The 43,777-nt window shown below is 72.5% G+C and carries 37 protein-coding genes; 6 read left to right on the top strand and 31 right to left on the bottom strand.

Annotation, left to right across the window (positions count from 1 at the left end):
• From ACIRP7_RS38115 to ACIRP7_RS37995, 25 genes are all read right to left on the bottom strand, one after another.
• Window positions 1-750 (bottom strand): hypothetical protein (locus ACIRP7_RS38115; protein WP_403669250.1); only part of this gene is annotated, 750 nt, incomplete at its 3' end.
• Complete coding sequence (locus tag ACIRP7_RS38110; RefSeq protein WP_403669247.1) at window positions 747-1,541, bottom strand: hypothetical protein; 795 nt, start codon at window positions 1,539-1,541, stop codon at window positions 747-749. The genes ACIRP7_RS38110 and ACIRP7_RS38115, both read right to left, overlap by 4 nt.
• A gap of 250 nt (window positions 1,542-1,791) precedes the next feature.
• Window positions 1,792-2,559, bottom strand: coding sequence for a transposase (locus tag ACIRP7_RS38105; RefSeq protein WP_403669244.1), 768 nt, complete (start codon window positions 2,557-2,559; stop codon window positions 1,792-1,794).
• Between the two features lie 119 nt (window positions 2,560-2,678).
• Complete coding sequence (locus tag ACIRP7_RS38100) at window positions 2,679-3,422, bottom strand: Crp/Fnr family transcriptional regulator (RefSeq protein WP_403669241.1); 744 nt, start codon at window positions 3,420-3,422, stop codon at window positions 2,679-2,681.
• Between the two features lie 188 nt (window positions 3,423-3,610).
• Entirely contained in the window at window positions 3,611-4,597 is a 987-nt protein-coding gene (locus tag ACIRP7_RS38095; RefSeq protein WP_403669238.1) for a ScbA/BarX family gamma-butyrolactone biosynthesis protein, read from the bottom strand.
• A 382-nt stretch (window positions 4,598-4,979) separates the two neighbouring features.
• Window positions 4,980-5,456, bottom strand: coding sequence for a flavin reductase family protein (locus tag ACIRP7_RS38090; protein WP_403669235.1), 477 nt, complete (start codon window positions 5,454-5,456; stop codon window positions 4,980-4,982).
• A gap of 311 nt (window positions 5,457-5,767) precedes the next feature.
• Entirely contained in the window at window positions 5,768-6,877 is a 1,110-nt protein-coding gene (locus ACIRP7_RS38085; RefSeq protein ID WP_403669232.1) for an LLM class flavin-dependent oxidoreductase, read from the bottom strand.
• A gap of 62 nt (window positions 6,878-6,939) precedes the next feature.
• Complete coding sequence (locus tag ACIRP7_RS38080) at window positions 6,940-8,214, bottom strand: ATP-grasp domain-containing protein (RefSeq protein ID WP_403669229.1); 1,275 nt, start codon at window positions 8,212-8,214, stop codon at window positions 6,940-6,942.
• On the bottom strand, window positions 8,211-9,575 hold the full coding sequence (locus tag ACIRP7_RS38075; RefSeq protein ID WP_403669226.1) for a PLP-dependent aminotransferase family protein: 1,365 nt from the start codon (window positions 9,573-9,575) through the stop codon (window positions 8,211-8,213). Before ACIRP7_RS38075 ends, ACIRP7_RS38080 begins: the two co-directional genes overlap by 4 nt.
• A 63-nt stretch (window positions 9,576-9,638) precedes the next feature.
• Complete coding sequence (locus ACIRP7_RS38070; protein WP_403669223.1) at window positions 9,639-9,941, bottom strand: YciI family protein; 303 nt, start codon at window positions 9,939-9,941, stop codon at window positions 9,639-9,641.
• Window positions 9,942-9,997: 56 nt separating this feature from the next.
• Window positions 9,998-10,753, bottom strand: a complete 756-nt coding sequence (locus ACIRP7_RS38065; protein ID WP_403669220.1) for an SDR family NAD(P)-dependent oxidoreductase — start codon at window positions 10,751-10,753, stop codon at window positions 9,998-10,000.
• A gap of 6 nt (window positions 10,754-10,759) precedes the next feature.
• Window positions 10,760-12,001 carry an MFS transporter gene (locus ACIRP7_RS38060; RefSeq protein ID WP_403669217.1) on the bottom strand — a complete coding sequence of 414 codons (1,242 nt, stop codon included), beginning with the start codon at window positions 11,999-12,001 and terminating at the stop codon, window positions 10,760-10,762.
• Window positions 12,001-14,307 (bottom strand): transposase, encoded by a 2,307-nt coding sequence (locus tag ACIRP7_RS38055; protein WP_403669214.1) that lies wholly within the window; start codon window positions 14,305-14,307, stop codon window positions 12,001-12,003. The genes ACIRP7_RS38060 and ACIRP7_RS38055 overlap by 1 nt, the downstream gene beginning before the upstream one ends.
• Window positions 14,308-14,462: 155 nt before the next feature.
• The gene (locus tag ACIRP7_RS38050) at window positions 14,463-15,743 is read right to left on the bottom strand and encodes a hypothetical protein (protein WP_403669212.1); all 1,281 of its coding nucleotides are present in this window, start codon (window positions 15,741-15,743) and stop codon (window positions 14,463-14,465) included.
• Entirely contained in the window at window positions 15,740-16,606 is an 867-nt protein-coding gene (locus tag ACIRP7_RS38045; protein WP_403669210.1) for an FAH family protein, read from the bottom strand. Before ACIRP7_RS38045 ends, ACIRP7_RS38050 begins: the two co-directional genes overlap by 4 nt.
• Before the next feature lie 74 nt (window positions 16,607-16,680).
• The gene (locus tag ACIRP7_RS38040) at window positions 16,681-17,832 is read right to left on the bottom strand and encodes an enolase C-terminal domain-like protein (RefSeq protein ID WP_403669207.1); all 1,152 of its coding nucleotides are present in this window, start codon (window positions 17,830-17,832) and stop codon (window positions 16,681-16,683) included.
• On the bottom strand, window positions 17,822-18,703 hold the full coding sequence (locus ACIRP7_RS38035; protein WP_403669204.1) for an alpha/beta hydrolase: 882 nt from the start codon (window positions 18,701-18,703) through the stop codon (window positions 17,822-17,824). The genes ACIRP7_RS38040 and ACIRP7_RS38035 overlap by 11 nt, the downstream gene beginning before the upstream one ends.
• A 36-nt stretch (window positions 18,704-18,739) precedes the next feature.
• Window positions 18,740-20,431 (bottom strand): GH3 auxin-responsive promoter family protein, encoded by a 1,692-nt coding sequence (locus ACIRP7_RS38030; RefSeq protein WP_403669201.1) that lies wholly within the window; start codon window positions 20,429-20,431, stop codon window positions 18,740-18,742.
• A 441-nt stretch (window positions 20,432-20,872) separates the two neighbouring features.
• The gene (locus tag ACIRP7_RS38025; RefSeq protein WP_403669198.1) at window positions 20,873-21,076 is read right to left on the bottom strand and encodes a hypothetical protein; all 204 of its coding nucleotides are present in this window, start codon (window positions 21,074-21,076) and stop codon (window positions 20,873-20,875) included.
• Window positions 21,073-21,759, bottom strand: coding sequence for a hypothetical protein (locus ACIRP7_RS38020; protein ID WP_403669195.1), 687 nt, complete (start codon window positions 21,757-21,759; stop codon window positions 21,073-21,075). Before ACIRP7_RS38020 ends, ACIRP7_RS38025 begins: the two co-directional genes overlap by 4 nt.
• 242 nt (window positions 21,760-22,001) lie before the next feature.
• On the bottom strand, window positions 22,002-22,808 hold the full coding sequence (locus ACIRP7_RS38015) for a carbon-nitrogen family hydrolase (protein WP_403669192.1): 807 nt from the start codon (window positions 22,806-22,808) through the stop codon (window positions 22,002-22,004).
• 45 nt (window positions 22,809-22,853) lie between these two features.
• Window positions 22,854-23,615: an SDR family NAD(P)-dependent oxidoreductase gene (locus ACIRP7_RS38010; RefSeq protein WP_403669189.1), complete on the bottom strand. Its 762-nt coding sequence runs from the start codon at window positions 23,613-23,615 to the stop codon at window positions 22,854-22,856.
• A gap of 52 nt (window positions 23,616-23,667) precedes the next feature.
• Window positions 23,668-24,306, bottom strand: coding sequence for a TetR family transcriptional regulator (locus ACIRP7_RS38005; RefSeq protein WP_403669569.1), 639 nt, complete (start codon window positions 24,304-24,306; stop codon window positions 23,668-23,670).
• A gap of 472 nt (window positions 24,307-24,778) precedes the next feature.
• Window positions 24,779-25,735: an NAD-dependent epimerase/dehydratase family protein gene (locus ACIRP7_RS38000; RefSeq protein WP_403669186.1), complete on the bottom strand. Its 957-nt coding sequence runs from the start codon at window positions 25,733-25,735 to the stop codon at window positions 24,779-24,781.
• Entirely contained in the window at window positions 25,732-26,394 is a 663-nt protein-coding gene (locus tag ACIRP7_RS37995) for a ScbR family autoregulator-binding transcription factor (RefSeq protein ID WP_403669183.1), read from the bottom strand. Before ACIRP7_RS37995 ends, ACIRP7_RS38000 begins: the two co-directional genes overlap by 4 nt.
• A gap of 141 nt (window positions 26,395-26,535) precedes the next feature.
• On the opposite strand from ACIRP7_RS37995, the gene ACIRP7_RS37990 reads away from it, so the two are divergent.
• On the top strand, window positions 26,536-27,486 hold the full coding sequence (locus tag ACIRP7_RS37990) for a ScbA/BarX family gamma-butyrolactone biosynthesis protein (RefSeq protein ID WP_403669180.1): 951 nt from the start codon (window positions 26,536-26,538) through the stop codon (window positions 27,484-27,486).
• A gap of 328 nt (window positions 27,487-27,814) precedes the next feature.
• On the opposite strand, the gene ACIRP7_RS37985 is transcribed toward ACIRP7_RS37990, so the two are convergent.
• On the bottom strand, window positions 27,815-28,720 hold the full coding sequence (locus tag ACIRP7_RS37985) for a LysR family transcriptional regulator (RefSeq protein WP_403669177.1): 906 nt from the start codon (window positions 28,718-28,720) through the stop codon (window positions 27,815-27,817).
• 98 nt (window positions 28,721-28,818) lie between these two features.
• Here ACIRP7_RS37985 and ACIRP7_RS37980 point away from each other — a divergent pair, with 98 nt between their 5' ends.
• From ACIRP7_RS37980 to ACIRP7_RS37970, 3 genes are all read left to right on the top strand, one after another.
• Window positions 28,819-29,838 (top strand): DMT family transporter, encoded by a 1,020-nt coding sequence (locus tag ACIRP7_RS37980; RefSeq protein WP_403669174.1) that lies wholly within the window; start codon window positions 28,819-28,821, stop codon window positions 29,836-29,838.
• Window positions 29,835-30,593: a cyclase family protein gene (locus tag ACIRP7_RS37975; RefSeq protein ID WP_403669171.1), complete on the top strand. Its 759-nt coding sequence runs from the start codon at window positions 29,835-29,837 to the stop codon at window positions 30,591-30,593. The genes ACIRP7_RS37980 and ACIRP7_RS37975 overlap by 4 nt, the downstream gene beginning before the upstream one ends.
• Before the next feature lie 91 nt (window positions 30,594-30,684).
• The gene (locus ACIRP7_RS37970) at window positions 30,685-30,915 is read left to right on the top strand and encodes a hypothetical protein (RefSeq protein WP_403669566.1); all 231 of its coding nucleotides are present in this window, start codon (window positions 30,685-30,687) and stop codon (window positions 30,913-30,915) included.
• 5 nt (window positions 30,916-30,920) lie between these two features.
• On the opposite strand, the gene mgtA is transcribed toward ACIRP7_RS37970, so the two are convergent.
• On the bottom strand, window positions 30,921-33,539 hold the full coding sequence (gene mgtA / locus ACIRP7_RS37965) for a magnesium-translocating P-type ATPase (RefSeq protein WP_403669168.1): 2,619 nt from the start codon (window positions 33,537-33,539) through the stop codon (window positions 30,921-30,923).
• 37 nt (window positions 33,540-33,576) lie between these two features.
• Window positions 33,577-33,936, bottom strand: a complete 360-nt coding sequence (locus ACIRP7_RS37960) for an ArsR/SmtB family transcription factor (protein ID WP_403669165.1) — start codon at window positions 33,934-33,936, stop codon at window positions 33,577-33,579.
• A gap of 354 nt (window positions 33,937-34,290) precedes the next feature.
• On the opposite strand from ACIRP7_RS37960, the gene ACIRP7_RS37955 reads away from it, so the two are divergent.
• A complete protein-coding gene (locus ACIRP7_RS37955) occupies window positions 34,291-38,244 on the top strand; it encodes an AAA family ATPase (protein ID WP_403669162.1) in 3,954 nt (1,317 codons plus the stop codon).
• A 150-nt stretch (window positions 38,245-38,394) separates the two neighbouring features.
• On the opposite strand, the gene ACIRP7_RS37950 is transcribed toward ACIRP7_RS37955, so the two are convergent.
• The 3 genes from ACIRP7_RS37950 to ACIRP7_RS37940 form a co-directional block, all read right to left on the bottom strand.
• Window positions 38,395-39,630, bottom strand: coding sequence for an amidohydrolase family protein (locus ACIRP7_RS37950; RefSeq protein ID WP_403669159.1), 1,236 nt, complete (start codon window positions 39,628-39,630; stop codon window positions 38,395-38,397).
• Between the two features lie 145 nt (window positions 39,631-39,775).
• Entirely contained in the window at window positions 39,776-40,486 is a 711-nt protein-coding gene (locus tag ACIRP7_RS37945) for a TIGR03943 family putative permease subunit (RefSeq protein ID WP_403669156.1), read from the bottom strand.
• Window positions 40,483-41,508, bottom strand: coding sequence for a permease (locus tag ACIRP7_RS37940; RefSeq protein ID WP_403669153.1), 1,026 nt, complete (start codon window positions 41,506-41,508; stop codon window positions 40,483-40,485). The genes ACIRP7_RS37945 and ACIRP7_RS37940 overlap by 4 nt, the downstream gene beginning before the upstream one ends.
• Before the next feature lie 223 nt (window positions 41,509-41,731).
• Here ACIRP7_RS37940 and ACIRP7_RS37935 point away from each other — a divergent pair, with 223 nt between their 5' ends.
• Window positions 41,732-43,573: an NAD-binding protein gene (locus ACIRP7_RS37935; protein WP_403669564.1), complete on the top strand. Its 1,842-nt coding sequence runs from the start codon at window positions 41,732-41,734 to the stop codon at window positions 43,571-43,573.
• The last annotated feature ends 204 nt before the right edge of the window (window positions 43,574-43,777 follow it).

Here is a 43,777-nt window from a genome sequence, read left to right as displayed (position 1 = left end):
CGACATCTGGTTCGCCAACGCGGACAGGTCGCGCCCAGCTCGCATCACATCCGCACCCGCAAAAGTCGAGTACTGGCGATACCCCGCGATCGTCTCGGGGACCAGGCGAACCGCATGGTCCACGCGGTGCTCAGCTATTAGCCGGGCGATCATGTTGCGCCGGGCCTCCGCGAAATCGATCTGGTTGTTAACCGTCGCCTTATCGGGCAGTGTGACGGCCGCCGATGAGCCGGATGCTGGCTTGCCGGTCAGCGGGTCGGGTGGCTCGAAGCACAGTACCCAGCTGCTGATCTCGGCATAGGCGCCGGCATAGACCTGGATCCATCGGTCGGCAACCTCGACAGTGATGGTCCAACGACCAGTCGCCTGATCGATGGTCGAATCGGTGACTATCGCGTCGACGGCAATATGGAAGGCCGTGTTGTCGTCGGCGAATATCTCTTGCTCTGGGGTGATCTGCATCATGTGCACGGTGGCGGCGCTCGAGTGGATCACGTGTTGCTGTTCGGGGCGTTTCGGATCGTAGTTCGCGAGGACCAAGCCAGTGCCGATCGTGTTGCTCCTGCGCCGGAGCACGCCGTCGCTTACTCCCCAGGCACTGATCCACGCCTGGGTGCGGACAACGGCGAGGGTATTAAAGGGCGCAGGCCCTGCCACCGGAATGCGCACTATGGGCTGCCAGTCGGCGAGCGGGTACTGGTAGGGAAGTTTCGGATAGATGTCGAAGAATGTCGGCAACGGACTGTTCATGCTGGCCCCTTGAACGTGCCAGCAGTGAAATCGACGCCTGCCCGGACGGGTTGCGCGACGGTCAGGGTCACCAGGTCACCGTTCGGCACGACGGGATCCACGGTTACCTCGCCGGGTCCCTGCAATCCGCTCTGAGCCACGGTCACTTTGAGCTGCCGACCTTTAGGTGGCTCGGCGATTCGGTAGGTGGCACGGCAAGTATCTTCCGAAATGATGACGGAAACGATTTCGCCAGGAGTTATCGGGGTCAGGTGCTCGATCGTGCCGCCCAGCCCCCCGGTCACCTCCGTGGTTGTTCGATCGTTGGCCATTACAGAGAACACCCCGGACACCCCAGCAGGACTCGGCGACGCCGGCCGGAACATCGATGTCGGCCAACTGATCGTGCCGGTAATTTCGGTTACGACTATCCGCGTGGTCAGTACGACCTGGTAGGCGAAGCGGTTCAGGGTCGACGGTTCACCCATCAGTGCGAGATTGGTGACCAGGACGAGTTCCCCGGCTTCATTGACCTCCAGGCGCGCCTGGTCGGTAGCGAAGGCCCATGAGGTGTCGTCGTTGCCGATGCTGGCAAGCCCGACGTGGACTGTCGACTGTTCCATCGTCCCAGCAGGTTCGCGCAGTTGAAGGCGACAGACTTCCCGGTGGGTGGTGTCGTCTTTGATGCCCCACTCCGGCCGTGCGATCCCGGAGATCACTACGAGATTGCGGCCACCGACGCCGAGATCGGCCTTCAGCACGGCATGGCCCGCGACGTGAGCGGGCTGGAGAACATCAAGGTCAATGGGCATAGCTACCGCCTTCGGAGAAGTGGCGAAGCGACCGATTGAAGAGATGCCGTGCCGGGCGTTGCGTCACTCTGCGACGCTTTAAACGAGCACCCCACCAGTTCGACCGCGAAGGTCACTAGCTAGCACAGCCACCATTCGTCATCTTATTTCGTTTGACACCATTTCGCCACAGATGATGCCGCTAAGGGCTGTCCCGTAAATGATCTTCGGTGCGGCCAGGGTGCAGTCGGCGGCGGCGGGGACCGCTCTCCTATCCCGCGAGGTTGAGGTTGTGCAGGCGGGCAATGCCGCGCATGGCGTGATGGACTCCATCGCCTTTGAGTCGGCAGTCGCGCAGTATCTTCCAGCACTTCATGCGAGCGAAGACGTGCTCGACGCGGGCTCGTAGCTGTTTGTGGGACTTGTTGTGCGCTTCCTTCCAGGCGGGCAGTTCCTCGCCCTTGCGGCGGCGGTGCGGCATCACCAGGCCGGTGCCCGGGTAGCCGCCGTCGGCGATCGTCATGGTGGCCCCGACGGCATCCTTGGCGCCGGATTCTGCCCACGCCGTGCAGTCGTTGCGGTTGCCGGGCAGCGGGCGGCCGATCACCACGACGAGACGGGTGTCGGCATCGATGACGACCTGATGGTTGGTGGAGTACCGGTAGTTTTTCGACTGTTCGGCCACCGTGTGGTCCCGGGTGGGGACCAGCGTGCCGTCCACGATGAGCACGGTGTCCTTGCGGAACCGCTTTCGGGGCGGAAGTGCGAGCATCGGTCCGAGCTGGGCGATGACGCGGTCCGCGGCGGACTTCGAGATGCCGAACAGCGGCGCGAGTTGGCGCAGCGTCAGGTTGGTTCGCCAGTACGCCGTGACCAGCAGAACCCGGTCCTCCAGGGGCAGGCCCCACGGCCGCCCCCGCCGCACCTCGTCGGCGCCTTCGCGGCGCAGCGCAGTCACCAACTTCCCGAAGCGTCGCGGGCTCATCCCGGTGAACGGGGCTATCCAGGACGGTTCTGACGCCGTGATCACACCAGCCACACCAAGATCATCTCACCCGTGGTCTACAGGCTGGAAATGGTTGTCACTTGTGCCCAGTGTCCAAGAGTGCGTCACCTTCCGAGCGGATCCAGCACTGCTCGGCCAACATCTCAGCCGCGTCACCGCGGGCGAGGAAAGTCGCCCATGGCTCGGTGCCCTGCCTGCCGAGGCGGTCGATGCGCGCGGCCTCGCGGGATTGAAGGTCGTCCAGCGCCTCGATCACAGCTGCAGGCCGTTCCCCGTAGGCAGCACAGAGCGCATGAAGGCGAGCCTGCAGGGTGCCGGAGCCAGTGACCGACGCTCGTCGCTGACTTTTCGGCCGTGTTGAGAGCCAGGCCGGCCAGTGACGCCAGTTCCCTCTGGGTGAGCGTCACGCCGAGGGCGCAGCGTCTGCCGTCGCCGTCCGGCTCGGACTGGGCGTAGGCCTGGCTCAGTTCGGCCAGCACCCGGGCCAGCCGGGTCAGCGAGTCGTACGCCTGGAAATCGATCCGGCGCCGGTTGGCCCAGCGCAGCCGGGCGCTCAGCATGTGGAGAATGGCCCGCATGGCGTCCGGGTGAGCGCTGAGGAAGGTCTCCAGTGTGCGCACCTGGATGATCCGGGCGGTCACGTCACTGCACGCGACCACCGTGCCGGATCTGGGGCGCTCCTCGAAGGCCGCCATCTCGCCGACCAGTTCACCCGCTATACGGACCGCGAGCAGCATGTCGTAGCCGCTCTCCGCGCTGGCGACGACCTTCACGACCCCTTTCGTGATCAACAGGACGTGCCGGCTCTCGTCGCCCTGCTGGAGCAGTGCGCGATGCGCCGGATAGGTGATCGGGGTGCCCAGGTCCAGGAGTTCCTCGCGTGTCGCATTCCGCAACCGGCCGAGAAAGGTGGACGGCGGCCACACATGATTCACCAGCACCCCCGACGTCTCAAGTGTTTGACCATGCTGCCGTCGAGCCGCGTACCCGCGCATGCACAGGGCGGCATACGGCCGGAATTCTCGGTTGGTAGCCGGAATTGACCGAATGCGCGTCCTTCACCGGGGCAGGTCGGCAACGCTGCTCAACCGCAGACATTCGCCACCACCAGGCTGTCGAAGGCGAGGCGGTCGGACTGCCAGGCGGTGACGCGCAGGGCGGCGTCCTCGGTGGCGTCCTGAGTGGGGAGGCGGGTCGCGGAGATGTGGCAGGGGGTGGCCAGGGCCACGGGGTGGTGGAAGGCGCTGCGCAGTTCGACGGGGAGGACGCGGTAGGGGGCGCAGGCCGCCTGGATGGCCTGGCGGGCGGCCTCCAGGAGGACCATGCCGGGGACGTCGGCCGTGGGGTGGTCGAAGAGCACCGGGTGGCCGGGGTCGATCCGCAGGTCCCAGGACAGGCCCCGGCGCTCGGCGGCGGAGCCGGGGACGCCGAGCACCACGTCGTGTGCGTCCAGGCGGCCCACGATCGCGGGCGGGACGGGGTCCGGCAGGGGCGGGTACCCGCCGCCCTCCCCTGCGGCGGGGTCGCGCCGGTCCGACACGTTCAGGGTCAGCCGTCCCGCGCCGGCGAAGTCGCCGCCGCGCAGCAGATCGGCCTCCAGGGTGAGGGCGGTGAGGGTGCCGCGCCTGCGCCGTACCTCCGTGGCCCTGAAGTCCAGGCGCATCTCGGCGGGTCTGGCACCCAGGAGCAGGGCGCCCGGCACCATCTCGAACTCCAGTTCGGTGATGGTGACGTGGTGATCGGCCGGGACGCCGTAGTACGTCTGCCCGACCAGGAAGGACGCCTGACGCAGCGACTCCGCGGCGAGCAACGGGTCGTACCAGGTGCCGGCGACCGGTGCGTAGAAGTGGTGGCCGCGCGGCCACTGCGCGCCCAGCCGGAACGTGTCGGGGCCCAGCTGCCGCCAGTCCGTGATCAGTACCTCGGCCACCGCGCTGCGGGCCACGAGGTGGCGCGGGGCGGTCCGGACGAAGTCCAGGTCACGATCGAGGTCGGCCTCGACCCAGGCGTCCGGTGGAAGGGGGAGGGTGGGTGTGGGGTCGGTGGGGGACACGCGGGTTGCCTTTCTCATGGGCGTCGACGCTGGGGCGCGGGGCCTACCGGTGCGGGTGCCGGACGGACCGAAGGCGGCGGTGACTTCGGGCCGGTGGCGTCGGGCGGCTACGAGCAGCGACGGGCGGTGTGAGGTGCGGCGGGGCGGTGCGATCGCGAGAGGACGGGTGCCGGGCCGGTGCGATCGCGAGAAGACGGGTGCCGTGCAGGTGCCTGGCCTGACGGAACGGCCCGGGCCGCACTGGCCTGGACTGGTCGCGGCCGGGCCTGGGATGCGGGCCGAGTGGAGCTGGTCCGGCCAGGTGTGACGGGACTGCATGCAGGCCATGCCTGGTCGCGCCGCACCCGCGCCACACCCCGACCCGTGCCCACCGGCACTGGTGCAAGCCCGTGCCCGAGCCTCAGGCCGCCGCCAGCGCCGTGAAGCGGCCCGCGTGGAACACCAGCGGTCCCGCCTGGTCCGTGAGGGCGCCTTCCAGGGCCTCGGCGATGACCAGTTCGTGGTCGCCCGCCCGGTGGACCGTGCTGATACGGCAGTCCAGCCAGCCCAGTCCGTCGGTGGGGATCGGGTGGCCGGCCCGGGTCGTCGACCAGCCGTCGCCGGCGAACCGGTCGGCGCCCTTGGTGCTGAACAGCCTGCACAGCTCCGCGTGCCCGTCGCCGAGGATCGTCACGGCGAAGTGTCCGGCCTCGCGGATGGCCGGCCAGGTGGAGGAGGTGTCCGCGGCGCACAGGGCGACCAGCGGCGGGGTCAGGGAGACGGAGGTGAAGGAGTTGACCGCCATGCCCTTGGGACCGTCGGCGGTGTCGGCCGTGATCAGCACGACTCCCGTGGTGAACCGGCCGAGTATGTCGCGGAACGAGCGTTGCTCCAGCATGAGTTCTTTCCCATCGGACGGGACGCCCGGCCGGACCGGCGGACCGACCCGGCGAGGCGTGACGAGGCGTGACGAGGCGTGACGAGGCAAGGAGAGGAGGGGGGAGAGGGGGAGAGAGGGGCGGGGAGGGTGTAGGGCTTCCGGGAGGACCTTCGCGGGCCGAACGGGCGGCCGGGGCCCGGCAACTGCGGCCGGTGATCGCCGGGTCCGCTGGGGAGGCAGCGGGGGCCCCGGCAACGACGGGACGGCGCACCGGAGTTCGCAGCGCCTTACGGCCGGGCCCCGTGCGGTGGCTCGCCCAGCCCTTGCGCCTAGCCCTTGCGGCTGGCGATCGCGAAGTCCACCGCCTCCTGCGGGCGGGCGGCGGAGCCGTTGAGGCGCGGGGCGACATAGCGGGCCAGCAGCTCCATGCTGCGGTTGGTCTTCTCCCACGACGTCCAGTCGGCGACGTAGACCAGCAGGGTGCCGAAGCCGCCGGTGATCTCGTGCAGCCGCTCGATGCCGGCGACCACGTCGTCCACGGAGCCGACGAGCGCGCCGCCGGCCTCCACCCGGGCCTCCAGTGCCCGCTCACGCGGCACGTCCGGGCTGAGGACCTCGCGGCCGGCCGCCTTGCCGAAGTACTCGAACAGCCAGCGGTCGTAGCCCTCGCGGACGTCCGCGTACGCCTCCTCGCGGGTCTCGGCCACGTGCACCGGCAGGGCGATGCGCCACTTGTCGCGGTCCAGGGTCTGCCCGTGCTCGGCGGCCGACTCCTCCGCGTACTTCCACTGGTGGGCGAGGTTGATGTGCGCGGGCGCGCCCGGTGTCAGCAGGGCGAAGGGCAGGGCGAAGGACGTCATGCTCAGCCCGTACTGGCCGATCAGGCGCGGGCTCGACTGCGAGGTGCCGGAGGTCGCCACGGCCACCTCGATGCCCTGCGGGGAGAAGCGCGGCAGCTGCAGCTTGGCGTCGCGCAGATCGAACCAGTCGGTCTGCTGGGTGATCCGCTCGTCGCCGTTGACGAGTTCCAGCACGGTGGGAAGGGCTTCCTCCAGGCGGCGGCGCTGCACCGGCTGCTCCAGGCCGAACATCTTCGCGTCGAAGGGCACGCCGGGGCCGACGCCCAGGATGTACCGGCCGCGCGTCAGGTGGTCGAGGTGCACGGCCCGGCTCGCCACATGGAAGGGGTGGTGGCCGGAGAGCGGTACGACACCGTGGGCCAGCTTGATCTGGCGGGTGCGCTGGGAGGCGGCGGCGATCAGGGTCTCGGGCGCCCCGACCAGGCCCCAGCCCAGCGTGTGGTGCTCGCCGAACCACGCCTCGTCGAAGTTGAGGTCGTCGACGTACTCGACGAGGTCCAGGTTCCGGCGTATCGCCAGGTTCGGGTCCTGGCCGGTCTCGTGGACGGGGGACAGGAACAGACCGATACGGCTGTGCACGATGAGCCTCCTGAGAGAAACGAACCTGAGAAAGGGGAGAGAGAGGAGAAAGCGGGGCGACTTCAGGCGACGCGGTAGACCGCGTTCTTCAGGGCGCGGACCTTCTCGTAGCCGGCCGTGAGCGTCGTCTCGTCCGGGGCCGTGAGATAGACCCGGAGCGGAGTGGTCAGCAGGTCGACCGTGGGCCTGATCCGGGAGCCGGGGGCGAGCTTGACCGTCGCGGAGAAGACGCTCTCCAGCGAGCGGATCTCCGCCACGGCCGTCTCGTCGACGGACTCCACGACTCCGTCGAGCTGGGTCGGGGTGTTGTAGACGACGGCGGGCTGGAGCCTGGTGTACGTCCGGCCGCCGTACTGCGCGCGGAACTCCTCGGGGCGGGTGTACGCCTGCGCGGTGAGCGCCGCCTGGTTGTGGCCCAGGCACACGTCGTGGAAGGGGGCGCTGATGTTGCCGTTGAGGCGGGTGCCGATCTCGACCAGGACGGGGCCCTCGTCGGTGACGATGACCTCGGCGTGGGCCGGTCCCCAGGCGACGCCCAGGGCGGCGAGGACCTCGTCGACGTACGCGGTGAGCTCGGCGACGACGGGGTCGGTGTCCGGGTCGGCGAGCAGGTCGCGGTTGTAGATGTTCTTGCCGGACGGCAGCAGTGTCTTCTCGTACTCCCAGACCCCGCACACATAGCGCTCGCCGCCGCTGCTGACGGTGTCGACGATGTACTCGGTGCCCTTGAGATAGGACTGCACGAGGATCTCGGTGTTGGCGATGCCGAACATGTTCGGGGCGTCGAGGACGCCGTGGGCGGCGGCACGGACCGCTTCGGGGCCGGCGCAGACGACGACGCCGTCGGAGGCGGCCGAGCTGAGCGGCTTGACGACGACCGGGTAGCCGCCGTGGTCCTCGGCCCAGGCCACCGCGGCGTCCGGGTCCTCGGTTTTGAACTGCCGTACGCAGCGCACTCCCGCCCGCCGCAGTGTCTCGGTCATCTCGTACTTGTCCCGGCGGGCCGGGGACAGCGCCGAGCCGTTGGACGGCACGCCGACCGCCTCGCTCAGCCGATCGGCGAGCGGCACGGACGACTCCTGGCCGGCGATCACGCACACCGGGTCCAGACCGCGCAGCACCTCGACGAGTTCGGCCTCGTCGGTGGCGACCAGGGTGTCGTCGTAGGCGCTGAGATCCGGCGGGGCCATCGCCGGGATCAGCTCCGGGGTGCTCTGCACGTGGACGACGGCCGTGCCGTGGGCGGCGAACGCGGCGGGATAGAAGTTGCCGGCGGAGTAGCCGTCGACGACGACGGCGACGCGGCGCGGGCCGTCCGTGGCGGACGAGGTGCTCATGCGTGGGCCTCCGATGCGGACACGAACTCGGGCTGGAGCAGGGGAACGGATTCCGCCTCGATGAAGCGGGCCAGGCGGGCGATGCCCTCGCGGATCGCGGCGGGGGTGAGGTTGCTGAAGCCGAGGCGCAGGGCCCGTTCGCCGCCGCCCTCGAGGTGGAACATGCTCATCGGCGCCCAGCTGACCGCGTAGTCGCGCGCCGAGCGTTCCATGGCGACCAGGTCGGCCTCGAAGGGCACCTCGACGACCAGGAAGAACCCGCCGCGCGGGCGGTTCCAGCGCACCCCGTGCTCGGCGTACCGCTCGGGCGGGAAGTGCTCGGCGAGGGCGTCGAGAGTGGCGGCGAGCCGTTCCTGGTAGACGGCGGCCAGCTCGCGGGTGGCGGAGCGCAGGTCGTGGTCGGCGTCGACGAGGATGCCGCCGATCGCCGCCTGGGAGAGCGAGGAGGAGCCGACCGTGAACATCGCCTTGGCCTTGGAGAGTTCCTGGGCGAGGGTGCGCCGGACGCCGTCCTCGCCGACGACCTCGCGGTCACCGACCAGATAGCCGAGGCGGGCGCCGGGGAACGCGGACTTGGCGAAGGAGCCCAGGTAGACGACGTCGCCGCGGGTGTCGAGGGACTTCAGGGTCGGCAGTCGCTCCTCGTCGCTCGCGAAGAGCCCGTACGGGTTGTCCTCCAGGATGGTGAACCCCTCCTCGGCGGCCAGCGCGAGCAGTCGCCTGCGTGCCTCCAGCGGGACGACCGTGCCCGAGGGGTTGGAGAAGTCGGGGACCAGGTAGAGCGCGGTGGGGCGTTTTCCCTCGGCGCGTACGGCCCGTACGGCGGCGGCCACGGCCTCCGGTTCGAGGCCGTCGGGGCCCTCGGTGATGCCCTTGACCGGGATGTCGAGCATGCGGGCGGCGCCCCGGATGCCGACGTACGCCGGGGACACGGACAGCAGGACGTCGTCGGGTGAGCGGAACAGTCCGCGCAGTGCGACGAGCGCGGCCTCCTGGAAGCCGTGCGTGATCATGATCGCCTCGGGTGCGACATCGATGTCCTCGTCGCGGGCGAGCATGCGGGCCACCTCTTCCTGGATGAACCCGTTGACGGGTCCGTACTGGAAGTGCAGCCGGGTGATGCGCTGCTCGGGCACGCCCCGCTCCCGCAGGTGCCTGATGTACCGGTCGACGTAGTACGAGAGTTTCGCGAGGTCGTGGGTGCCGTCGTGGGGCGCTCCCGAGGAGAACGACAGGGCTTCGGGGAACCTCATCGCCGTCTCGCTGAGCAGGCGCATCGAGTCCATGGCCGGATCGACGATGCCGGCGTGCAGTGCTTCACGGGGCAGGGCGGGGTCTTGTCGAACTGGCGTCGTGGTCACGTCAGTTGGATCCTTCCGGGGTTCGCGGGCGAGAAGGGTGGGAGGGGAGGCGCGTACGTCGTGTCAGGCCGCCGACGGCTCGGGCGCGGCGATCCACGTCCCCTTGCCGGGGGCCCACTGGCGGATGCGGACGTGGCAGACGATGCCGCCCTGGACGTAGGGCTCCGCGGCGAGGATCTCCTGCAGGCGCTCGCGGTCCTCGGCCTCGTAGACCAGCAGGCCGCCGTTGGTGTCCTGGAGGGGGCCGGCGAGCAGCAGTACGCCGCTGTCGGTGAGGGTGCGCAGGTAGTCGGTGTGGGCGCGGTGCAGGGGCTCGCGACCCGCGCGGTCGACGTTGTACTCGAACTCGACGACGAACTTCGCCATGGGTGTCTCCTGGAGTCCTGGAGGGGGTCGGCGGGGGCGGCGGGCAGCGGCGGGACTCACATGTAGAGGCCGCCGTTGATGTCGATGACGGAACCGGTCGAGTAGCCGGCGCTCTCGGAGCAGAGGTGGAGCACGCTGCCGACGGCCTCGGCGACCGTGCCGTAACGCCCCATCGGGAGCCGGGACATGACGTCCTTCTTGGACTCCTCGGTGCGGCGCTCGAAGGCGCCGGCCACCCGGTCGGTCGCGATCGGGCCGTGCGCGACGACGTTGGCCACCACACCGGTGCCGGCCAGCTCGTACGCCATCTGCTTGGTCATGCCGATCACGGCGGCCTTGGCGGCGACGTACGCGGCGTTGTTGAAGTGGCTGTAGGTACGGCCGCCCGCCGAGGCGAAGTTGACGATGCGGCCGTAGCCGTCGGCGGCCATCCGCGGGGCGCACACCTTGACCGCGATCCAGCTGCTGACGACGTTCTCCAGGAACGTCTGGTCGAAGTGGTCCGTGGTCAGGTCGGCGTAGCCGATCACGCGGGTGTCACCGCCGACGCCGTTGACCAGGATCGACGGGGCGAACCGGTCGACGATGTCGGTCAACTGGGCTTCCGCCGCCGGGATGTCGGTGATGTCGCCGACGACGGCCTCGACCTTGGTGAGCTCGCCCAGTTCCTCGGCGAGCCGGTGCACGGCCGCCGCGTCACGGTCGAACAGGACGAGGGTGTGGCCCTGTTCGGCGAGTGCGCGCGAGACCTCCTTGAGGATGCCTCCGGCGGCACCGATCAGCAGGGCGGTGCGGGGGGTGGGTGCGGACATGCCGGTTCACCTTGTCTCTCGGGTCAGCTGTTCTGCGGTGTCGAGGTGGTCACTTAGGGGAGCCGGTGGCTTCGCGAAGCCCGCGAGCCGTGGCAGCAGGGTGAAGCCGAGCGTCACCAGGCAGCCGAGGCCGAGGACGGTCATCCACAGCGCCCCGTAGCCCTGGGTGTGGGCGAGGGCGAGGCCGGCGGGGCTGCCGACGACGAACGCCGCGTTCCAGGCGAAGAAGTAGGAGCCCTGGTAGGAGCCGCTGCGACCGGCGGGGGCCCGGTCGGCGATGAAGGTCGCGGACATGGGGGCCCACAGCACCTCGCCGAGCGTCCACACGACGGTGGCGAGCGTGAAGGAGACCATGCCGTCGGCCAGGACGTTGGCGCCGAAGCCGACGGCCATGAAGGCGGCGGCCAGGACCAGCGGAATGTGCGGGCGCATCCCGCGGACGAGGCGGGGCACGAGCGGCAGGAGCAGGACGGACAGTACCGCGTTGACCGCGAGGACGAACCCGATGCCGCCTGCGGTCAGTCCGCTGTCCCGCATGTCCAGCGGGAGCGCGGAGTTGACCTGGAGGTAGATGCAGGCCAGCAGGAAGGTCAGCAGCAGGAAGGCGACCAGGACCGGGGTGCGGAAGGGTTCGGCGATACCGCGCGCGGCCGATGCGAGGGCGGCCGCGGCTCCGGCGGGCCGGTCGGTGGTCCGGGGCAGGGGGTCGGCGGGCACGGCGAACACCAGGGCCGCGTACAGCAGGCTGGAGACCGCCCAGACGACGAAGAGGGCTTTGGGGCTGACTTCGAGGAGGAACCCGGAGAGCACGGGACTGAGCGACATGCCGATGTTGAAGCCCACCAGGAAGAGGCTGTACGCCTTCGAGAACTGCTCCTGGGGCACGATCGCGGAGATCAGTCCGGCCCCGGCCGGCCGGTCGACGGACGACAGGAACCCGGTGATCAGCGAGAGCGCGCACAGCGCGGCCACGTTGTCGGCGACGGCGAACAGCAGGGCCATCCCGGCGGTGAACGGCTGGGCGGCGACGATGGTGCGGCGCGGCCCGATCAGGTCGGCGACGGCCCCTCCCACCAGCCCGGACAGCACCACTCCGGCTCCGAAGAGGCCGATGACGAGCGGGGTCGTACCGGGGGCGACGAGGTCGTTCTGCTCCAGGTAGAGGACGAGGAAGGCGGGCGCGAGGGTTCCGAGCCGGCTGACGGTCTGGCCGCACCACAGCAGCCAGAACGCCTTGGGGAGGGCCATCAGGAGCATCCCGTTCGTGTCGGTGTCGTCAGGGTCCGTGCCCGGCGTGGCGGACGGCCGGGCTGGGGTCCGCGCGAGGCGCGGGCGGGGTGGGTGGGGGGCGTGCCGGCGCGGCCGAGGGCGCCGTAGGCGAAGGCGGCGGAGACCAGGGTCATGTGGTGGTGCCAGCCGGGGTAGGAGCGCCCTTCGAAGGCGCGCAGTCCGAAGTCGTCGGCCAGCCGTTCCAGGGTGTCGGCGGCGCCCGAGTGCAGCCGGGCCAGGGCCGGCACCTCGCGGGCGGGCCGCTCCACGAGGTCGGTGAGCCAGAACCGGTCACCACCGGCCTCGTCCGGCCGCCGCTCCACCATCAGCCGGAGCGGGACGGGAACCCCGGGCAGCCGGACCGGCACCCCGGACACCACGGAGGGCTGCTGCGCCGACCAGGCGTCCTGCCCGGCCAGCAGATCCCGCACGAGCAGCCTGCCCACCCCACCCCGCGAAGCGGGGCCGCCGGCACGGGCTGCCGTGAGCAGGCCACCAGTACCGGCTGACCTGGGCACTCCAGCACCGCCGGCTGCCGCGGGCGGACCATTACCGGCCGGCGTGGACGAGCCACCACCGCCGACCGACACGGACTGACCACCACCGGCCCGCACGGCCAGCCCGCCCCGACCTGCCCGCGCGGACAGACCACCGTCGGCCGGCATGGGCAGACCCCCACCGGCTGACGCGGGCACTCCCGCACCGCCGGCTACCGCGGGCGGACCATTACCGGCCGGCGTGGACGAGCCACCACCGCCGACCGACACGGACTGACCACCACCGGCCCGCACGGCCAGCCCGCCCCGACCTGCCCGCGCGGACAGACCACCATCGGCCGGCATGGGCAGACCCCCACCGGCTGACGCGGGCACTCCCGCACCGCCGGCTACCGCGGGCGGACCATTACCGGCCGGCGTGGACGAGCCACCACCGCCGACCGACACGGACTGACCACCACCGGCCCGCACGGCCAGCCCGCCCCGACCTGCCCGCGCGGACAGACCACCATCGGCCGGCATGGGCAGACCCCCACCGGCTGACGCGGGCACTCCCGCACCGCCGGCTACCGCGGGCGGACCATTACCGGCCGGCGTGGACGAGCCACCACCGCCGACCGGCACGGACTGACCACCACCGGCCCGCACGGCCAGCCCGCCCCGACCTGCCCGCGCGGGCAGACCACCATCGGCCGGCATGGGCAGACCCCCACCGGCTGACGCGGGCACTCCCGCACCGCCGGCTGCCGCGGGCAGACCGCCACCACCCCGCGCAGCGAGACCACCACCGGCCGACGCGGGCGAACGGTCGGCACCGACTGCTGCGGGCAGACCACGACCGCCCGCTGACGCTTGCGGACCGCCACGTCCAGCCCGCACGGTCAGGGGGCCGTCCGTCCGTGGGAGCGAACCACCGCCGTCCCGCGCCGCCGGGCCACCCCCGCCCGTCCGCACGAACCCCGCACCGGACACCCCGGCCCACTGCACGGTGGGCGCCCGGGACGCCCCCGGCACCGTGCGGTCCGGGAGGACGGTGAGGTCTCCGGGTACGGCCAGGACGAAGCGGCGTCGGCGGGACACGAGCCCGGCGACCAGTGCCGCGGTGTCCGCGAAGCCGACCAGGTCGGCGACGACCGGGATGCCGTCCGGGTCGGTCCCCGAGCCGGGCAGGACCCCGTCGACCAGGGCCAGCGCCTGGGCCTCGCCCGAGTCCTGGGTGCCGGCGGCGTCCTCGGGGACGCGGGCCCGGTCGCGCACCTGCGGGTCCGCGGACCACGCACCGGGCAGCAGCAGCCGCCAGTCGACGGGGACCGTCGCCCGGTCCCCGGCGAGGAACGCGCCGATGCCGACCTGGCAGTTGACGGTACGGCCCTCCTGCGGGACGAAGCGGCGGTGCACTCCGCAGGAACGGTCACCGCGCTTGGGCAGCACCGCCGTCCCGAGGAGCAGGGCGCGGGGCCCGGACCTGCGGGCCACCCAGTCGGCCAGCCGGGCGCGGACCGGTTCCCAGTCCCACGGGCTGGCGTTGACGAACTGGTGCAGGGCCTGGGCCGCCGTGGCCGAGTCCGACACGGAGGCCGCGAGCCGCCGTACCGTCTTGCGTCCCGGCGTCATCAGCAGGCCCCGTGTGTAGACATGGGCCCACCTGCGCTGGTCGGCGCGCGGCAGCCGCTCGAAGATCTCCGCGACGAAGGCGTCGAAGGGGTCGAAGGCGGGGTGGTCCGAGGAGCCGGTCCGGACCCGAGGCGCGCCGAGCCCGGGAGCCACCGTGGAAAACGCCCTCACCATGTCGCGTTCCCCTTTCTCTGGAGTCGGCGGACCCCGCCGGTTTCGTGGCCCGCACCAAAAAAATAGAGAACGAACTCTTTGTTTTCAAGCCCGGGGCCGCCCACCGAGGACGACTTTGCCGAGTCCACACCCTCACACCGCTGTCACCTGCGGTTTCACAAACGCGCGAACACGGGCCGCAACAGCACGGCTTCGCTCAGCTCCCGCTCCGCCCGCGCCGCCCAGCTCTCGCCGAGCCCCCGGGAGGAGAGAGCCACCGTCAGCGCGCCCTTGAACGTGGACAGATACAGGGAGCTTCCGGGCCGGCCCTCCCCGCGGGCCGTGACGGTACAGAGCCCCGTGATCCTCGCGGCATGCGGACCGAGCGCGGTGTCCACCGAACCGGCGTCGACGACACGCACCTCCGGTCCCCGGGCCCTCGTCTCCCGCTCCACCGCGTGGCGGATCCCGGCGTGGGCCCGCCGCTCCGGCCGCCAGGCCCGCCCGGCCGCGCACAGCACCGCCGCGTTCGCCCGCGCCCGGCCCAGCGCATCACCGGCCGCCCCGGCGTCGAGCCGGGCCCGCACCAGCCCCAGCACACACCCCGGTTCGGCGATCAGCGTCCGCTCGGCATACCGCCGGCGCAGGGACATCGCCGAGGCCACGGTGACCTCCGGCCGGCCGGTCTCGCGGGCGAGCGCCTCCGCCAGGACGGTCGTGAGGAACCCGCTCACCGTCACCCGCCCCGCCCCGCACCACTCCCGCAGCCGACGGCTCTCGTACGCCGTCAGCGCGAGCGTCACACCATCGGACCTACGACCGCCCCCGTGCCCCCCGGCTCCCCCGGCCACCTGCCCGTCCTCCCGCTCCTCCCCGCGATCGCCCCCGTAGGGCAGCGCCGCCGGCGCCCGCCCCGGCGACGCTGCCTTACCGCACATCCCGCACACACACCCGCCGCCGCCCTCGTAGGTGAGTTCGTCCGTGCCGGGCGGCAGCGCCTGAGCCGCGCGGTCGGCGGCGTCGGGGCCCGGCGTGTCGAACAGGGCGTCCAGCAGGGGCCGTACGAGACGGCCGACGGAGTATCCGTCACAGATCGCGGGGTGCAGGGTGAGGTGGAAACGCGTCGTCCCCGCCGGTCCCGGCCCGGACCGCAGCCGCCACAGCCGCTCCCCCGCCAGCTCCTCGTCCGTCCCGGCCGGTGCCGTGCCCAGGCGGTGCGCGCCGGTCGGCGGTCCCTGCCGGAAGCACAGCCCGCCGTCGGTGCCGGCGATCCGCAGCGAGAGCAGCGGCAGCCGGCCGAGCCACCGCCGCACGGCCCGCTCCACCCGCTCCGGCGAGAACGTGCCGTGCACCGTGAAGGAGGTGGTGAGCCGGCCGCCGCCCCGGGTGAGGGCGTGGGTGTAGGCGAACATGGCCTCCGTGTCGCTGAGTGCGCGCTCCCCCTCGCCCCCGCTCACGATCCCTCACCGACGGCGGCCGAGAGCGCCGGCGACGCACAGCGCACGGTGTTGGACAGGGTCACCCCGTGGCTCGCGAAGTCCAGGGTGACGCGGTCGCGGTCGGCGATGCGGAAGCCGTCGTGGAAGCTGCTGCGGTCGGCGCCGAGGTAGACGTAGTGCACCCGGCCCGGCACGCACAGGGCGTCGTACGAGAACAGCTCGGACATGATGGCGTCGACGCCGTAGTGCAGGGCCTTGGTCCCGGTGGTGAACTCGCCCCGCCAGCACGGTTCGCCGTCCCGCTCGATCGTCACGTGCCCGGTGACGTGGCGCGGGGGTTCGCCGCGGAACAGCCAGGGCGCCACGGCCGCGTCGCAGAGTTTGGCGTAGGACAGGTGGCCCCGGTGGCGGCGGAAGCGGCCGATGTCGGTGAGGTCGTTGCCGAAGGTGTAGCCGGCGTACCGGGGCTCGCCCGCCGCGTCGGTGACGTAGACGAGGACGACCTCCGCCTCCTCGGTCAGCGCGACGGACCCGACGGGTGCGCGCAGCTCCTGTCCGGGGAGTTTCAGCACGTCACCGAGGCCCTTGAGGAACCAGTTCGGCTGGGCCGGGGTGTCCTCGTCCACCTTGACGTTGTGGGTCTGCATGAAGCCCCCGACCATGGCACCGCCGGGGTGGCCGGGCAGCAGCGGCGGCCGGAAGGACACCTCCCCGGCGGGGACGGTCAGCGTCTTCCCCTCGGCGGGGTCCTCGCCGGCGAGCAGCAGCTCGGCCAGGTCCCGGTCGCCGAGCGGTACGAGGCGCAGCGGCTCGCCGTCCCGGGGCAGGCCGAGTCCGATGTGGCGGCGGCCCTGATAAGTGCATTCGAACAGTACGGTCATGGTGGTTCCTGCCTTTCCGGCGAGGTGGGAGGCGAGGTGGGAGGCGTTCACGGCATGGCTGAGGGGGGTGGGGGTCACAGATCTGCCACCGCCCAGCGCTCGGCGTGCGCGGCGAGGTCCATGCCCCAGCCGGTCCCGCCCGCGGGGCGAAGGGTGTTGGTGTCCCGGTCGACGGCCGGGGGCGGGGCGACGATCATCCGCGGGAAGAACCGGTCGGACTGCCCGGCCTCGACGGTGAGGGCATCCGGGTGGCGGAAGGCCAGGGCCCGGCCCGCGTTGATGAGAGGGCCCACCTCGGCGACCTGGACGCCGAACTGGAAGCGGATCCCGTTCTCCCGGGCGTACGCGACGAGCCCGGCGGCCGGCAGCGGTCCGCCGTTCTTCGAGACCCGGATGTTGAACGCGTCGCAAGCCCCGGACTCGACCGCCGTACGGGCGTCCCGGGCCGTGCACACCGACTCGTCCAGCATGATCCGCACCCCGCCGTCGCGGCGCAGCGTGCGCAGTGCCTCCCAGGAGCCCTTGGGCAGCGGCTCCTCGACGTAGTCGACACCCGCCTCGCGCAGGCGGCGGGCGTGGCCGACCGCGTCGGCGGGGGTCCAGCTCATGTTGGCGTCGACCATGACCGGGACGTCGTCGCCGAGCTTGTCGCGCAGGGTGCGCACGGTACGGGCGTCGCGCTCGACGTCGTCCGAGGCCTTGATCTTCACGAAGTGGAAGGGACCGCGGGTGGCGAGGAACTCCTCGGTGTCCAGGCTGAGATCGAGCACCTGGGAGACGGGAAGGCGCGAAGGCGACCCCGCCCCCGCCCCGGCGGCCGGGCCGGGCGGCAACAGGTCCCGCGCGCCCGCCCCCAATCGCCGGCCCAGCCAGTCGAGGACCGCGGTCTCCAGGAGGCAGAGCAGGTTGTTGCCCCCGTCGACGCCGAAGGCGCGGGCGAAGCCGTCCCGGTGCAGCAGGCCCAGCGATTCCTCGGGCCGGCGTCCGGTCAGCCGGGCGAACAGGGCGCCGATGTCGACCTGTTGGAGCGCGCCGCGCACACTCGCGGTGGTCTCGCCGGTGACGTACGACCGGGGTGCGCACTCGCCGAGGCCGGTCACGCCTCCCGCCGACAGGCTCAGGACCAGGCTGTCGGAGGCGCGGCGGCGGGCGGCGGGATGGTCGAACGGCGTCCGCATCGGTAGCTCGACGTGGTACAGCCGGGCCCGCCCGGCCTCAGACACCACGGTTGACCCCCTGGAGCAGGGTGTAGGTCGATGTCCAGTCGACCAGGTCGTCGCTGACGTCGGTGTAGAAGAGGTAGTGCTTGTCGGTGGGGAACCGCATGAGCGCGCCGCGCCCGGACACCAGGTCCTGGAAGACGGACTGGGCGGCGTCGAGGTCCACGATCGGGTCGGTGATCCCGGAGACGAAGGTGGCGGCGGGCACCGGCGCGGTGGTGGGCGCACCGGTCAGATAGCGCCGTTCCAGCTCCAGCAGCACGCCCCGCGACCGGCCCGTCAACTGCCGTACGGCCAGGTCGTCGTGGTCGATGAAGTGCTGGTACTTGACCTCGGCGGTGAAGTCACCGGCCCGCAGCCCCGCGTCCCAGAGCTGATCGCCGCGGTCCGCCGCGATCGCCTTCCGGGTGTCCTCGTCGAGGCCGGCGTGCATCTTGCCGAGCCAGGAAGAGCAGAACACGGCCGCGTCGTACGAGGTGGTGAACCCCTCGTGGCACATCAGGGCCGCCATGAAGGAGCCGCCGAGGCAGTGCCCGAACAGGGACAGCGGTACGGTGTCGCCGATCATCGCCCGGACGAACGCGACGGCCTCGGCGTAGTCGTCGAGGACGGTGTCGGTGTCCGGTATCTCGCCCCGCAGGCCGGGGCTGATGCCGCTGCCGCGCCGGTCGAGGACGAAGAACGCGATGTCGTTGTCGGCGAAGCGGGGGCCCACTTCCCACAGCCACCCGGCGTGGCTCTGGAGTCCGTGGAAGTAGAAGACGGCTCCCTTGATCCGCTCGGGCCGCCAGACGTGCAGGGCGAGCCGGGTGTCGCCGCACGGCACGTCGATGATCTCGCGGCGGATGTTCTGCGGGGGCCTGATGGTCTCGATCACGGTCGAACTCTCCTTGCTGGAAGGGCGGTTGGCGGATCAGTCGGTGACGAGGGCGTCGACGAAGTCGACGTCCTGCTGGAAGGGCTTGTACTTGTACTGGGTGGCGTTGCCCTGCTGCCGCCGGGACTCGACGTACGCGGCGATCGCGCCCTGCGCCACAGTGCGCACCCGCAGCCCTGCGAGGCGGCCGCTGTCCCGCTTCGAGGCGTACTCGATGTTGATGACGGACAGCTCGCGGTCGATCGCCCCGGACAGTTCCCGGTCCAACTCCTCGGCGGGTTCCGGTACTTCGACGACGACGGTGTAGGACGGCAGTTCGTCCCAGCGCGGGCCGCACATGTACAGCCCCGTCTCCAGGCCGCCGGCCGCGAGGCCCTGGCGGATGGCCTGGGTGACCTGGCCCTCGGTGATCTTCTCGCCGGTGAAGGAGTGGAAGACGCCGTCGCGGTGGGTGAAGTGGATCCAGGGCGTACCGTCCACGATCCGGTCGACGCGGTAGATGTCGCCGGTCCACAGCCGGTACAGGCCGTTGCCCTGGGACATGATCAGGTGGTAGTCGCGGCCCGCCTCCACCTCGTCGTACAGCAGCGTCGCGACCTTCTGGCCGGTGTCCAGGAGCGCGCCGAGCGGTACGTCGGCGGGGACGAACTCGAAGTACGCCTGGCTGACCGCGAGCGGCTGGCTGTCCAGCGTGTCGTCCACGGGGATGGTGGTGACGCCCTCGGTCCCGCAGCTCATGAACGGCAGCTTGGCGACGCCGGGCAGGACGGCGTCCAGCCGCGGCCGGTACAGCTCGGCGGAGGCCGACAGCCAGCAGCTGTACAGGGTCAGCGAGGGCCAGACGTCGACGAGGCTGAAGTCGTCCTTCGCCAGCGCGCGTTCGAGGTGGGCGGCGGCCCGCTCGTCGGGGTCGGTCCACGGCCCGCCGTTCAGGGTGCCCTCGCGCAGGTCGCGCACCAGCTCGGTGCCGTGCTCCGCGATCAGGTCGCGCAGTGAGACCAGGGTGCTGGGGTTGATGGCCGAGATGTAGTGCAGGTCCTTGCCGACGAGGTTGCGTACCCGGTGGTACATCCGCCCGGCGTGGCTGGTGGGCGTGTCGGGGCCGAACCAGGGGGACTCGTACCACGGCGGGTTCCAGTCCCGGCTGTTGAGCTGCGGATGCCGGTTGCTGATCGCCTGGTGCTCCACGCCGTGCACGAAGTCGTAGACGTCCTCGCGGACGGTCTGGGTGTCGAGGGTGGCCCAGGGGTGCGCGAGGATCTCGGGGTGGTGTTCCAGGCAGGTGCCCCACATGGCCTTCATCGCGGGGATCCGGTACGTCAGCAGCCAGTGCAGGGTGTACGGGACCCGCTTGGGGGTGCCGGTGGTGCCGCTGGTCTTCAGCCAGCGCAGGACGGGGCTGCACGACAGGACGCCGCCCTTGGTGCGGGTCTCCCGGTCGATCTCCTCGACGAAGTCGTTGTAGCGCATGACCGGCAGGACCGAGCGGAAGCTGCCCGGGTCGTCGGCGATCACGTCGTACCCCTTCTCCTTCCAGTGCAGCGAGGCGGCGCCGATGTCGATGAGGTCGTCGAGGACGCGGGCCTGCGCGGTGGCCGGGTCCTTCAGGTCGGCGAGCAGGCTCTCGCGGGCCTGCAGGCACTCGTCGACGAAGGGGTCACGCCGTGTCTGCCAGTGCTGCTGCCACTGGGAGGTCTGCGGAAGCTGGGGGTTCTGCGCTGTGTCCACTGCTGTCTCTCCTCAAGGAACCGTGCCGACGGCCCGCTTCCGGGCATGCGTCGGCACCGCGCGGCGGTGGCCGGGCGGGGTGGGATGAAGGGGGGTGCGAGGGTGGGGCTGGGAGTGCGTCCCGCCGAGCGGTGTCAGCGGGCGGCTGGGCTTGCGACTGCGGCTGACGCCACGGCCGGCTGGGGCTGCTGGGCGGCTGCGGCTTCGCCCGCAGACGCAACGGCTTCGGCTTCAGCACCGGCGGCTACCACCACGGCGGCAGGGCGGCTGCGGCAGCGGCAGCGGCAGCGGCTTCAGCTGCGGCCACTGCGGCTTCGGCTTCGACGGCTGACGCCACGGCGGGCTTCGGCCGGCTGGGGCTGCTGCTCGGCTGCGGCTTCGCCCGCAGACGCAACGGCTTCGGCTTCAGCACCGGCGGCTACCACCACGGCGTGCTGTCGGTCAGGCGCCGTTCGCCTCGGCGGTTTCGCCGGCCACGAGTGCGGCCAGTTCGTTCAGGTCGTACAGGGCCTGGCGCGGTGTCCCGTATCGGGTGAGCTTGCCGCGGCGGGCCCACTGGCGGATCGTGCCCTCGCGGACGTCGAGGGCGAGCGCCGCGAGGGAGGTGGGGACGCGTTTGCCGGGGGTGGGGTGTGTGCTGTTCATGCCGTCTCCTTGGCCTCGGACATCGACTGACGTCGGTTCAGCAGGAGCCACTGACGTGGCGTCAGGACGTGCCCGGCCCCGCACATCGGTCCGCGCAGCACCAGGTCGTCGCCGCCCCGTTCGGGCAGCGTCACCTCGGCCTCGCAGCCGGGCTCGACGCATCGGCCGAGCGGGACGAGGTCGGGCTTGGGCGGTGTGACCACGAGCCGCAGGGCGGTGGCCACGCGGGCGATCTCGTCGGCCGCCGGGCCCGCCGCGGGGTGGGCGGCCAGCAGACCGGCATACCGGCCGAGGAAGGCGGCCAACGCGGGAACCGTCCGCTCCGGCGGCGCTTCCTCGCCCCCGGTCTCGTCCAGCACCAGCCGCGCCCAGGAGGCCAGGCGTACGACGGCGTCGTGCCGTGCCTCCAGCGCCGCGTCGCTCACGGGCGGGGGGTCCGGGCGGTGGCCCGTGACCCGGGCGAGGCCTCCCTGCCGGGCGGGGAGCACCAGGTGCTGCTCGCTCTCGTGGTGGAGTGCCGGCAGGGCGGCCAGATCGGCGGCCAGGGCACTCCCGCACGGTCCGCAGAGCCGGGCGCCCGGTTCGGCGGGCCTTTGCCGCAGGACACCGGAGCGGGCGGCCCGGCGGCAGCGGCTGGACGCGCACTGCGCCGGGAGGGATCGTCGGGAAACCGGGTCGGCCATGGTCGCCTCACCTTCGGGAAGAGCGGAACCGGGCAACAAAAAAGCGCCGCTCGACGGCGGCGCCACGGCAGTTCAGAAGGCTCCTCGAAAAGGGCAGACTGCCTCGCGAAAGAGTGTTACACGTCTGGGCATTGGGGCGCAAGGGGCTGCCGTAAGAGATACGAGAAGGGAGAACGGGGACGGCGGGTGCCGTCCGCCCGGCAGCCGCGGGGCGGACGGCACCCGCCGTCTTCGGGTACACGTCAGCGGGGCGCCGGCACACCGAGGACCCGGTCGCGCAGGACGGGGAACTCGGCCCGCGTCTTCGCGACGAGCGCCGGATCGAGGTCGACGACGAGCGTCTCCTCCCCCGGCCCGGCCTCGGCCACGACCTCGCCCCACGGATCGACGACCACGCTGTGCCCGGCCTGTTCCACCCCGGCGTGCGTACCGGCCGTACCGCAGGCGAGGACGTACGCCTGCGACTCCACGGCGCGGGCGCGGGCCAGCAGCGACCAGTGGGCGCGGCGCGCGGCGGGCCACCCGGCGGGGACGAGGAACAGTTCGGCACCGGCGTCCACCAGCAGCCGGAACTGCTCGGGGAACCGCAGGTCGTAGCAGGTGGCGAGGCCCGCCGTCAGGCCCGCGCCCGCGTCGCCGTCGAGCACGGCGGTGACGGTCTCGGCGCCCCGGGCCAGCAGGGCGGCCTCGCCCCGGTCGAAGCCGAAGCGGTGGATCTTGCGGTACGTGCGGCGCAGCCGGCCGTCGGGGCCGAACAGCAGGGAGGTGTTGTAGAGCTCGTCCGCCGGACCGCGCTCGATGAGGGAACCGGCGTGCAGCCATACCCGTGCCTCGGCGGCGGCCTCGCTCATCGCCGCGGCGGTGGGCCCCTCCAGCGGCTCGGCGTGCGCGCGGAACGCGTCGAAGGAGAACGCCCCGACGGTCCACAGTTCCGGCAGCACCACCAGGTCGGAGGTGTGCTGCCGGCGGACGAGGTCGGACACACGGGCCCGCCGCTCGGCGGCCGGTTCGTCGGGTCGTACGGCGATCTGGAGGACTGAGGCGCGCACGGGGTCTCCGTTTCGTGGTCGGTGCGTTGGCGGGGGCGGGTGTCGTCAGCGCAGGTGGGAGGCGCCGTTGACGTCGAGTACGGCGCCGCTGCACCACTCGGCCCGGGCGCTGCTCAGCCAGGCCACCGCGGCCGCGACGTCCGAGGGGACGGCGATCCTGCCGAGCGGGCTCTGGCTGCGCACCTCCTCCTCGACGGCTCCGACGAGCATGGGTTCCGTGAGGTCGGTGCGGACGAACCCCGGGGCCACGGCGGTCACCGCGATGCCGAGCGGTCCAAGCGACTGGGCGAGCGACTGGGTCAGCGCGTGCAGGGCGGCCTTGGTCGCTCCGTAGGCGGGGGCGTCGGGTTCGCCGCGGTAGGCGCCGCGTGAGCCGACGTTGACGACGCAGGCGCCCTGCGGCCCCTGGAGCCGGTGCCGCAGATGGTCGACCAGGCACCAGATGAGATCGGCCGGGCCGAGCAGGTTGACGTCGATCAGGCGCCGCCAGTCGGCCTGCCAGTCCTCGTACGAGGTGGTGGCGACGGGCTGCTCGGCGTAGACGCCGGCGTTGTTGACGAGCACGTCGACCGTGCCGAGGCCGGCGACCGCGGCGTCGATGATCTCGCGGGCCGCGCCGGGGGCGCCGACATCGCCGGTGACCAGGATGTGTCCGGTGCCGGGCAGGGCGTCGAGCACGTCCTTCGCGGCCGCGGAGTCGGCACGGCAGTGCACGGCCACGCGGTGCCCGGTGGCGGCGAGTTCGGTGGCGATGGCGGCCCCGATGCCCCGGGAGCCGCCGGTGACGAGCGCACAGCGTCGAGTCATGGATCGAGCCTTTTCGTGGAGGGGGGTTCGGATCATGGGGATCGGCGCGGGGTCAGGACGGCTCCCGCAGGGGCGAGGCGCCGGCCGGACACTCGTGGGCCGCGAGCGGCGGGCCGGGAACGAGCACCAGGGCCCACAGGCACTCCAGTTGGGCGAGCACCTCCTTGCCGGTGCGTCCCTCCCGCAGCGCCGCCTCGGCGCCGGCCGTCAGATAGACGGCCAGCAGTTCCAGTTCCTCGGGCCTGGGCCCGCGGCCGGGGCCGGCCGGTTCCGGGGCGTGGGCCACCAGGTCGCGCAGGACGGCCCGCCAGACGGTGTGCCACCGGGACGGGACGGCCCGCTCCTGGGTCAGCCGGGCCGCCGCGCGGACGGTGACCTCCTCGTCCAGCAGCCGGGCCACGACGAGGGTGAACTCGACGACCGGCAGGAGGGCGCGCCTCGGCGTGAGCCGGGTCAGGGCCCCCCGGGTGATGGCCTCGGCCTCCTGGCAGACCGCGCTCGCCAGGTCCGCCTTGGCGCGGAAATGGAAGGTGAGCGCGCCCATCGTCATCCCACAGGCCCGGTGTACGGCGGACAGTGACGTTCCGGCGTATCCGTGCCGGTCGAACTCGATGGCCGCCGCCGCGATCAACGCCTGGCGGGTGCGCTCCGCTCTCACCTGCTTGACCATGGGCCTGACCTCGGTATTCATCACGGGAACTGACTCCACGGGCCGCCCGGACAGCGGTGTGCGCGCCAAGTGCCCGAGGAGGGGCCCGTCGTGGGCCTCCCATCCGCTCGCGCCGCTGTGGATGACGGGAGGCCGCCGGCCCCGGTCCTGCGAACGTACCGCCGGTTCACGGCCCGGACACCCCCCGTGCCGGCCTCCACGACGACTTGGCCAAGTTCGGCGGGACTTCCCCGGTTTACCCACAACTTCCCTGCCCGACAAGGAACTTCGACGAGGAGGTACGGACCGCCCGAGCCGACGGGGCCAGACCCACCCGACGCGGCGGGACGGACCCGCCCAAGGCACCGCAGGACCGCCCCGCATGGCCCACCGCAGGCCGGCCCCGCTCCACCCACTGTGCCCGCCACGAGACCGACGCCCATCCGGCCCAGCGCGCGACGCCCGCGCAAGCCACCGCAGCACACGCCGTTCAGCGGCGCCGCGAGGCCCCCATTCAGCGTGCTGCGAGATGGGCGCGGTACCAGGGAGCCGCCCCGGTCAGGCGTTCCAGTGGGCCGGGGCCCGGCGGGCAGGACGCGAGCTGCCAGATCTCCTCGCTGCGGTACCAGTGGTCGAGTGCCAGCAGGGCGAACTGCCGCTCGCTGATCCGGCCGGGCACCTCCCGGAGCCGCCGCAGGCACTGCTCCCAGGTCCAGTCATCGGTGGCCGACGGCAGTACGTCCAGTTCCGCGAGCCTCGCCATGAGGTCGCCGCCGCGCACCGGCACCGGGTGACCGGCGTGGAAGACCCCGCACGGCACGGCGTCCGGTGCCGTGGCCAGGGCCGTGACCAGCCGCGCCAGGTCCTCGACGGCCACGAGGGACAGCTGCCCGCGCCCGCCGTCCCAGCGGGCCGGGACCCGCCGGAGCAGTTCGCGCAGGCCGGGCACCACCCAGCGGTCCCCGGCGCCGAGGACCAGACCGGGGCGAAGGACGACGGCGCCCGCGTCGAGCGCGATCCGCTCGGCGGCCAGCCGGGTACGGCTGGCCGCGGACACGGGCGCGGGCGTGACCCCGTCGACGGGGATGCCCCGGTGCGGCCCGGGCCCGTAGACCGCCGCTGTGGACAGGTGCACGATGCGCGGCACCCCGGCCCGCCGGGCCTCCTCGACGACGGCCCGGGTGCCGCCGACGTTGGTCCGTTCGCACTCGTCCTGCGTGCCGTCGACCCGGGCGGCGAGGTGCACGAGGACGTCGGCACCGCTCGCGGCCCCGTCGAGCGACGCGGGGTCCGACAGGTCCGCCTGCCGCCACTCCACACCCACCTCCTCCCGGCGGTCGGCCGGAACGGTCCGTACGAGGGCGCGCACCTCCAGGTCACGGCCGTCCGCCCGGTCGCGCAGCAGCCGGTCGAGCACTGCCCCGCCGACGAATCCCGTCGCGCCGGTCAGCACCACCCGAAGCGGTCTCATGAAGCGGTCTCCTCCGCGTCGTCCGCGTCTTGCGGCGCCTCGGGGGCGCCGTTGTTCTCCGGGAACTCCAGTGTGGCGATGACCTCCGCCGGCGCGAGGGCCGGCAGCAGACATCGCAGCATGGTCTCTATACGTTCGGGCAGGTCGCCCCGGGCGCTGGAGAGCCGCGACATGATCTGCGTGCCGGTGTACGCGGCGACGATCACCTGGGCGAACGCCGCCTCGTCGACACCCGGCCGCAGTTGGCCGAGGTCGCGGGCCTCGGCGAGGTGGGCGCCGAACTGCTCGGCCCACCAGTCGTAGATCGAGTAGTTGAGCAGGTTCACCTCGCTCTGCTCGACGGCGAGCCGGACGCCGGCGCGGAACAGGACGTTGGAGCGCATCTCCACAGCGAGGTACTGGCACACGTCGATCAGCTGCTGCAGACCCTGCTTGCCGCTGGGCCACTTCAGCTCGGCGGCCTGCTCGACGATGACCGCCCGGGCCAGTTCCTCCTTCGACTTGAAATGGAAGTACATGGCTCCGGTTGTGGTTCCGGCCTCTCTCAGGATCGCGTTGAGCCCTGCTCCGTGGTAGCCGACCTGGTCGAACATCTCTGCGGCCGCGCGGATGAGCGCGGCCCTCGTGCGCTCCGCGCGTTCCTGCCGTTGTCGTGCCATCGGCAGACTCCTCAGTACCTGTAGACAAACAAAAAGAACGACCTCTATTTTATTCACGTCGAGGCCGCCTTGTCACCGCCGGCGGCGTCGATTCACCTGCGCGTGCCCAACTCGGACGTCACCGCATCAGGGGGGACCACCATGACCATCGACTTCGCTCACCACGGCCTCACGAATCGTTTTGAGACGGTTTCGGCCGATTACACCCACAAGACGAACCAGGACGAAATGCTGCTCCGCAGCTGGCGGCGGACCGGGCCCGACACCTTCACGGTGACGGCCGCCTGGCCTGCCGCCCACCGGTTCTACGTCAGCCGCCTGGGCCTGTACGACCCGCTCCTGCTCAGCGAGACGGTACGCCAGACGCTGCCGCTGCTGTCCCACGGCGCCTACCAGGTGCCGTTCGGTCACCAGTTGCTGTGGAAGGACTTCAGCTGGACGCTCGACCCCGAGGCCTCGCGGGCCGACGGCGGTCCGGCCGGGCTGGAGCTGCACATCAGCTGCCACGAGGTGACGTACCGGCGCGACCGGGCCTCCGCGATATCCGCGACCGTCGAGGTCGAGCGGGGCGGACACCACCTGGCCACCGCCCACTCGCGCTTCACCATCCAGGACCGCACGGTCTACAACCGGCTGCGCGGAACGTACGCCGACGCCGCCGCGGCCACCGCGCGCGCCGTACCGCTGCCGCCGCCGGCCGGTCTGACGCCCTTCGGGCGCGACCGTTTCGAGGACGTGGTGCTGGCCGCGACCGACCGGCCCGACCACTGGCAGCTGCGGGTCGACACCACCCACCCCGTCCTCTTCGACCACCTCGTGGACCACGCCCCCGGCATGCTCCTCCTGGAGGCCGCCCGCCAGGCCGCGCTGGCCACCGCGCACCCGCGCCCGATGGCCGTCACCGGCATGGACTCGGACTTCGTCAGATACGCCGAGATGGACGCCCCCTGCCTGCTGCAGGCCGAGCGCCTCGCGGAGCCCGGCCGGGTGCGGGTCAGCGCCCGTCAGCACGACCGGGAGATCTTCTCCAGCGTCGTGACCCTGGCCGCCGTAGCCGCCGCGACGACCACCACGGGCAACCTCACCGCCTGACCGTACGACCGCCGGACCCCGGCCGGGTGCGCATCAGCACCCGGCAGCACGACCTCCGGCCCGGACGACCTGCCCCACCCGGCCCGGCGGGGCACAGGCCGGCACCGTCGCGGTTCGGCCGAAGGGTCTTGCGTCGCTCCTCCAGCTCCCCACCCCGCGGCCCTGCGCTGCTGGTGGACCACGCCGACCACACGCGGTCCGCCGGGACGTGGCGACCGCCGCCCCGAAACGCAGCACCCGACCCACGCGCCCACCACACCCCGAGCCGACGCAACAGGTCCGGGCGCAGGTCAGCACCCCCGCAGCGCACGCCGACCCGAACCCCGGATCAGTCCGCCGCCGGGTCGGTGGTGGCCGCGTCCTTCAGGGCCGACAGGAGGCCGCGCAGGGCGGGCTGGTCCAGGGCGGTTTCCCGGGCGACCGCCGAGATGACCCGGACCGGTTCGGGGTTGCGGACGGGGCGTACGACGACACCGGGGTGCCGGCCGCGCAGCCCCAGCCTCGGCATCAGACCGACACCGAGCCCGGCCGCGACGAAGCCCTGCGCGGTGGCGTAGTCCGCGCTGCGGATGACGAAGTCGGGGCTGAAACCGGCCGCCGCGCAGGAGTCGATCACCGGCTCCAGACAGGGGCCGGGCGGTTCGCTGCCGACCCACTGCTCCCCGGCCAGCTCGTTCAGGTCGATGACCTCCCGGTCCGCGAGCGGATGCCCCAGGGGCAGGACGGCGGCGTACGGATCGTCGAGCAGGTGGACCAGGCGGAAGCCGTCCGCCACCCGGCCCCGCGCCTGCACGACCACCGCCAGGTCGGCCCGCCCCCGCACGACCTCCTGCAACGAGTCCTCGGGATCGGCGAGTTCGAGGTCGACCCGTACACCGGGGTGTTCCACGCGGAGCCGGGCCAGGGCCGGGGCGACCAGCGTGGAACCTGCCGTGGCGAAGTAATGGACCGACAGCGTGCCGATGCGTCCGGCGCGCAGGTCGGCGAGAGCGCTCTCCGCCTGGGCGACCGCCGAGCTGATCAGCCCCGCGTGCTCGGTGAGCAGCAGACCGGCCGGAGTGGGCCGCACCCCGCGCCCGACCCGTTCGAGCAGCGCGGTACCGGCCTGCTTCTCCAGCGCCGCCACCTGCTGGCTGACGGCGGACGGTGTGTAGCCGAGGTGGGCCGCGGCCGCGGTGACCGTCCCGCTGGTGACCACCGCACGCAGAACCTGGAGGCGCCTCACGTCAAGCATGTAGCACAGCTTAACAGACTAGGTAGAACCATTTGCTTGTCCTCACAGATTTGCTGGGGCATCGTCGAAGAAGGGGACTACCGGATGGAGGAAGCATCGTGAACGGTGACAGTGGGACACGGAGTCTGCGGGGCGGAGTGCGGGTGGCCGTGCTCGCCCTGCTGTGGGGTTCGACCTTCCTCTGGATCGAACTGGCGCTGCGCGGGCTCTCCCCGCTCCAGGTCACGTTCATCCGCTGCCTCCTCGGCGCGCTCGTCCTCACCGTCGCCTGCTACGCGTCGGGCCGGCGCATGCCCCGCGGCCGCACCGTCTGGCGTCACATCGTCGTCGCGGCCTTCTTCTGCAACGCGCTGCCCTTCGCCCTGTTCAGCCTGGGCCAGCAGACCGTCGACTCCGGCCTCGCTGGGGTCCTGAACGCCACGACCCCGCTGTGGTCGATCGCCCTCGGCCTGGCCCTCGGCTCGGAGCGCGGACTGCGCCCGGTCCGCCTGGCGGGCCTGCTGCTGGGCTTCGCCGGCACGATCGTCATCCTCGCCCCGTGGCAGTCGGCCGGGGCCACCGGCTGGGGAGCCCTCGCCATTCTCGGCGCGGCCGCCAGCTACGCCGTCGCCTTCACCTACATGGGCCGCACCCTGGTGCGCAGGGGCACCCCCACCATCTCGCTCTCCGCCGCCCAGCTCGTCGCCGCGAGCGGGCTGACCGCCGTCGCGCTGCCGGTCGGCGGCCTGGAGTCGATCGACCCCGGCCCGGCGGTCGTGGCCGCGGCTCTGGTCCTCAGTGTCTTCTGCACCGCGATCACCTTCCACCTCACGTACCGGATCATCAATGACGAGGGCGCGACGAACGCCGCGGTGGTCGGCTACCTGCTGCCCGTGGTCTCCGTGCTCCTCGGTGCGGTCGTCCTCGGCGAGGGCCTGAGCGTCCGGGTCGCGCTGGGCATGGCCGTGGTCCTCGTGGGCGTCGGGATGACCCGCCGCAAGGACACGTCGGCGCCCACGGCTCCGGCCGGGACCGTCGAGGAAACAGCCGAGGACGCGCCCGGTGAGCGCGTGCCCACCGAGAACCCGCACGCGCACGCCCTGGCCACCCGTCGCCCCGCGCTGGAGAGCGCGGGATGACCTCCGGCGAGCCCCGGCTGTGGTCCGCGTACCGCGAGCTGACCGAGGGCACGGTCCGCACGGACCTCACCCACGCCTTCCGGCCGGGGCAGCCGCACTTCGCGGGCTTCGGCGACGAACGCCGCGAGACGCTCTTCGACCGGGAGCGCGGCGACGCCTTCACCGCGCACCGCTACACCCTGGCCGGCCAGTGGGGCACCCACGTCGACCCACCCGCACACTTCGTGGCCGGGGCCCGGACCCTGGACCTGATCCCGGTCGAGGAGATGATCCTCCCGCTGGCGGTGCTCGACATCACCGCCCGGGTCGAGGCCGACCCCGACGCCACGCCGACCCTGGACGACGTACGGGGCTGGGAGCACCGCAACGGCCCGTTCCCGTCCGGGGCGTTCGTCGCCCTGCGCACCGGCTGGAGCCGTCGCTGGCCGGACCCGGAGGCGATGGCCAACCGGGACGAGGCGGGGACCGGTCACACGCCTGGCTGGTCGGCGGAGGTCCTGAGGTACCTGTTCGAAGACGCGGGTGTCACCGCCATCGGCCATGAGCAGGCGGACACGGACCCGGGCCTCGCCGCCTCCGCGGGCGACCACGGCCTGGAGGCGTACGTCCTGGGACGCGACCGCTGGCAGATCGAACTGCTGACCAACCTCGGCCGGCTCCCCGAGTCGGGAGCCCTGGTCGTCGCCGCCTGGCCCAAGCCGTACGCCGGTTCGGGCTTCCCGGCCCGGGTGTTCGCGCTGCATCCGGCGGTGTGAGACCCACTGCCGTCAGGCATCGGGCATCGGGCATCCACCCCCGGGACGGTTGCGCAAGCTCTAAACTGTCGCCGTGGACGCAGCGGAGACAGTGGAGACGGCCGAGGTGACCGGCTGGGAGGTCGCCGTCCTCGACGGCGGACCGGCCGACGGGATGCGGGTCAAGGTGGCCGGCCGGCCCCGGGTCGTGCAGGTGTCGTACCCCTGCCGCACGGAGGGCGCGCCGTCCGGGGTGCGGGTGGAGGGCGTCTACGTCTACCGGCTCGATCACGGCGTGACGGACGAACCCCTGCGCTACGGCTTCGACATCGCCTGCCCCTGACACGCTCAGTCGCTGGAGAACACACCCGCGCGGTGGCGCTCGTGGCGCCTCCTCGCCACCAGCAGACCCACGGCGTACAGGGCGAGGACGGCCGCGAGCAGTCCGTAGTACACGCCGGGCAGGGGGCCCAGGCCCAGGGCCGCGCCCGGCGGGGACGCGGGCAGGAGCAGACCGGTCGCGGCCAGTGCGGCGGCCGACCAGGTCACCGGGCCCGGCCGCCGGCCGCCCCTGCCGAGCGAACCCAGGGACAGCAGCACCATCACCACGGCCTGCGTCAGCAGGTTCTCCGTGAACCAGCCCGAGTGGAACAGTGCCTCGTCGTCGCCCGGCCCCCGCAGGGCGAAGGCCAGGACCCCGAAGGTCGCCAGGTCCGCCACGGCGTTCAGGGCACCGAATCCGACGATGAACCGGAGCAGCTCCCGGGGGTCCAGGACGGTCGGCCGGCGCAGCGCCGACGGGGCGGGACGGTCGTGGGCGAAGGCCAGTTGGGCCGCGTCGAAGCACAGGTTCTGGACGAGGACCTGGGCCGGGAGCATCGGCAGGAAGGGCAGAAGAAGGCCCGCGGAGAGCATCGCGATCACGTTGCCGAGGTTGGAGGAGAGCGTGATGCGCAGATACGTGGCGATGTTGCCGCCCGCGTGACGGCCGGCGGCGACCGCGTGGCCGATCGCGGTGAGGTCCTTCCCGGCGAGGACGAGGTCCGCGTTCTGTCTGGTCACCCCGGCCGCGTCGTGTGGGGCGATGCCCACGTCGGCGGTGCGCAGGGCGGGCAGGTCGTTGACGCCGTCGCCGAGGAAGCCGACCGTGTGGCCACCGGCCTGCAGGGCCCGGGTGACGCGGGTCTTGTGCTCGGGGGTGCAGCGGGCGAAGACGGTCGTACGGCGGGCCAGTTCGGTCAGTTCCGGGTCGGTGAGGGTGTCGAGGCGGTCGGCGGTGAGGACTCCGGCCACCGGGACCCCCAGGTCACGGCAGGCCCGGACCGCGGTGCCCGGGTGGTCGCCGGTGAGGACCTTGACGGTGACGCCCCGCCCGGCGAGCCCTGCGAGGGCCTCGGCGGCAGTGGGCGCGAGGTCGTCCCGGAGGGTGACCAGACCGCGGAAGGCGAGGCCGTGTTCGCGGGGGCGGTCTCCGGCGGCGAGTTCGGTGGTGGCGACCGCGAGGACGCGCAGCCCGTCCGCGGCCTGGGCGTCGGCCAGGTCGCGCAGCCGGGAGCGCTCGTCGTCGGACAGGGAACAGCGTGGCAGTACGGCGTCCACGGCCCCCTTGGTGATCAGGGTGTGCGTGCCGAAGCGGCCGGGGGTGCGGACGACAACGGTGGCCAGGCGGCGGCCCGGGTCGAAGGGGAGGGCCGTGACACCGTCGTACGCCATGAGGGTGTCCTCGTCGGCGGCGGTGAGCAGGGCCTCGTCCAGGGCGTCGGGGGCCGGGAGGTCGGCGAGCTGGAGCGACCACCAGGCGGCGGCCGCCGCCCACCGCAGTACCTCGGGCTCGTCGTGGCCCTCGGCGTCCAGGGCCCGGTGGACCACCGGGCGGTCCCGGGTGAGGGTGCCGGTCTTGTCCACGCACAGCACGTCCATGGCGCCGATGTCGTGCAGGGCGGGGAGCCGTCTGACGATGACGCCGTGGGTACGGGCCAGCAGGGCGGCGCCGCGGGCCAGGCAGGTGGTGACGAGGACCGGCAGCATCTCCGGGGTCAGGCCGACCGCCACCGCGACGGCGAAGGGGAGGGTCTCCAGACCCCGTCCGCGCAGGGCGGCGTTGGCCATGAGCACCAGCGGCGGGGTCAGCAGCGCGAACCGGATCAGGATCCAGGAGACGCCCTGGACGGAGCGTTCGAAGTTGGTCGCCGGGGGTTTTCCGGTACGGCGGTGGGCGGCGGCGAAACGGGTGTCGCCGCCGGTCGCGACGACCACGGCGGTGGCGCTGCCGGAGGCGACACTGCTGCCCTGGAAGCAGTACCGCGGATCCTGGAGGACACCGCCGTCCCGCGGCCCGTCCTCCGCGGACTTCTCCACCGGCGCGGACTCTCCGGTGAGGGCGGATTGGTGGACGGTGAGTCCGCTCGACCGCAGCAGTCGTACGTCCGCGGGGACCAGGTCGCCCGGGCCGAGCCGTACGACATCGCCGGGGACGAGTTCCTCGACCGGGATCTCACGGGTGACCGGGGCCGTGTCCTGGCCGGCCCGGCGCTGAACGGTGACGGTGGTCGCCACCAGGCCGCGCAGTCCCGCCGTGGAGCGGCCGGCCCGGTGCTCGCCGGAGGCCCGCAGGACACAGCTCACCGCGACCAGCAGCAGGATCACCGAGGCGGTGCCCCAGGCGAAGACGGCGGCCGACACCAGTCCCAGACAGAGCAGCACCGCGGTGAAGGGGTCGCGCAGGCTCCGTGCGAACAGGCGGGGCCAGGAGGGGTCCCGGGCGTCCGGAACCGCGTTCTCACCGAACCGCGCCCCCCGCTCGTCGGCCTGCGCCTCGGTCAGCCCCCGCGGCCCGGCACCGAGCCCCCGGAACACCTCGAGAAGACTCCCGCCACCATCGGCCGCAGAAGGCAGAACCCGTAGGACGGGAAGACCGGGCGGGGGAGCACCGGCAGGGGTGCCGGAGCCGTTGGGAAGCGCGGCCACGGACGAGGTCTCGTCCTCCCCTCGCCCCCCCGACTGCTCAGACACCGGCCTCGCGCAGTCGGTCCGACGGACCCGGGGAGGTCTCCCGGGCGGTCAGCTGGCCGACCATGACGCGGACCACGGTCACGATGTCGGGATCGTCGATGTAATAGATCTGCCTTCGGCCCTCGCGGCGGGACCGCACCAGCCCCGCGAGCTTCAGTTTCGCCAGGTGCTGGCTGACCGCGGGGAGCGCGCCGCCGACCCGGTCGGCGAGGTGGGTGACGTCGCTCTCGCCCTGGGACAGCGCCCACATGATGTGCAGCCGGGCGGAGGAGGCGAGGAGTCCGAACACCGCGGCCGCCTCGGTCAGCACCTCGCCGGACGGGTCCTGGAAACCGCCGACGACCTTCGCCACAGCCCTCTCCCGTCACCTCGGAACGTCCGGTCAAGTGTAGGGGCGGCACTGTGACCGTCCCGCTTCGTCCGGTACCGGTCCCTCCCCTCGTGGGGACCGGTACCGGAGGAAGCGGGTGACCGTGAGCGGAATGTGGCCGAGAACGTACGGCGCGCTGGTTGGCGTGCGGGGCGCCGGACTGGTGGCCTGTCATGGCGCCGCCCGATGACTGCGCCGCAGGGTCATGATCCTGCCAGCCAGGGGGCCCACAGAGGAGGTTCCGGTGCCGGAGACAGGGCGTTACCGCAGGTCAGCCATATAAAGTGGGTTTTCCGGTCCGGATTCAGCCGCGAGGGAAGTTAGGGGTGGAAGACCTTGAGCTCCGACTCAGGAGCACGCACGGCCTTCGCGGAGCGTCTCGCCCTGTTGTACCGAGAGGCAGGGAATCCGCCCCTCAAGCGGGTGTCCGAGGGAGTCGGCCGACTCCAGCGCGTCGACGAGCGCGGACGCCCCGTCCGGGTGTCCGCACAGCGGATCAGCGACTGGCGCCGGGCCCGGAACGTGCCCGCTCAGTTCACCGCCCTCGCGGCCGTGCTGCACATCCTCATTCCCGAGGCCCGGCGGATCAGTCCCACCCCCGTCTCGGCCGGTCTGTACGACCTCGGCCAGTGGCAGCGGCTGTGGGAGCGCGCGCTGGCCCCGGACGAGGACGAAGGCCCTCCGCCGGAGCCTCCCGCCGGGGTCTGCCCGTACCGCGGTCTCGCCTCCTACCGGCGGGAGGACGCCCGCTGGTTCTTCGGCCGGGAACGCAGCACGGAGGCACTCCTGGAGCTGCTCCGCTCGGCGGCCGGGACCAGCGGCGGTCTGGTGATGCTCGTGGGCGCCTCGGGCGCGGGCAAGTCCTCACTGCTCAACGCCGGTCTGGTGACCGCCCTGGAGGAAGGGGCGCAGGCCGGGGAAGCGAGCGGCCGGGCCATCCTCCAGCTCGTGCCGGGCGCCGATCCGCTCGCGGAACTGACCTGTCGTATACCCGAGCTGGCACCGGTCGTCTCCGCCGCCGGGACCGCCGGTCCCGACATCGACCATCCTCCCGAATTCGCGCACGCGGTGCGGGAAGCGGTCGCCTCGTGGGCTCAGCGCGAGGCCGCCGCCGCCCGGCCGGTGATGATCGTCGACCAGTTCGAGGAGGCGTTCACCCTCTGCTCGGACGAGACGGTCCGGCGTACGTTCGTCCAGGTGCTGCACGCCGCGTGCACGCCCGCAGGCCCGGACACGCCCGCGCCCGCCCTGGTCCTGCTCGGCATCCGCGCCGACTTCTACGAGCGCTGCCTCGACCATCCCGAGCTGGCCGACGCGCTGCAGCACCGGCACATGGTCCTCGGGCCGCTCACCGGCGGGGAGCTGCGTGAGGCCGTGACGGGTCCGGCCCGGGCCGTGGGCCTGGAGCTGGAGCCGGGGCTCGCGGAGCTGATCGTGCGCGAGGTGAGCGCCGACGGTCCGCGCGGGGCGCACGTCGCGGGCGTCCTGCCGTTGCTCTCGCACGCCCTGCTCGCGACCTGGCAGCGCCGCAAGGCGGGCCGGCTGACCGTGGCCGGCTACCGCGCGGCCGGCGGTATCCAGGGCGCGGTCGCGGCCACCGCCGAGCGGGCCTGGTCCGGTCTGGACCCGGCGGCGCGTATGGCGGCCCGGCTGCTGCTGCTGCGTCTGGTGCGGCTCGGTGAGGACACCCAGGCCACCCGCCGGCGCGGCACCCGACGCCAACTTGCCGCGGAGTCGACCGACCCCGGCAAGACCGAGGAGTCGCTGGAGGCCCTGGTGCGGGCCCGGCTGGTGACGCTGGACGCGGAGACCGTGGAGATCACCCACGAGGCGCTGCTGACGGCGTGGCCGCGGCTGCGCGAGTGGATCGACGAGGACCGCAGCGACCATCTGCTGCGCCAGCGCATCGAGGAGGACGGCCGTTCCTGGGAGGGCTCGAACCGCGACTCCTCGCTGCTGTACCGGGGTTCGCGGCTCGAACAGGCGCGCACCTGGGCGAAGTCCGCCGGGGACACCTATCTGACCCGCAGCGCGGTGGAGTTCCTGGCCGCCTCGGTCCGGCTGCGCCGGCGTACGGTCCTGATCGCACGGGGCGCGGTGTCGGCGCTGGTCGTCCTCGCGATGGTGGCCGTCGGGTCGGCGGTGGTCGCCTGGCAGCAGCGCAACGACGCCGTGTTCGAGCAGGTCGTCGCGGAGGCGGACCGCGTCCACTCCACGGATCCGTCGCTGTCCGCCCGGATCGACCTGGTCGCACACCGCCTCAGGCCCGACGACGAGGGCACCAACACCCGGCTGATCTCCATCGTCAACGCGCCGCTGGCCACCCCGCTCACCGGTCACACCGGCGCCGTCTACCTCACCTCGTTCAGCCCGGACGGCAAGCTCCTCGCCACCGCGAGCTACGACCGGACCGTCCGGCTGTGGGACGTCGGCGACCGCCGGCACCCCAAGGCGCTGGGCGAACCCCTCACCGGCGGCACGAGCTGGGTGAGCAGCGCGGTCTTCAGCCCGGACGGCAGAACGCTGGCCAGTGCCGGGGACGACGGGAGGATCCGGCGGTGGGACCTCACCGACCCCCGCCGGCCGAAGCCCCTCGGCGCTCCCCTGACCGGCCACCGCGGCACCATCTACCTGATCGCGTTCAGCCCGGACGGGCGCACGCTGGCCTCCGCCGGCGAGGACCGCACCGTACGACTGTGGAACACCCGCGACGCCAAGGAGCCGCCCGCCGTCCTGACCGGGGCCGGCGCCGCAATGCGCTCCGTGGCGTGGAGCCCCGACGGGCGCACCCTGGCGGCCGGTGGGGACGACAACACGGTCCGGCTGTGGAACACCGGCGACCCGCGTCGGCCCCGGGCGTACGACCAGGTGCTGAAGGGGCACACCGGTCTGGTGCACTCGGTGGCCTTCAGTCCGGACGGGACGGAGCTCGCCACCGGCAGCGCGGACGACAGCGTGCGGCTGTGGGACGTGAGCGACCCCGCCCACCCGGGCCCGGTCGGCTCACCGCTCACCGGCCACAGCGGTCCCGTCTGGTCCGTGGCCTTCAGCCCCGACGGACGCATGCTCGCCGCCGCCAGCGCGGACAGCACGGCGAGCCTGTGGAACGTGAGCGATCCGGCGTACCCCTCACAGGTCGGCGAGCCCCTGGCCGGGGCGAGCGGCGAGATGTACGCGCTGGGCTTCAGCCCCGACGGCCGGACCCTCGCGACCGGCAGCGGCGACAGCAAGGTGCGGCTGTGGTCGATCCCGGCGGGAGACCTGGTGGGCAGCAGCGGGGCGTTCCGGCGGGACGGCGAGGTGCTCGCCACGGCCGGCCGGGACGGGCGGATCCGGCTGTGGAACGTGACGGACCCGGCCCGGCCCGTGGCCCTCGGCAAGCCGTTCACCCCCGTGGCCCGCGACCCGGACTCCCAGGTGTTCTTCTCCCCCGACGGCCGCACCCTCGCGGTGCTCACCACCGGCCGGGTCCACCTGTGGAACGTCACCGACCCGGCCCACCCCGTCCCCTACGGTCCGGCGCTCGTGCTGCGCACCCGGTTCATGGGTCCGGACGCAGTGGCGTTCAGCCCGGACGGACGCACCCTGGCCACCGCGTACGACAGCCGCAACCTTCAGCTGTGGAACGTCACCGACCCGGCCCACCCGGTCTCCCACGGCCCGATCGCCGGCCACAAGGGGTACATCGACGGCCTTGCCTTCAGCCCGGACGGCCGCACCCTGGCCAGCGGCAGCGCGGACGGCACGATCCGGCTGTGGAAGGTCACGGACCCGGCCCGTCCGGCCCTGCTCCGCAAGCCGCTCACCGGGCACACCGGGCCCGTCAACGTGCTCGTCTTCAGCCCGGACGGGCACACCCTGGCCAGCGGCGGCAACGACGACGTGGTCCGGCTGTGGGACGTGACCGACCCCGCGCACGCCGAGCGGACGGGCGAGGCGCTCATCGGGCACACCGAGGCGGTCGTGTCGCTGACCTACAGCCGTGACGGCTCCACGCTGGCCAGCGGCGGCAACGACAACACGGTCCGGCTCTGGGACGTGGCCGACCCGGCCGCGGCCGGCCCCATCGGGCAGTCGATGAGCCCCAGCGCCAAGACCGGCAGCTTCCTCTCCTTCAGCCCCGACAGCCGCATGCTCGGGATCTCCAGCGGCGCGGACACCATCCGGCTGTGGGACCTGGACGTCGACGACGCGATCAGCCGCATCTGCGCCACCACCGAGAACGTCCTGACCCGCCAGGAGTGGCAGGAATACCTCCCGCGGCTCTCGTACGACCCTCCCTGCAGTTGACGCCCATTACGTGATCCCGATCACAACTTCTCCACCCGCCTGAGCAGTCCGCTCCCGCTGTTCCCTTTGCCTTGTTAGTCTTGGCCACAGCCCGACCGCTGGTGCATCCCCCGTCGCCAGCGGTCGGGTCTTTTCCTGCGCGGGACCGGCTCATTTGTCGAAGCCGAGCTCCAGCATCCGGATCGCGTTGCCCCGCAGCAGCTTGTAGGTCACGTCCTCGGACAGCCCGGCCACGTGCTCCCACGCGACCTCCTTGGTGTGCGGCCAGGTCGAGTCGACGTGCGGATAGTCGGTCTCGAAGGTCGCGTTGTCCACGCCGACGGTCTCGATGGCCTCGATGCCGTGCCTGTCCCGGAAGAAGCAGCAGAAGATCTGCCGGTAGTAGTACGTCGACGGCGGCTCCGGGATCAGGTCCTTGACGCCGCCCCAGGCCCGGTGCTCCTCCCAGACGTCGTCGGCGCGTTCCAGGGCGTACGGGATCCAGCCCATCTGGCCCTCGCTGTACGCCAGTTTGAGCCGCGGGAACTTCACCAGGACCCCGGAGAAGAGGAAGTCCATCATTGAGGCCATGGCGTTGTTGAAGGACAGGGACGCCTGGACCGCGGGCGGCGCGTCCGGGGACGCGGCCGGCATCTGGGAGCTGCTGCCGATGTGCATGTTGACGACCGTCCCGGTCTCCTCGCACGCGGCGAAGAACGGGTCCCAGTAGCCGGAGTGGATCGACGGCAGCCCCAGGTGAGTCGGGATCTCGCTGAAGGTGACGGCCCGTACGCCCCGTTCGGCGTTGCGGCGGACCTCCGCGACCGCGAGCTCGATGTCCCACAGCGGGATCAGGCACAGCGGGATCAGCCGGCCGCCGCTGTCCCCGCACCACTCCTCGACCATCCAGTCGTTGTAGGCGCGCACACAGGCGAGCCCGACCTCCTTGTCCTTGGCCTCGGCGAAGGTCTGCCCGCAGAACCGCGGGAAGGTGGGGAAGCACAGGGAGGCCTCGACATGGTTCATCTCCATGTCCTCCACCCGGGCCTTGGGATCCCAGCAGCCCCGCCGCATCTGCTCGCGGGTGATCCCGTCGAGGGTCATCTCGTCCCGCGAGAAGCCGACGGCCGCGATGATCCGCTTGTACGGGAAGAGGTCCCCCTCGTACTCCCACCAGTCCGTGAGCTGGCCCTCCGGATCGGTGGTGAACCGGTACTTCCCGCCGACGTACGCGAGGTCCCCGATGCCGGCGGTGAGCGGCTTCGGCCCCCTGTCCCGGTACTTCGCCGGAAGCCAGGTCTCGAAGAGGTGCGCGGGCTCGATCACGTGATCGTCCACGCTGATGACTTTGGGGATGTCCCTGGTGCCCGGTCCCGTTCCGGTTCCGCTCTCGGTGGTGACGGCCATTGCCTGCCCCCTAGCCGGTATCTGATGGGTCGTCAGATGCAGGCTAGGGGGAGGTCCCTGCCACGGCAAGGGCCATCAGGGGGTCGGGCGCACCGGTGGCCGGGGACCGCGGCCGTCACTTGTTCCAGGTCTAGTTCTTCCAGGTCTAGTTGTTCCAGGTCTCGTCGTACGGGTCGTGCGGCGTCGGGACCGGCTTGGCCTCCGTGATCTCCAGGTACGGGATCGGGCGGCCGTTCACCGTGTCCTTGGTCCGCTTGGCCGTGTAGGTGCCGGTGACCTGGAGCCAGCCGTCCGGTTTGAGGACCGGCGGGACCTGCCCGGTGAGGCCGACCTTGACCGGCTGGGCGTCCGCCGCGCAGCAGTTGAGGGCCATGCGGACCAGGTAGGGCGTGCCGGAGTGGTCCAGGGCGACGAACCCGGTGATGGTGATCTGCCGTCCGGCCAGGCCCCGGCCGTGCTCGTAGACCGCGCGGCCCGCGTAGTCGGCGAGACCGAGCCGCAGGGGTCCGCTCGCCGGGAGCTTCATATAGCCGTACGACTGCTGCAGGGCCGTACCCGTGCGCATCGCACTGTAGGAGCCGAGGGCGGGCGGGGCGACGAGGATCAGGGCGAAGAGGGGGAGGACCAGGAGCCAGGAGACGCGGGGTTCACGGTGCGCGTGGTCCTGCTCCCCGGCCTTGGCCCGCCACTCGTACCAGGCCGTCGCCAGCGCCGTCACGATGAGGACGACGCCGGCCGCCAGGACCAGCGGGCGCAGCCCCGCCTTGACGTAGCGGAGGTAGAGGTCGGTGAGGCCCGCGTGCAGGAGGGCCGCGCCGAGGAGGAACAGGACCGCCGACTGTGCCTGCCGGTTCACAGCATCACCAGCCCGGTCAGGACCGAGACCACGATCGCCAGGGCGAGGGTGGCGGGGGCGAAGCGCAGGGCGAAGGCGCGGCCGAAGGTGCCGGTCTGCATCGCGAACAGCTTGAGGTCGATCATCGGGCCGACGACCAGGAAGGTCAGCCGCGCGGTGAGCGAGAACTGGGTGAGCGAGGCCGCCACGAACGCGTCCGCCTCCGAGCAGATCGACAGCACCACGGCGAGCGCGGCCAGGGCCAGCACGGCGATCACCGGGTTCTCCGCCGCCGTACGCAACCACGTCTGCGGGACGACGGCCTTCAGGGTCGCCGCCGCCATCGCGCCCACCACCAGGAAGCCGCCCGCGTGCGTCACGTCGTGCCGGACCGAACCCCAGAAGGCGGCACCCTTGCTCTGGCCCTCGTACGCGTGGCGGGCCGGCGGTTTCAGCAGGTCCGTGCGGCCCAGGCGCAGCCACAGCCAGCCCATCGCGCACGCCACCAGCAGGCTCGCGACCAGCCGGGCCACGACCATCCCGGGATCGCGCGGGAAGGCGATGGCGGTCGCCGTCAGCACGATCGGGTTGATCGCCGGGGCGGAGAGCAGGAAGGCGAGGGCCGCGGCCGGGGTGACACCGCGTCGGACCAGCGCGCCCGCCACCGGCACGGACGCGCACTCGCAGCCCGGCAGCACCGCGCCCGCGACCCCGGCCACCGGCACCGCGAGAGCGGGGTTCTTCGGCAGGGCGCGGGCGAAGAACGACGGCGGCACGAACACCGCGATCGCCGCCGACAGCAGCACCCCGAGCACCAGGAAGGGCAGCGCCTGGACCAGCACGGCGACGAACACCGTCATCCAGCTCTGCATGACCGGAGCGCCCAGCGCCCCCCGGATCGGCCCCTGGAGCAGCACCACCAGCAGCATCAACAGGGTCAGCACGAGGGGCGAGTCGAGGCGCCGCGCTTCCGCGTCCGGCGCCGGACGCCGGTCCTCGCCGGTGTCCCGCGTGGGCGGGGGTGCTTTGGTGATGACGGCCACGGCCGGGATCCCTCCGGTGGTGAGGTGCTGGTTCCCCTGCTGGTGCGTACGGCGGGGAAGGTCCGTTTGCTCAGAGTGCGCGGGGGTTTGGGGAATTCTTGGCAGTCCGAACGAGCCCGCGGGACCCGGCCGTGGCACCACCCGCCCCGGTGAGGCAGTCTTCTCCCTCGTGGGGAGCGTTCCGAACCAGAGTCCAGGGCTGCCGGGCGACGCGGCCGCGCACATGGTGGTGTGCGGGGACGACGGGCTCGCGCACCGTCTCGCGGCCGAGCTCAGAGGGGTCTACGGCGAGCAGGTCACGCTCGTCGTCCCGGCCTCCGAACGGTCCGTGCGGCCACCGGTGGTGGTACGGGCCCGGTCCGCGTCCGCGCTGCTCGACCGGGTGGTGACCCGCGCCGCCGGCCTGACCGGCAACGGCGGCGGTCCTGTCCCCGCCGGTGAACCCCCGAGCGGCATACGGCTCATGGAGGCCGCCGAGCCGAGCGAGACGGCGCTCGCCGAGGCGGGCGTGGAACGCGCGGACGCGCTCGCGCTCGTGTACGACGACGACGAGACCAACATCCGCGCCGCCCTCACCGCCCGCCGCCTCAACCCCCGGCTGCGGCTGGTCCTGCGGCTCTACAACCGGCGTCTCGGCCAGCACATCGAGGAACTCCTCGACCAGGCCGCCGCGTTGGCCTCCGGCGACCCGGCCGACGGGACCGGCTTCGACGCCTCCACGACCGTGCTCTCCGACGCCGACACCGCCGCGCCCGCACTGGCCGCCACCGCCCTCACCGGCACCAGCAAGGTCCTGCAGACCGGCGGCCTGCTGCTGCGGGCGGTCGAACGGCCGCCGGCCGGGGCCGGGGTGAGCCCCGATCCGGGTCTCGCCACGCTCGCCCTCCTCTCGCCGACCGACAGCACCGGGGCCGCCGGCGACCAGGGCCCGACCCTGCTGCCGGACGCGGCAGCGGTACGGGACGGCGGCGGACGCGCGACCGTCGTGCTGGAGCAGGTGTCCTACGCCGGGCCCTCGCTGCCCGACGGGCGGGGGGTGATGCCCTGGTTCGCCTCGCTGTTCTCGCGGCGGCTGCGGTGGTCGCTGGCCGGGATGGTGGCGTGCGTGGTGGCGCTCGCCGTCGCGCTGTGGCTGGTGACCGGGATCCATCCGCTGCGCGCGTTCTATCTGACGCTGCTCGACCTGTTCGCGATCGACGACCCCGCGATCGGCCAGTCCGTCGGACGGCAGATCCTCCAGCTCCTTTCCGGACTCGCCGGACTGCTGCTCCTTCCGGTGCTCCTCGCGGCGGTACTGGAGGCCCTCGGCACCTTCCGCACCGCGTCCTCCCTGCGCAAACCGCCTCGGGGCCTCGGTGGTCATGTGGTGCTCCTCGGGCTCGGCAAGATCGGCACCCGGGTGCTGACCCGGCTGCGGGAGCTGAACATCCCCGTGGTGTGCGTCGAGTCCGACCCCGACGCCCGCGGACTGGCCACGGCGCGGCGGCTGCGGGTGCCGGTGGTGCTCGGGGACGTCACCCAGGAGGGGGTCCTGGAGGCCGCCAAGATCCACCGCGCGCACGCACTGCTCGCGGTGACCAGCGCGGACACGACGAACCTGGAGGCGGTCCTGTACGCCCGGGCCGTGCGGCCCGACCTGCGGGTGGTGCTGCGGCTGTACGACGACGACTTCGCGACCGCGGTGTACCGCACCCTGCGGGCCGCGCACCCCCGTGCGTCCACCCGCAGCCGGAGCGTCTCCCACCTGGCCGCCCCCGCCTTCGCCGGGGCGATGATGGGCCGGCAGATCCTGGGGGCGTTCCCGGTCGAGCGGCGGGTGCTGCTGTTCGCCGCGGTGGACGTGGGCGGGCACCCCCAGCTGGAGGGGAAGACGGTGGGTCAGGCCTTCCGAGCGGGTTCCTGGCGGGTCCTGGCCCGGGAGGAGTCCGGGGACTCCCCGGGACTGGCGTGGGACCTGCCGGACACGTATGTGCTTCAGGCCTCGGACCGGGTGGTGCTGGCGGCCACCCGGCGAGGGCTGGCGGAATTGCTGGGGCGCAGGGGACGGGAGCGGGCGGGGGCGTAGCGGTTCGTCGCGGGCTGCGGGGCGGTGGGGGGGGGGGGGGGGGGGGGGGGGGGGGGGGGGGGGGGGGGGGGGGGGGGGGGGGGGGGGGGGGGGGGGGGGGGGGGGGGGGCGGGGGGGGGGGGGGGGGGGGGGGGGGGGGGGGGGGGGGGGGGGGGGGGGGGGGGGGGGGGGGGGGGGGGGGGGGGGGGGGGGGGGGGGGGGGGG

The sequence above is a fragment of the Streptomyces sp. NPDC102270 genome (assembly GCF_044766405.1).
Taxonomy (GTDB): Bacteria; Actinomycetota; Actinomycetes; order Streptomycetales; family Streptomycetaceae; genus Streptomyces.
This window is presented reverse-complemented; position numbering and strand designations above follow the sequence as displayed.

Coding starts and splice junctions, on each gene's coding strand:
- ACIRP7_RS38110 (WP_403669247.1), bottom strand. CDS start 1,541: ATGCCCATTGACCTTGATGTTCTCCAGCCCGCTCACGTCGCGGGCCAT.
- ACIRP7_RS38095 (WP_403669238.1), bottom strand. CDS start 4,597: ATGAGAAAGGCAACCCGCGTGTCCCCCACCGACCCCACACCCACCCTC.
- ACIRP7_RS38090 (WP_403669235.1), bottom strand. CDS start 5,456: ATGCTGGAGCAACGCTCGTTCCGCGACATACTCGGCCGGTTCACCACG.
- ACIRP7_RS38080 (WP_403669229.1), bottom strand. CDS start 8,214: ATGAGCACCTCGTCCGCCACGGACGGCCCGCGCCGCGTCGCCGTCGTC.
- ACIRP7_RS38070 (WP_403669223.1), bottom strand. CDS start 9,941: ATGGCGAAGTTCGTCGTCGAGTTCGAGTACAACGTCGACCGCGCGGGT.
- ACIRP7_RS38065 (WP_403669220.1), bottom strand. CDS start 10,753: ATGTCCGCACCCACCCCCCGCACCGCCCTGCTGATCGGTGCCGCCGGA.
- ACIRP7_RS38060 (WP_403669217.1), bottom strand. CDS start 12,001: ATGGCCCTCCCCAAGGCGTTCTGGCTGCTGTGGTGCGGCCAGACCGTC.
- ACIRP7_RS38055 (WP_403669214.1), bottom strand. CDS start 14,307: ATGGTGAGGGCGTTTTCCACGGTGGCTCCCGGGCTCGGCGCGCCTCGG.
- ACIRP7_RS38045 (WP_403669210.1), bottom strand. CDS start 16,606: ATGACCGTACTGTTCGAATGCACTTATCAGGGCCGCCGCCACATCGGA.
- ACIRP7_RS38025 (WP_403669198.1), bottom strand. CDS start 21,076: ATGAACAGCACACACCCCACCCCCGGCAAACGCGTCCCCACCTCCCTC.
- ACIRP7_RS38020 (WP_403669195.1), bottom strand. CDS start 21,759: ATGGCCGACCCGGTTTCCCGACGATCCCTCCCGGCGCAGTGCGCGTCC.
- ACIRP7_RS38010 (WP_403669189.1), bottom strand. CDS start 23,615: ATGACTCGACGCTGTGCGCTCGTCACCGGCGGCTCCCGGGGCATCGGG.
- ACIRP7_RS38005 (WP_403669569.1), bottom strand. CDS start 24,306: ATGAATACCGAGGTCAGGCCCATGGTCAAGCAGGTGAGAGCGGAGCGC.
- ACIRP7_RS38000 (WP_403669186.1), bottom strand. CDS start 25,735: ATGAGACCGCTTCGGGTGGTGCTGACCGGCGCGACGGGATTCGTCGGC.
- ACIRP7_RS37995 (WP_403669183.1), bottom strand. CDS start 26,394: ATGGCACGACAACGGCAGGAACGCGCGGAGCGCACGAGGGCCGCGCTC.
- ACIRP7_RS37990 (WP_403669180.1), top strand. CDS start 26,536: ATGACCATCGACTTCGCTCACCACGGCCTCACGAATCGTTTTGAGACG.
- ACIRP7_RS37985 (WP_403669177.1), bottom strand. CDS start 28,720: ATGCTTGACGTGAGGCGCCTCCAGGTTCTGCGTGCGGTGGTCACCAGC.
- ACIRP7_RS37975 (WP_403669171.1), top strand. CDS start 29,835: ATGACCTCCGGCGAGCCCCGGCTGTGGTCCGCGTACCGCGAGCTGACC.
- ACIRP7_RS37950 (WP_403669159.1), bottom strand. CDS start 39,630: ATGGCCGTCACCACCGAGAGCGGAACCGGAACGGGACCGGGCACCAGG.
- ACIRP7_RS37935 (WP_403669564.1), top strand. CDS start 41,732: ATGGTGGTGTGCGGGGACGACGGGCTCGCGCACCGTCTCGCGGCCGAG.